This window comes from Pseudomonas sp. GW460-12-10-14-TSB1 (assembly GCF_017349775.1).
In the GTDB taxonomy this organism is placed as follows: Bacteria; Pseudomonadota; Gammaproteobacteria; order Pseudomonadales; family Pseudomonadaceae; genus Aquipseudomonas; species Aquipseudomonas piscium.
The window spans coordinates 1-43,684 of sequence record NZ_JACNAC010000055.1 but is presented as its reverse complement, the minus strand read 5'-3'; the positions used below and the strand labels follow the sequence as shown (position 1 = coordinate 43,684).

41 protein-coding genes and 1 pseudogene are annotated in these 43,684 nt (G+C 62.2%); 16 read left to right on the top strand and 26 right to left on the bottom strand.

Annotated elements, in window-relative coordinates; translation table 11 throughout:
- The first annotated feature begins 397 nt into the window (after window positions 1-397).
- The 3 genes and pseudogenes from J4D52_RS24925 to J4D52_RS30610 form a co-directional block, all read left to right on the top strand.
- The gene (locus J4D52_RS24925) at window positions 398-1,669 is read left to right on the top strand and encodes a PAAR domain-containing protein (protein WP_025805088.1); all 1,272 of its coding nucleotides are present in this window, start codon (window positions 398-400) and stop codon (window positions 1,667-1,669) included.
- Window positions 1,650-2,228, top strand: coding sequence for a hypothetical protein (locus J4D52_RS24920; protein WP_124302538.1), 579 nt, complete (start codon window positions 1,650-1,652; stop codon window positions 2,226-2,228). Before J4D52_RS24925 ends, J4D52_RS24920 begins: the two co-directional genes overlap by 20 nt.
- Window positions 2,229-2,414: 186 nt before the next feature.
- A pseudogene (locus J4D52_RS30610) lies at window positions 2,415-2,632 on the top strand (site-specific integrase); the annotation flags it as partial.
- A gap of 81 nt (window positions 2,633-2,713) precedes the next feature.
- Here the strand turns inward: J4D52_RS30610 and mtr are convergent.
- From mtr to J4D52_RS24880, 8 genes are all read right to left on the bottom strand, one after another.
- Window positions 2,714-3,991 (bottom strand): tryptophan permease, encoded by a 1,278-nt coding sequence (mtr, locus tag J4D52_RS24915; protein ID WP_025805090.1) that lies wholly within the window; start codon window positions 3,989-3,991, stop codon window positions 2,714-2,716.
- 98 nt (window positions 3,992-4,089) lie between these two features.
- Window positions 4,090-5,433 carry an amidase family protein gene (locus J4D52_RS24910; protein WP_102676190.1) on the bottom strand — a complete coding sequence of 448 codons (1,344 nt, stop codon included), beginning with the start codon at window positions 5,431-5,433 and terminating at the stop codon, window positions 4,090-4,092.
- Window positions 5,434-5,468: 35 nt separating this feature from the next.
- Window positions 5,469-7,178 carry an NAD(P)/FAD-dependent oxidoreductase gene (locus J4D52_RS24905; RefSeq protein ID WP_102676191.1) on the bottom strand — a complete coding sequence of 570 codons (1,710 nt, stop codon included), beginning with the start codon at window positions 7,176-7,178 and terminating at the stop codon, window positions 5,469-5,471.
- An 18-nt stretch (window positions 7,179-7,196) separates the two neighbouring features.
- Complete coding sequence (locus J4D52_RS24900) at window positions 7,197-7,667, bottom strand: aromatic-ring-hydroxylating dioxygenase subunit beta (RefSeq protein WP_102676192.1); 471 nt, start codon at window positions 7,665-7,667, stop codon at window positions 7,197-7,199.
- The gene (locus J4D52_RS24895) at window positions 7,660-8,961 is read right to left on the bottom strand and encodes a Rieske 2Fe-2S domain-containing protein (protein WP_102676193.1); all 1,302 of its coding nucleotides are present in this window, start codon (window positions 8,959-8,961) and stop codon (window positions 7,660-7,662) included. The genes J4D52_RS24900 and J4D52_RS24895 overlap by 8 nt, the downstream gene beginning before the upstream one ends.
- Before the next feature lie 13 nt (window positions 8,962-8,974).
- Window positions 8,975-9,922, bottom strand: coding sequence for a flavin reductase family protein (locus J4D52_RS24890; protein ID WP_102676194.1), 948 nt, complete (start codon window positions 9,920-9,922; stop codon window positions 8,975-8,977).
- Window positions 9,923-9,936: 14 nt separating this feature from the next.
- On the bottom strand, window positions 9,937-10,338 hold the full coding sequence (locus J4D52_RS24885) for a hypothetical protein (RefSeq protein WP_038581331.1): 402 nt from the start codon (window positions 10,336-10,338) through the stop codon (window positions 9,937-9,939).
- Window positions 10,319-11,686, bottom strand: coding sequence for an MFS transporter (locus J4D52_RS24880; RefSeq protein ID WP_025805097.1), 1,368 nt, complete (start codon window positions 11,684-11,686; stop codon window positions 10,319-10,321). Before J4D52_RS24880 ends, J4D52_RS24885 begins: the two co-directional genes overlap by 20 nt.
- 120 nt (window positions 11,687-11,806) lie before the next feature.
- On the opposite strand from J4D52_RS24880, the gene J4D52_RS24875 reads away from it, so the two are divergent.
- Entirely contained in the window at window positions 11,807-12,694 is an 888-nt protein-coding gene (locus tag J4D52_RS24875) for a LysR family transcriptional regulator (RefSeq protein ID WP_102676220.1), read from the top strand.
- A gap of 45 nt (window positions 12,695-12,739) precedes the next feature.
- The gene (locus J4D52_RS24870; RefSeq protein ID WP_063428909.1) at window positions 12,740-13,864 is read left to right on the top strand and encodes a GNAT family N-acetyltransferase; all 1,125 of its coding nucleotides are present in this window, start codon (window positions 12,740-12,742) and stop codon (window positions 13,862-13,864) included.
- A 15-nt stretch (window positions 13,865-13,879) separates the two neighbouring features.
- Here the strand turns inward: J4D52_RS24870 and aqpZ are convergent, their stop codons facing one another.
- The 5 genes from aqpZ to J4D52_RS24845 all read right to left on the bottom strand — a co-directional run bounded on the left by aqpZ (window position 13,880) and on the right by J4D52_RS24845 (window position 19,127).
- Window positions 13,880-14,578 carry an aquaporin Z gene (aqpZ, locus tag J4D52_RS24865; protein WP_063428910.1) on the bottom strand — a complete coding sequence of 233 codons (699 nt, stop codon included), beginning with the start codon at window positions 14,576-14,578 and terminating at the stop codon, window positions 13,880-13,882.
- Between the two features lie 239 nt (window positions 14,579-14,817).
- Window positions 14,818-16,650: an ABC transporter ATP-binding protein gene (locus tag J4D52_RS24860; RefSeq protein WP_063428912.1), complete on the bottom strand. Its 1,833-nt coding sequence runs from the start codon at window positions 16,648-16,650 to the stop codon at window positions 14,818-14,820.
- Window positions 16,651-16,789: 139 nt separating this feature from the next.
- A complete protein-coding gene (locus J4D52_RS24855) occupies window positions 16,790-17,353 on the bottom strand; it encodes a peptidylprolyl isomerase A (RefSeq protein ID WP_007920626.1) in 564 nt (187 codons plus the stop codon).
- A gap of 3 nt (window positions 17,354-17,356) precedes the next feature.
- Entirely contained in the window at window positions 17,357-18,160 is an 804-nt protein-coding gene (locus J4D52_RS24850; RefSeq protein ID WP_102676195.1) for an alpha/beta fold hydrolase, read from the bottom strand.
- A 43-nt stretch (window positions 18,161-18,203) separates the two neighbouring features.
- Window positions 18,204-19,127: a LysR family transcriptional regulator gene (locus J4D52_RS24845; RefSeq protein ID WP_025805103.1), complete on the bottom strand. Its 924-nt coding sequence runs from the start codon at window positions 19,125-19,127 to the stop codon at window positions 18,204-18,206.
- A 49-nt stretch (window positions 19,128-19,176) separates the two neighbouring features.
- On the opposite strand from J4D52_RS24845, the gene J4D52_RS24840 reads away from it, so the two are divergent.
- From J4D52_RS24840 to J4D52_RS24830, 3 genes are all read left to right on the top strand, one after another.
- Complete coding sequence (locus tag J4D52_RS24840; RefSeq protein WP_025805104.1) at window positions 19,177-19,491, top strand: hypothetical protein; 315 nt, start codon at window positions 19,177-19,179, stop codon at window positions 19,489-19,491.
- 149 nt (window positions 19,492-19,640) lie between these two features.
- The gene (locus J4D52_RS24835) at window positions 19,641-20,240 is read left to right on the top strand and encodes an FMN-dependent NADH-azoreductase (RefSeq protein ID WP_025805106.1); all 600 of its coding nucleotides are present in this window, start codon (window positions 19,641-19,643) and stop codon (window positions 20,238-20,240) included.
- A 323-nt stretch (window positions 20,241-20,563) separates the two neighbouring features.
- Window positions 20,564-21,427 (top strand): carboxylate/amino acid/amine transporter, encoded by an 864-nt coding sequence (locus J4D52_RS24830; protein ID WP_025805107.1) that lies wholly within the window; start codon window positions 20,564-20,566, stop codon window positions 21,425-21,427.
- A 151-nt stretch (window positions 21,428-21,578) separates the two neighbouring features.
- Here the strand turns inward: J4D52_RS24830 and J4D52_RS24825 are convergent, their stop codons facing one another.
- Window positions 21,579-22,877: a mechanosensitive ion channel family protein gene (locus J4D52_RS24825; protein ID WP_102676196.1), complete on the bottom strand. Its 1,299-nt coding sequence runs from the start codon at window positions 22,875-22,877 to the stop codon at window positions 21,579-21,581.
- A gap of 193 nt (window positions 22,878-23,070) precedes the next feature.
- Between J4D52_RS24825 and J4D52_RS24820 the strand changes: the two genes are divergently transcribed.
- From J4D52_RS24820 to J4D52_RS24805, 4 genes are all read left to right on the top strand, one after another.
- Complete coding sequence (locus J4D52_RS24820) at window positions 23,071-24,408, top strand: DEAD/DEAH box helicase (protein WP_025805109.1); 1,338 nt, start codon at window positions 23,071-23,073, stop codon at window positions 24,406-24,408.
- Between the two features lie 681 nt (window positions 24,409-25,089).
- Window positions 25,090-26,217, top strand: a complete 1,128-nt coding sequence (locus J4D52_RS24815) for a merozoite surface protein 3b (protein ID WP_102676197.1) — start codon at window positions 25,090-25,092, stop codon at window positions 26,215-26,217.
- Between the two features lies 1 nt (window position 26,218).
- On the top strand, window positions 26,219-27,640 hold the full coding sequence (locus J4D52_RS24810; protein WP_178085837.1) for a DUF6384 family protein: 1,422 nt from the start codon (window positions 26,219-26,221) through the stop codon (window positions 27,638-27,640).
- Complete coding sequence (locus J4D52_RS24805) at window positions 27,640-28,995, top strand: hypothetical protein (protein ID WP_102676198.1); 1,356 nt, start codon at window positions 27,640-27,642, stop codon at window positions 28,993-28,995. Before J4D52_RS24810 ends, J4D52_RS24805 begins: the two co-directional genes overlap by 1 nt.
- Before the next feature lie 67 nt (window positions 28,996-29,062).
- On the opposite strand, the gene J4D52_RS24800 is transcribed toward J4D52_RS24805, so the two are convergent.
- From J4D52_RS24800 to J4D52_RS24780, 5 genes are all read right to left on the bottom strand, one after another.
- On the bottom strand, window positions 29,063-30,010 hold the full coding sequence (locus tag J4D52_RS24800; protein WP_102676199.1) for a GyrI-like domain-containing protein: 948 nt from the start codon (window positions 30,008-30,010) through the stop codon (window positions 29,063-29,065).
- Between the two features lie 131 nt (window positions 30,011-30,141).
- Window positions 30,142-30,879 carry a thioredoxin family protein gene (locus tag J4D52_RS24795; protein ID WP_102676200.1) on the bottom strand — a complete coding sequence of 246 codons (738 nt, stop codon included), beginning with the start codon at window positions 30,877-30,879 and terminating at the stop codon, window positions 30,142-30,144.
- Window positions 30,880-31,023: 144 nt separating this feature from the next.
- A complete protein-coding gene (locus J4D52_RS24790) occupies window positions 31,024-31,893 on the bottom strand; it encodes a DUF6279 family lipoprotein (RefSeq protein ID WP_063428928.1) in 870 nt (289 codons plus the stop codon).
- 80 nt (window positions 31,894-31,973) lie between these two features.
- A complete protein-coding gene (locus tag J4D52_RS24785; protein ID WP_025805118.1) occupies window positions 31,974-32,687 on the bottom strand; it encodes a TorF family putative porin in 714 nt (237 codons plus the stop codon).
- A 196-nt stretch (window positions 32,688-32,883) separates the two neighbouring features.
- Window positions 32,884-33,072, bottom strand: a complete 189-nt coding sequence (locus J4D52_RS24780; protein ID WP_016702300.1) for a hypothetical protein — start codon at window positions 33,070-33,072, stop codon at window positions 32,884-32,886.
- A gap of 351 nt (window positions 33,073-33,423) precedes the next feature.
- On the opposite strand from J4D52_RS24780, the gene J4D52_RS24775 reads away from it, so the two are divergent.
- Together J4D52_RS24775 and J4D52_RS24770 are read left to right on the top strand one after the other, a co-directional pair.
- A complete protein-coding gene (locus J4D52_RS24775; protein WP_023968236.1) occupies window positions 33,424-34,260 on the top strand; it encodes a S1 RNA-binding domain-containing protein in 837 nt (278 codons plus the stop codon).
- Window positions 34,261-34,415: 155 nt separating this feature from the next.
- The gene (locus J4D52_RS24770) at window positions 34,416-35,339 is read left to right on the top strand and encodes a DMT family transporter (RefSeq protein WP_063428930.1); all 924 of its coding nucleotides are present in this window, start codon (window positions 34,416-34,418) and stop codon (window positions 35,337-35,339) included.
- Window positions 35,340-35,348: 9 nt separating this feature from the next.
- Here J4D52_RS24770 and J4D52_RS24765 read toward each other — a convergent pair whose 3' ends face one another.
- Window positions 35,349-36,509: an MFS transporter gene (locus J4D52_RS24765; RefSeq protein ID WP_102676201.1), complete on the bottom strand. Its 1,161-nt coding sequence runs from the start codon at window positions 36,507-36,509 to the stop codon at window positions 35,349-35,351.
- Window positions 36,510-36,613: 104 nt separating this feature from the next.
- Between J4D52_RS24765 and ptrR the strand changes: the two genes are divergently transcribed.
- Both ptrR and J4D52_RS30605 read left to right on the top strand, forming a co-directional pair.
- Entirely contained in the window at window positions 36,614-37,495 is an 882-nt protein-coding gene (ptrR, locus tag J4D52_RS24760; RefSeq protein ID WP_025805122.1) for a putrescine utilization regulator PtrR, read from the top strand.
- 138 nt (window positions 37,496-37,633) lie between these two features.
- Entirely contained in the window at window positions 37,634-37,762 is a 129-nt protein-coding gene (locus tag J4D52_RS30605) for a PA1414 family protein (RefSeq protein ID WP_009042667.1), read from the top strand.
- A 148-nt stretch (window positions 37,763-37,910) separates the two neighbouring features.
- Here J4D52_RS30605 and J4D52_RS24755 read toward each other — a convergent pair whose 3' ends face one another.
- The 6 genes from J4D52_RS24755 to speB all read right to left on the bottom strand — a co-directional run bounded on the left by J4D52_RS24755 (window position 37,911) and on the right by speB (window position 43,512).
- Window positions 37,911-38,162, bottom strand: a complete 252-nt coding sequence (locus J4D52_RS24755; RefSeq protein ID WP_009047628.1) for a hypothetical protein — start codon at window positions 38,160-38,162, stop codon at window positions 37,911-37,913.
- A 71-nt stretch (window positions 38,163-38,233) separates the two neighbouring features.
- Entirely contained in the window at window positions 38,234-38,959 is a 726-nt protein-coding gene (locus tag J4D52_RS24750) for an MBL fold metallo-hydrolase (RefSeq protein ID WP_063428934.1), read from the bottom strand.
- 84 nt (window positions 38,960-39,043) lie between these two features.
- Window positions 39,044-40,423, bottom strand: a complete 1,380-nt coding sequence (locus tag J4D52_RS24745; protein ID WP_063428935.1) for a sodium:solute symporter — start codon at window positions 40,421-40,423, stop codon at window positions 39,044-39,046.
- 140 nt (window positions 40,424-40,563) lie between these two features.
- Window positions 40,564-42,075 (bottom strand): cytosine permease, encoded by a 1,512-nt coding sequence (locus J4D52_RS24740; protein WP_102676202.1) that lies wholly within the window; start codon window positions 42,073-42,075, stop codon window positions 40,564-40,566.
- 54 nt (window positions 42,076-42,129) lie between these two features.
- A complete protein-coding gene (locus J4D52_RS24735) occupies window positions 42,130-42,552 on the bottom strand; it encodes a nuclear transport factor 2 family protein (RefSeq protein WP_063428939.1) in 423 nt (140 codons plus the stop codon).
- Window positions 42,553-42,561: 9 nt separating this feature from the next.
- Window positions 42,562-43,512 (bottom strand): agmatinase, encoded by a 951-nt coding sequence (gene speB / locus J4D52_RS24730; protein WP_025805128.1) that lies wholly within the window; start codon window positions 43,510-43,512, stop codon window positions 42,562-42,564.
- Between the last annotated feature and the right edge of the window lie 172 nt (window positions 43,513-43,684).

Sequence of the window (43,684 nt, the reverse complement as noted above, 5' to 3'; positions counted from 1 at the left end):
CCCCCCCCCCCCCCCCCCCCCCCCCCCCCCCGCCCCCCGGCCCCGCGCAAGGCATGTACGGCTATTTGCTCTTGCGGGTTGGGTCGCTATGAAATTTGCAGACATGGACAAGTTCAATAAACAGGTTGCGGCCATCGGCAACGAATTACCCCATTGACCACCATGACCCATGTATTGACCCAGGAACAGGAAACCGAGAAGTAAGCAGGAAAATCAGACCATGCCACGTAAGAGCAAATACGGAGGTCACGCCTACAGTCGATGATCTACCACAACAGCCATGGAACAATAGTTCAGAATCGTCCTAAAGCCTTACCCATCGTCACTTGCTAGGTTCGCAAAGCTCTACGAGGAGCCGAGTTTTTCTCCCGCGGATCAGTTAATGCAAGGACGATAAATGCTCTCTTCTGCTCGCCTGGGCGACAAACACGTCTGCCCGCTTCCCGGTCACGGTACGACACCTATTGCTTGCGCTTCTGGTGACATCAACATCAACTTCATGGGAGCCGCCCGAGTTGGTGACACCTGCGGTTGTGGGGCGGTCATCACCACGGGGTTTCCCTCGATCATCCTGAATGGCCGCCCCATGGCCCACTTAGGGAGCCCGACCAGTCACGGTGGAACGATCATCTCGGGCAGCCCCGATACCTTCGGCGGCTTCCAGTTCGGCGGCGCAGCAATCCAGGTTATCGTTGACTTCGCCAAGCTCGGCGCCGTGCGCCCGGACGGCTCAGTGAATGATCAACTGATGTCTGAGCTGCTGGCCGACTCACAACTGGAGCAGCGCGCCTTGCTCTCGGGCGCTCTGGTGCAACCCGGCAGTTCGTCCTCAACAGCCCCCAAGGAGCCGTTGACTCCCGAGCTAATCGCAGTCGCCGGAAGCCAGCACGACAAAAGCTCGGGCAACCAAATGATGTTCATCGGCCAAGCCGTGCGCGAGCTGGCCGAATTCAAACGCAGCAAGCCCGCCCTGACGCGGACGCTGATGGTGTTCACCCCGTCATACAGTGAAACAATGCTCAGTGCTGCACGCGAATCCGCCGACGCCTATGGTGCTGGCTTTATTGGCGTAGCCAATGTCCAGGAACTGATCGACTACCTGAACCAGGGCAAGGACCGCAAGCAATCACCCATCGAACACTTATCGCTGTTCAGCCACGGCGTGCCGCATCGGATTGCCTTCGGCTATCAGCTTGCCGGGGATTTCCAAATGTCCTTAGACGTACTGAGCTACGACAAGATTTCACCTTCGGCGTTTGCCAGTTCGGCGCAGATCGACAGCTACGCCTGTAGGACCGGTATGGGCAATCGGTCGGACTTCCCTGTCGAAGATGGCATCCAGTTCTTTCCACAGACCAACGAAAGTCTGGCGCAGTTGCTGGCCAACCACCTGCGAATCAAAGTGCATGCCTTTGTTCGACGTTCAGACTACAAGAACACCTGGGGTTCGTTCGAGGAACGCCAGCTGGGTAAGCTGTGCGGCATCAGCAATAACGCAGCCCCCGGAGAAGAGTGGTGCAGGAAGTGGGGTGAACTGAAAGATGAACGAAATGAAAGCCAAGACGTGCTGAAATTCACCTATCAGACCATGGGGGCTATTAACCCTGTGATCTCAGGCGACACGCCCATTGGCGCACCGGGAGGCCACTTTGAATTTTCGCCAAAATAAAGGGGTGTGGATTGCCCTTGCTATTTTCTCTCCACTGCTGCTGATCTGGGGTTACTACGAGCTGAAAGCTATGACGAGCGTATATAAGCAAGATTATGGCAATGGTGTGGTTGTCCACGCGGATAAATACGTAAAGACGGGGCGCTGGGTCTTCGACTGCGAGTATTCACGGTTGATCAGTCGCGAGCCGCTGCCTATACCACTATCTGAGCTGGAGAGTGCCGGGAAACTTACCATCGGCAATATGTTCTTTTTGAAGGACTCAGACAGGGAGCCAGCCAAGGAAGCACTGAGAGCCATAACGGGCATACGCGACTGGTACAAGAGTCTGCGCTATCTCTACTCCAGCTTGGATGAAAATAGCGACCTCAACACTCATGTTTTTGACCTGCTGGCTAAACATGAAGGTCGGCAGTGGGCATTGAAAGTTCGGCAGAGACTTGACCACCAGGGCAAGTCGAGTTTCAGGATCACAGCAGAGCCCTACGATCCCGAAACTTACATGGACTATGCCAAGGCACTCCAGGCCGCCGCCAAGAGCTGTCCTGTTCCACAGTAAAGGCATCAGTCGGGGGACTGGCTGATTTTCCGTGAACAGCACGGCACGCGGGCCTGTAAGCTATTCAGGAGGCCCGCTGCCAACTCTCTCAGGATCGTCCGCGATTCGTCACCAATCCTGACAGAGAACCCCGTGACTGCACCCATCCGCCGCGCAACATCTCTTCGCCCAGGACAATTCAAACACCTGATCCGCGTTGCATCCGTTACTGGCCGTCTGCCAGAGCGTGACGTGGTGCTTTTGTGGCTCACACGCACACCACTGGGATTCGCGTCACCGAACTGGCCTTGCTGGAGGTCGCAGACGTGCTGTACCCCAGAGGAGCGATCAAGCCCGAGGTGCATCTACGAGCGGACATCACAAAGGGTTGCCGACCGCGCAATGTGTACCTGACACATGCTCGATACCCTACACGCCTTATATGTGAAATCGGGGGGACACCTTGACGAGGAGCCCCCTTTTTTTGCCTGGGCCGAGGCCGGCGGTTAACGCCAGACCGGCAGCAGGTCGAAGCTGAACAGCAGGTGGGCCAGGGCGTTGGCCAGGCCGAACAGCAGCACCAGGACGATCATCGGCGTGCCGCCCCAGACCCGGTACAGCGGGCTGGCGAAGCGTTTGCGCGAGGCGTGGGCGAGCAGGGCCGGGGTGATCACCGCCCAGACGGTCGCCGCCAGGCCGGCGAAGCCGATGGCGAGGATGAAGCCTTCCGGCCAGATCAGCGCGCAGCCGATCGGCGGGGCGAAGGTGACCAGCGCGCTTTTCAGGCGGCCCCGGGGGCTGTCGTCGAAGCCCAGGGAGTCGGCGATGTAGTCGAACAAGCCGAGGGTGACGCCGAGGAACGAACAGGCCACGGCAAAGTTGGAGAACAGGGTCAGCAGCAGGTCGACCCGGGCGCTATTGAGCATGCTGCCCAGGGCGCTGATCAGCACATCGATGGTGCCGCCCTGGCGGGCGATGTCCTTGAACTGATCGCGGGGCAGGGTGCCCATGGTGCAGAGCATCCACACCGTGTACAGCACCAGGGCGATCAGGGTGCCGATCAGCAGGCAGTTGCGGATGCGCTGCGGGTCCTTGCCGTAGTGCTTCATCAGGCTCGGCACGTTGCCGTGAAAGCCGAAGGAGGTCAGGCAGAACGGTAGGGTCATGAACAGATAGGGCAGGTAGTCCGGTTGCGGGTTGCCGCGATCGAGCAGGACCTGCGGCTGCACATGGCCGAGCAGGCCGCCGAAGGTCAGGAAGAAGGCGAGGATCTTGGCGCCGAACACCAGGGTGGTGATGCGGCTGACCGCCGCGGTGCTGAGCCAGACCACCAGGGCCACCGCCAGGGCGAACACCAGGCCGCCGTTGCGCGAGGAAATCTCCAGGCCCAGGTTGTGGGCGGTGTGGCGGATCACCGAGCCGCTGGCCGAGATATAGGCGTAGGTCAGGATATACAGGACGAACACCAGGGTAGCGCCGTTGAACAGGCTCCAGCGCCGGCCGATCAGGTCGCGAGTGATGGTCGAGAAGCTCGCCCCCGGCCGGTAGTTGAGGTTGGCTTCGAGGATCATCAGCCCCGAGTGCAGGGTGCAGAACCACGACAGCACCAGTACCGCGAGGGAGCCTTGGAACCACAGCCCCGACATCATCACCGGCAGCGAGAACATGCCCGCTCCGACAATGGTACCGCCGATGATCATGGCACCGCCGATGACTGAGGGCCGGTGTTCGGCGACCGTGCGATGGGAGGTTGAAGGGGATGAAGCGATGGACGTACCGCGCATGGCAAGGCCTGCAATGAAATTGTTATTGGAGGTAGCGAGGGTGCGCCTCGGGTGTGCGGAAAACCGGCAGGCCGGCTCCCGCGCACCCGGGCGACGACTCAGCGCAGAGCCAGCAGGCGGCTCAGTTGCTGCGCCATTTGCAGCAGCTGGTGGTCCTGCCCGGGCAAGGCGTCGAACGACAGCCCGACCGGCAGGCTGCCGGCGGCGGCCACCGGCACGCTGACACTCGGCGCCGCCAGGTTGCTGGCTGGGTCGGTGTTACGCACGAAATGCTCGAAATGCTCCTGGGCGCCGCTCTCGCTCAGCAGCGGCGCGGTGCAGCTGACGGTCGGGTAGGCGATCAGGTCGAGCCGGTGCTGCTGGAACAGCCCGGCATATTCGCGGTCAAGGCGCAGTTTGCTCATCAAGGCCTGCACATAGTCTTCGTAGGAAATGGCTGGGCTTTCCAGCTGCGCCATGAGGGTCTTCTTGATCTGCGGGTCGCGGATCTGGCCGAGGATGTCGAGGAAGCGTTCGCCCTGGCCGGTCTTGAGCAGGAACCGCGGGAAGTCGATGAAGAACTCGAAGATCGGCAGCGGGAACTGGATGCTTTCGTTGATCTCGCCGATCAGGCGGTCGTCCACCGGCACCATCTCCACGCCCTGGTCGGCCAGGCAATCGATCGCCGCGCGGCAATCGCTGTGCACCTTGGTCTCCAGCTCGGACCAGAAGAACTGCTGGGGAATGCCGATGCGCAGGGGCTTGGCTTCAGTCGGCGCGGCGAAGGACGTGCCGGTCAGATGCCGATGCACGAACAGTGCGTCTTCCAGGCTGCGGGTCAGCAGGCCCGGCGAGTCCTTGGTCTGGGACACCGGGACAATGCCGTCGCCAGGGTAGACCCCGGTGCTCGGGCGAAAACCCACTACGCCGCAGAAGGCCGCGGGAATCCGCACCGAACCGCCAGTGTCGGTGCCCACCGCGCAGGGCACCAGGCCGGCGGCCACGGCCGCGGCACAACCGCCGCTGCTGCCGCCGGCGCTGTGTTGCAGGTGGCGCGGATTGACCACCGCGCCGTAGCTCAGGTTGGCCGAGGTCACGCCGAACGACAGCTCGTGCATGTTGTTCTTGCCGGCGGCCCGCGCGCCCAGCGCCTTGAAGCGCTGGACGATGCCGGCGTCCGCGGCCGGCTGGTAGTCGGCCAGGCCGGGCGTGCCGGCGGTGGTCGGCAGGCCGCTGACATTGATGTTGTCCTTGAACGAAACCGGGATGCCATAGAGTGGCGCCTGGCGCTGCTCTGGTGTGCCGGTGTCACCGCTGAACGCCTGCGGGGCGAAGCTGATGAAGCTGTTCAGGTGCCCGGCGTCGGCGTATTGGTCGAGCAGCGCGCGATGCCAGGAATCCAGGCAGAGATTGCCCTGGCGAAACCCGTCAACGAGCGCTTCGATCGAAAGCTGGCTGTACATGAAAAAGTCTCAACGAAAGTCGGTGGGGGCCTGGCTCAGCAATAGCTGAAGTGCGATTGCAGATCGAACAGCGGGTTGCCTTCCAGCAGTTCGCCACCGAGGCTGGCGATCACCGCGCAGGCGCCGTTCAGGGCGGTCTGCACCGCGCCTTCGGCCCAGCCGCCGGTAAACGAGCTGCCGCAGCCGGCCAGGTACAGGCCGGTGTCCTGCTGCGGGTCGAGGGCGGTCTTGAACTGATAGAACAGGCGCTGGGAGTACAGGTCGTCGCCGGGGAAATTCAGCTTGAAGGCGCCCAGGGCCTGCTTGTCGGTGAGCCAGTCGTACTCCAGCACGTAACGCTGGTAGTCGCCGTCCAGCGGCACTAGGTGGTTGGCGAACTCCGGCGCGCTCATCGCCAGTTCGTCCACCAGGCGCTTGCAGCGTTGGACCTTGTCGGTCATCGAGACCATTTTGTGCGAGTCGTCTTCCCAGGTGTAACTGATCAGCACCACGCCCCAGGAGTCCGGGTCCTGCGGGGCGTAGTCCAGGCAGTAGACGCCCTTGACCAGGGTGTCGGTCTGGATGTTCTGCGCCAGGCCATGTTTGAGCCAGAACTTGTCGCGGGTCAGGATGAACAGCTTGGACGAGCCGACCATGTGGGTTTCGTTGATCGCCCGGGCGACATCGCGATTGACGAACTGCTCGGCCTGGGTGAGGCGCATGTTCACTTGCAGGGCGCGGGTGGTGGCGGTGGTGATCACCCGGTCGCAGCCATAGGTTTCACCGTTGCAGCCCTGCAGCAGGATCTGCCCGTCGGCGCCCTTGCTGATGGATTCGATGCGGGTGCGGCAGATCCGGTCGCGCAGGGCGATGCCATGGAATTCCTCGTCGGCGATTCGCTCCCAGAGGGTGGAAATGCCGTTGGGCACCAGCCGTTGGTTGACCTCGAAAGCGTTGATCACCAGGCGTAGGATCTCGGTGAACGAGGCCCGGTACACCGACTGGAAACCACCCGAACCGATGCCCAGGGAACCGAACAGGTGGAAGTCTTCCGGCTTGCGCCAGTGCTTGCCGCCCGGCGGGTTTTTCGAGGTGAAGATCTGCACCATGGCCGAGTAGAAGGAGTGATCGCCAAAGCAGTCCAGGTAGCGTTGCCACTCCGGCTGCACTTCGGCGTATTGCTGTTTTTCCAGCAGGTCGGTGAGCAGCAGCGGAGGCGCCAGGAAGGTGCCGTCGTCCAGGCGCACGCCCTCCTTGAGAAAGGCGTTCCAGCCCCGGTGCACGGTGTTGAAGATCGGCGGCGGATTTTCCCCGGCCGGCCAGTGATGGGTTTCGCCGCGGTAGTGGATTTCGGTGTCGACCACCCCAGGGTCGGGGAAGGCCTCGGTGGTGCCGATGCCGAAGCGGTCCAGGTAATGGAACAGGCCGACTTCGCTCGGCGGGAAACGCATGGCGCCCATCTCGGCGATGAACTGCGGTTGTGTTTCGTCGAAGCACTGGGTCAGGAAACGCCCGCCGAGGTGGTCTTTCGAGGCTTCGAACAGGGTGATGCGGGTGGCACCGGCGCGCAGCAGTTCATAGGCCGCGATCAGGCCGCTGAGGCCGGCGCCGACGATGCCGATGTGCTTGTCGGCGATTGCCGGCGGCAGGTGACCGATGGCCTGGGTGGCACGGCGCAGGAACTGCCCATAGTCGTACAACAGGTCGATGTTGGGGAACGAGCGGGTGCCTTGGGTTTCTTCGAAACCGGAGTGGGAGGAGTTCACAGGTAAGGGTCTCGGAAATCAGATGATGAGCTGCAGGCTTTCAAACGCGCGGGACGGATTGAGCAGGAGGACTTTCTTGCGCTGGATTTTCCACTGGCCGGCGAGGCACAGCAGTTGGTGTTCCACGGTCACCGGGTAATGCCATTCGCTGTCGCCACGGGCTTCGCAATACAGCATGGGGGTCAGGCAACGGGCGCTGAGGCCGTCCGGGTCGAAGTCGATCGCCGGCCGCTGGGCAATGTGCAGGCCGCGGCTCTTGGGCTGCTGCGAGAAATTGCGGGCGCTGGCCAGGCGGTTGATGCGCAGGGTGGTGAGGAAGCGGTCCTCATACAGCAGGGAGGATTCGCGCAACGGGCAGGCTTGGTCGTGGCGCAGGGGAATCCAGTAGTGGAAGTCGTCGCACAGCAGCTGTTGCCAGGCGTCGAAATCCTGTTGGTCGAGAAGCGCGATCTCTTGGTAGATCAGCTGTTCGAGTGGCGAATTATCCATGGGCGGTCGATCCGTCTTGGGCCTGCATCAGCTGCTGCCAGGTGTTGTAGAAGTTGCGCATGGCCCGTTCGCTGGTGCCGGACACCACCTGGGTCTGCTCATGGGATTCGCCCGGTTCGAACAGGCGGGCGACATTCACCCAGTCGTTGGCCTGGCTGCGCAGCCCGTCCATGGCCCGCTCGTACATTTCCACGTCGTCGTGGGCGACCATCGAGCACGGCGAGTTGATCAGGTTGTTGTACTGCACGGTTCTTTCCAGCAACTGCACTGGTGCGCCCACCAGCTCGAAGATCCACGACTCGACCACGGTCTCGCTGGCCGAGATCGGGCGGATCACCCGCAGGGTCTGGATCGGCCCCTTGACCATCAGGTTGGGGAAATACACGGTGTTGTGCCGGGTATCGTCGAGGATCGCCGCGGCCTGGGTTTCGCCGTAGCTCTCGACCATCAACTCCCAGTAACCGGGGATGCTGGAATAGGCCTTGTGGATCGAGTTGCTGACGCCGGTATGGCCATGGCCGTTGGGCCAGGTGCGGATGCCCATGGCGCTGAAGAACTCGTAGGACGCCATGAACGGCGAGAACAGTTCAACGGCCATCGGCGGCTGGCCGTCGTGCCCGGTTTCCTTCCACAGGCGAATGGCTTCGCCGGCCGAGGATTCGTGGGCGACCATCGGGTGGCAGGTGTCGGTCTGGTTGTCGACCACCATCTTCCAGTTGCAGCGATGGCGGTGCAGCAAGGGCTGGCCGATGGCGCGCAATTGCCCCTGGGGCGAGCGCATGACCATGTTGTCCAGGGTCGACAGCGAGTTGCCGAAGAACTCGTTGAAGCCGACGCCCTGTTCCTTGAGGCGCACGAACACGAAGCCCCGGTAATTCTCCACCGCGGCCACCGGCTGCATGCCCTTGTGGGCGGCGCAGCTGCTGAGGTCGCAGTCGTCGTATTCCTTTTTCACCGGGATGCTCAGCAACTGGCCGTCGGTCTTGAAGGTCCAGGCGTGGTACGGGCAGCGGATGAACCGGCCGACATTGCCTTGCGTCTCGGCCAGCACTTTCACGCCCTTGTGCGGGCAGCGGTTGTGCAGCACGACAATCTCGCCGTTTTTCTGCCGGACCATGGCCAGCGGTTGGCCGGCGATGTCGCCGGTGAAGAAGTCGCCGGTTTCCGGCACCAGGCTTTCATGGCCCAGGTAGCACCAGCTGGCGGCGAATACCTGTTGTTGTTCTCGCTCGAAGAGCGACGGATCAAGGAACAGCGTGCGATGCACTTCCTTGCCGTTGAAGTAGTTGTCCAACGAGGTTCTCTCTTTAGATGACCAGTTTCAGGCTTGGGCTTTTGGCCCGGGATACGCAGGGGTAGATCTTGTTGCTGCAGGCGGCCTGCTGCGGGCTCATGATGAAATCGCGGTGATCGACTTCACCTTCCAGCACATCCAGCTCGCACACCCCGCATTCGCCGCGACGGCAGTCGTAGAGCGGCTCCAGGCCGGCCTCTTCGAGGGCGTCGAGCAGGGACTGGCCGGGCTGCACCCGCAGGTCGATACCGGAGTCCGCGGCATGCACGGCGAAACCGGGTTCGTCTTCCGCCAGCGTGGTGTTGAAGATTTCGAAGTGGATGCGCTCGCGAGGAAACCCCAGGCTCTGGGCATGGCTGAACACGTCGTTGAGCATGGCTTGCGGGCCGCATACATACAGGCGGTCCCGGGGCTGCAACTGGCCCAGCACCGCGGCCACCGACGGGCGCCCCTCGGCCGAGTCGGAGCAGTGCAGGCTCAGGCTGTCCTGCAACAGCTCGCGCATCTGCGCGGCATAGGCGGCATCGCCCGCGCTCTTGGCGAAGTAATGCAGCCGCGCCGGGCGCTGCCGGGCTCGCAGATGCCCGAGGATGCCGGTCAACGGCGTGATGCCGATGCCGCCGGCGAGGGCGATGTCGGCGCCGTCGCTGTCGTCCAGCTGGTAGTCGAAGGCATTGAACGGACCGTCGAGTCGTACCTGGTCGCCGACGCCCAGCTGGCGGATATAAGCGCTGCTGGGCGAGTCGGGGTTCAGGCGAATGGCGAACACCAGACTGCCCTGGGGCAGCTCATGTTCGGCCAGTTCGACCCGGGAGTAATGACGCCATTGCTCGAGTTGGGGAATCCACCATTTGAAGTGGGCCCCGGCGGTGGCCTCGCAGGGGGCCGGCACAAGAGGCGCCAGAGTGATTTCCTTGATGCTTGGCGAGAGCATCAGGCACTGGGTGATCTGGTAATTCATGGGGTGACTCGCTGTCAGCTTAACGGTGTTTCATGCAGGTACAGCCACTGGGCCGAGTGCTCATGGATACGGATCACCACCACCGAGAGGCGCGAGGTTTCCTTCTGCTCCAGGCGATGGGTTTCCTTGTAGCGGATCGCCGCGCTGTGGCCTTCGTGCCACACGGTGTGCAGGTCGCTGACGAGGATTTCCAGGCCGGGGCGGGCACCGACCGCGCCGCGGAACATCTGTTCGACCTGCTCGCGGCTGACGATGGCGCCCGCGGTGGTGACCATGCTGAAGTGCTCGGCGAAGGCCGGCAGCAGGCGGTCGATGGCGGCGGCGCCGTTGCCGTCCTGGTCGGTGAAGACCGCGTGGATCAGCTCGTGGACCGCATGGATGCTGTGTTTGGCCTGTTCAACGATTGTGTTGTGCATGACATTCCTTTTGCGTGGTCAGGTTGCTCATCTGCAACAGGGGTAACAGACCCATCACCGCCGCGATGACGAAGGTCAGGTGATAGGCCGGGGTAGACGCCAGGCTGGCGAGCAGCAGGTTGTAGATCATCAGGAACAGCGCGGCGCCGATGCTGAAGGACATCTGCCGGTTGATGTTCCAGATCACGCTGCCCTTGTGGGTATCGGCACCTTCGAAGTCCATCAGCGAGGTGGTTTGCGCGGTGTTGGCGCCGATGCCGCCGCCGATGCCCATCAGGCAGTAGGCGATGACGATGATCGGCAGGTCGGCGGCGCTGTCGACCAGGTAGAGGGTGGCGATGCCGGCGCTGTGCAGGAGCATGCCGAGGGTGAACAGGCGCCGGGCGCCGAAGCGGTTGTAGACCCGGCCGCAGACCAGCATGGCGATGAAGGCGCCGCTGGCGTAGAGGATCATGAACATGCCGGTCAGCTTGGCGCTGAAGTGCAGGCTGTTCTGCAGGAAGAAGATGCTCAGCAGGTTGACCCCGGTGAACACCCCGGGAATCGCGTAGTAGATGAAGATCGAGGTGCTGAGCTTCTTGCTCTTGAGCAGGCTCAACTCGACGATGGCGTTGTCGTAGCGGCGGTAATGCAGGACATACAGCACCACGCAGGTGACGCCCAGCATCAGGCAGCTCAGGGCGGCCAGCGGCGGGTAGTCGCCACCGTACAGCGACATGCCCATCAGCAGGCTGCCGAGGGCCGTGCTGACCAGCAGCAGGCCCTTGATGTCCGGGCGCGCCAGGCTGGCGGGCCGGGCTTCCTTGATCCACAGCCAGGACAGGGCGGCGGCGATCAGCGAGAACGGAATGTTGCTGTGGAACACCCAGCGCCAGGAGCTGCTGTCGACAATCACGCCGCCGATGGTCGGCGAAATGGCCGGGGCGATCAGGGCGACGGCCATCACCAGGGTGGAGATCTTGGCCCGCTGCGGGCCCTGGAACAGGTTGAAGGTCAGGGCCTGGCCCACCGGGATCAGCAAGCCGCCGCCGATGCCCTGGACGAAACGCCAGATCACCAGTTCATGGAAGCTGCCGGCCATCCCGCACATCCACACGGCGCCGCTGAAGAGCAGCATTGAGGCGGTGAGGATTTCGCGGCTGCCGAAACGTCCGGCCAGCCAGGTGCTCACTGGAATGATCAGGGTCAGGCCGAGAATATAAGCATTGGCCACCCAGGCCACGGATGAAGTCGAAACTTGCATATCATGGGCAATGCTCGGTAAAGCCACTGCCGACATGAATATGTTTATACAGTCGATAAAGAATCCGATGAGGAATATAAGAGCCACTTTGTAGCGATAAGTCATATGATCTCCCTTTTGCGGCGGGATCATAGGAGCGATAGACCGAGGGTGTCGATACGCCTATACTTGAAACATTGTTTGATGGAATTTAACAATGACTTGCAAAAAACGGTGAGCTATAACATGCACACGCATCTAAATCGCGTCCAGACATTCCTGGCGGTTGTCGATTTCGGTTCCTATACCAAGGCGGCCAACTATCTGTGCATCAGCAAAGCCATGGCCAGCCTGCATGTCAAGGCGCTCGAGGAAGTTTTGTCGGCGACCCTGTTGATCCGCAATACCCGCAATATATCCCTGACGGAAATAGGCCAGGACTTTTATAACGAGTTCAAGGGTATTGTCGCGGACATCGACAATGCCTTCGAGAATGTCCTGCATGGGCATAATCGTATCTCCGGCAAGTTGCGTTTCAGTTCAACTAGCGAATATGGCGAGCGCTATATACTGCCGATCATTTCCAAGTTCACCGAACGTTATCCGGAAATTCGTCTTTGTTATAACTTCAACTCTTCGTTGAATGATCTGGTGGTGGAAAAACTCGACCTGGTGATCCGACTGGGCAACCTCGCCGATTCGGCTTTCAAGAGCCGCAAGCTGGCCGATTACGAGATCGTCCTGGTGGCCAGCCCGGACTTTCTGGCGCGCCATCCGGTGGTCGAGCCCCTGGACCTGAACAGCGTGCCGTGGATCGCCAACAGCAACCTGCAAGGGCCGACCAACTGGACCCTGAGCCACCCGCAACTGGGCCAGGTCGAAGTCAACGGGCCCAATCACTTCGAGTCCAATTCCTCCACCGCCATCCGCGCCATGACCCTGTCGTCCCTGGGCGTGTCGGTACTGCCCGGCTGGGTGGTCGAGGATGACCTGGCCAACGGCCGGCTGGTGCGTTTGCTGCCCGAGTACGCCTTGCCTTCGCAGTCGGTGAACGTGGTGTTTCCCAACAGTTCGCACCTGCCGCACAAGTCGCGGGCGTTCATCGATTTCCTGTTGCTGCACCTGGGGCAGTGATGGGCGATACTCGGCGCGTTCGTGGCATCACTCCTGGGGAACCCAATGCCGTTGCAATCCTTGACCAGCCTGTCCGCCGTTGATCCGCAGCAATGGGACGGCCTGCTCAGTGACGGCCAGCCGTTTCTGCGTCACGCTTTTCTCAGCACGCTGGAAGACAGCGGCAGCCTCGGCCCGCGTTCCGGCTGGCAGGCCGAGCATCTGCTGCATGTGCAAGACGGACGCCTGATCGCGGCGCTGCCCAGCTACCGCAAGTGGCATTCCTACGGCGAGTACGTGTTCGACCATGGCTGGGCCGACGCCTGTGCCCGGGCTGGCATCGAGTATTACCCCAAGCTGCTGAGCGCCGTGCCCTTCAGCCCGGTCAGCGGCGCGCGGCTGCTGGCGGCAAGCCTGGAAGACGGCCTCGAACTGCTGCAGAGCCTGCCCGGTTACCTGGAGATCGAAGGGCTCTCCAGCGCCCATATCAACTTCACCGACGCCTTTACCGATGCCGCCTTGGCTGGGCAAGCCGGTTGGTTGCAGCGCCTGGGCTGCCAGTTCCATTGGCAGAACCGCGGCTATCGGGACTTCCAGGACTTTCTCGATACCCTCAGCTCGCGCAAGCGCAAACAGATGCGCAAGGAGCGCGAGCAGGTGGCGGGGCAAGGCATCGAGTTCGAGTGGCTCGAAGGCCGGCAACTCAGCGAAGCGCAGTGGGATTTTGTCTACGCCTGTTACGCCAACACCTATGCGGTGCGGCGCCAGTCACCTTACCTGACCCGGGCCTTTTTCAGCCTGCTGGCCGAGCGCATGCCCGAGGCCATCCGCGTGGTGCTGGCCAAGCAGAACGCCAGGCCGGTGGCCATGGCTTTCAGCCTGATCGGTGGCGACAGTTTCTACGGACGTTACTGGGGCTGCCTGGCGGAGTTCGATCGCCTGCATTTCGAAACTTGTTTCTACCAGGGCATGGACTACGCCATCACCCAGGGCGTGCAGCGTTTCGACGCCGGGGCCCAGGGCGAGCACAAGCTGATTCGGGGGTTCGAGCCGGTGATTACCCGGTCCTGGCACTACCTGCGGCACCCCGGCTTGAAAGCGGCGGTGGAGGATTTTCTCCAGCAGGAGCGGGTGGGCGTGCTGGCTTACGCCGAAGAGGCGAGGGCCGCGCTACCGTATCGGCAGGCGTGACCCTCGGGGTTGCTGTCAGCTGTCTTCCTTGCCCAGCCAGCGATAGATGCCACCGCCGACCACCGCGCCGAGAATCGGCGCCAGCCAGAACAGCCACAGTTGCTGGATCGCCCAGCCACCGACGATCAAGGCCGGCCCGGTGCTGCGCGCCGGGTTGACCGAGGTGTTGGTCACCGGAATCGAGATCAGGTGGATCAGCGTCAGCGCCAGGCCGATGGCGATCGGTGCGAAGCCCACCGGCGCACGTTTATCGGTGGCGCCGAGGATGATCACCACGAACATCCCGGTCATCACCAGCTCGCTGACAAAACCCGCCACCAGTGAGTAGCCCCCCGGCGAATGTTCGCCATAGCCGTTCGAGGCCAGCCCGCTGGCCAGTTCGAAACCGGGCTTGCCGCTGGCGATGAAGTACAGCAGCGCCGCGGCGATCACCCCGCCTATCACTTGCGCGACGACATAGGCAGGCAGTTCCTTGAGCGGAAAGCGCCCGCCAACCACCAGGCCGACGGACACCGCGGGGTTGAGATGACAGCCGGAGATATGGCCGATGGCGAAGGCCATCGTCAGGACGGTAAGACCGAAGGCCAGCGACACGCCCAGCAGGCCGATCCCGACATCCGGAAACGCGGCCGCCAATACCGCGCTGCCACAACCACCCAATACCAGCCAGAAGGTACCTAACAACTCAGTGACTGAACGTTTGAACAGCGACATAGAAGTTATTCCTTATCGATCCGATAAAGCCGTTATGCAGCCGTGCAGCCTGGCTACAGGCCCTGCTCCAGAACCTAGGGTCTGAGTACAGCAGGCTTTTTTTACAATTCCAGTTCAGGTCGCCTGTAGCCGCTGCCGAGCTTGCGAGGCAGCGGCTACAGGAATGTGGTGGGGTGTGGAGATGTAAAAAACGCCAGGGTCCGGGAGGACGCTGGCGTTTTTGGCGGGTTTTCGGCGGTTCAGTCGATACCGACAAACCCTCCGGTCTGGTGCTGCCACAGGCGCGCGTACAGGCCACCCTGGGCCAGCAGCTCGGCGTGGGTGCCGGTCTCGGCGATGCGGCCTTTTTCCAGGACCACCAGGCGGTCCATGCGGGCGATGGTCGAGAGCCGGTGGGCGATGGCGATCACGGTCTTGCCCTGCATCAGGGTCTCCAGGCTTTCCTGGATCGCCGCCTCGACTTCCGAGTCCAGGGCCGAGGTGGCCTCGTCCATGATCAGGATCGGCGCATCCTTGAGCAGCACCCGGGCAATGGCGATGCGCTGGCGCTGGCCGCCGGAGAGTTTCACCCCGCGCTCGCCGACATGGGCATCGAAGCCGGTACGGCCCTGGGCGTCGGAGAGCAACGGGATGAACTCGTCGGCGCGGGCCTTGCGCACCGCTTCCCAGAGTTCCTCGTCGGTGGCGTCGGGCTTGCCGTACAGCAGGTTGTCGCGGATCGAACGGTGCAGCAGCGAGGTGTCCTGGGTGATCATGCCGATCCGTTCGCGCAGGCTTTCTTGGGTCACCTCGGCGATGTTCTGGTTGTCGACCAGGATGCGTCCGCTCTCCAGGTCATAGAGTCGCAGCAACAGGTTGACCAGGGTCGACTTGCCGGCGCCGGACGGGCCGATCAGGCCGATCTTCTCCCCCGGCTTGATGATCAGGTTGAGGTCGCTGATGACCCCGGTCTTTTTCCCGTAGTGGAAGTCCACATGCTCGAAACGCACCTCGCCGCTGGCCACCGCCAGGCGCGGCGCCTGTTCGCGGTCGCTGACGCTGATGGGCTGGGCGATGGTCTGCAGGCCGTCCTGGACCATGCCGATGTTCTCGAAGATGCCGTTGACCACCCACATGATCCAGCCAGACATGTTGACGATGCGGATCACCAGGCCGGTGGCCAGGGCGATGGCGCCGACCGAGATCAGCGACTGGGTCCACAGCCACAGGGCCAGGCCCGTGGTGGAGACGATCAGCAGGCCGTTCATGGCGGTGATCACCACGTCCATGCTGGTGATGACACGACCGGCCAGTTGGCTTTTCTCGGTCTGCTCGCCGATGGCTTCGCGGGCGTAGTTCTGCTCGAAGTGGGTGTGGGCGAACAGCTTGAGGGTGGTGATGTTGGTGTAGCCGTCGACGATCCTGCCGACCAGCTTGGAGTTGGCGTCCGAGGAGATCACCGAGCGCTCCTTGACCCGCGGCACGAAGTACCAGAGCGCGCCGATGTAGCTGGCGATCCAGATCAGCAGCGGGATCATCAGGTGCCAGTCGGCCTCGGCGAACAGCACCAGGGAGCTGACCGCATAGATCAGCACGTGCCACAGCGCGTCCACTGCCTGCACCGCCGAGTCGCGCAGCGAGTTGCCGGTCTGCATGATGCGCTGGGCGATGCGCCCGGCGAAGTCGTTCTGGAAGAAGTTCAGGCTCTGCTTGAGCACATAGCTGTGGTTCTGCCAGCGAATCAGGCTGGTCATGCCCGGGCTGATGGTCTGGTGCACCAGCAGGTCGTGCAGGGCGACGAACAACGGGCGGAAGATCAACGCGACCACCGCCATCCAGGCCAGTTCGAGGCCGTGGGTCTTGAAGATCTCGACATTGGGCGTGCCCTGGGCCAGGTCGATGATCGTGCTCAGGTAGCTGAACAGCGACACCTCGATCAACGCCACGAACAGGCCGACCACCAGCAGGGCGACGAAGCTCGGCCAGACTTGCTTGATGTAATAGAGGTAGAAGGGCAGTACGCGGTTGGGGGGAGCGGCAGTGGGAGCGTCGCGGAAAATATCGATCAGCTGTTCAAAACGACGATAGAGCATGGGATCTGACGCCCGCGTGGCGGGCTCTCCTTATCAGTAAGCAGGCGCAGCGCTGTGTCAGCGCTGCGCCGGGACTCCCGGCGAAGCCTTGGGCTCTGTACGAAAAGTCGGCGAGCGTAGCCACTTTCCGCACAGGGCCTTAGTCGATGCGCTTGGCCGACTTGATCAGCACGGGGTCGATCGGCACGTTCTGCATGCCTTGTTTGGTGGTGGTCTGCGAGTTGACGATCTGGTCGACCACGTCCATGCCGCTCACCACTTTGGCGAACACTGCGTAACCGGCATCGCGGCCCGGATCGAGGAAGGCGTTGTCGGCGACGTTGATGAAGAACTGGCTGGTGGCCGAATTCGGGTTCGAGGTGCGGGCCATGGACAGGGTGCCACGTACGTTATGCAGGCCGTTGCTGGCTTCGTTCTTGATCGGGTCGCGGGTTTCCTTCTGCACCATCTGCGGGGTGAAGCCGCCGCCCTGGACCATGAAGCCCGGGATCACCCGGTGAAAGATGGTGTTGGTGTAGAAGCCGCTGTCGACGTAGTCGAGGAAGTTCTTGCTGGAGATCGGGGCCTTGACCGGGTCCAGTTCGACTTCGATCTTGCCGAAGCTGGTGTCCAGCAGGACGTGAGGCGCCTTGGCCGGTTGGGCGGCCATCAGGTTGGCAGCGAACAGAACGGAGCCGGCGACGAGGGCGATTTTTTTCAGCATGGGTCAGTGATCCTGGGTGGTGGTGTCGACTGCGGTTAAAAACTCGAGCAGGGTTTGGTTGAAGCGTTGCGGCTGGTCCAGCGGGGTGGCGTGACGCGAATCGGCGATCACCACCAGGCGCCCGTCGGGCAGCAGTTTCACATAACTTTCTTTCAGGGCGACCGGGGTGTAGTCACGGTCGGCGCTGATGACCAGGGTTGGACAGGCGACTTGCGAAAGTCGTTCCTGAACCCCCCAGCCAACGATGGCATCGAAGCTTGCGAGATAAGCACGTTTGTCGTTTTTTGCCCAGCGCTCGGCCATCTTTTGCCGCAGCTCGCCCTGCTCCGGCTTGGGGAACAGTTTGCCGCCCAGGGCGATGCCGATGGCTTCGAGGCTGAGCAGGCGCATCAGGCTCCAGCGCTTGAACCACTGCCAGGCGTCGTTGGCGCTGCGGATCTTTACCTCGGGCGCGCTGTTGACGATGCACAGGCTTTTCAGCAGCCCGGGCTGATCCACTGCGAACTGGAAGGCGATCATGCCACCCATGGACAGGCCCGCCAGATGCACCCGCGAAAGGTTCAGGTGCTCCAGCAGGGCGACCAGGTCGGCACTGAAACCGGCGATGCTGTAGCGCTCACGGGGCTTGTCGGAGCGACCATGGCCGCGCACGTCGGGCAGGATCAGGCGGTAATGGGCGGACAGCTCGGCGATCTGCTTTTCCCAGTCCAGGGTGCTGGAGCCAAGCCCGTGAACCAGCACCAGCGGTTCGCCATGACCGTATTCCTCATAGTGCAGAGTGCATCCTTCGTGTTCGAAATAGGCCATGGCTGAATTCCTGTTCAGGCGCGTGGAGGGTTCAAGTGTGGGGTCAGGCTTGTTCCGGGGCGGCGAACGGCGCATCCAGCGGCGCGGTGTCGAAGGTGCGCAGCAGTTCGACGAGGATCTGCGTGGCCGGGCCCAGGGGTTTGTCCTTGTTCGAATACAGGTAGAAGGTCGGGTGCCGGCTGCCGCCCTGGTCCAACGGTAGCACCTTGAGCAGGCCCTCCCGGAGTTCGCGTTCGATCATATGGCGCGGCAGCCAGGCAAAGCCCAGGCCGCTGCCGACGAAGGTGGCGGCGGTGGCCAGGCTGCCGACAGTCCAGCGCTGTTCGGCGCCGAGCCAGCCGACGTCCCGCGGCTGCTGGCGACCGGAGTCGCGGATCACCACTTGCAGCTGGCTTTCCAGGTCCTGGAAATTCAGCTCGCGGTTCAGGCGGTGCAGGGCGTGTTCCGGGTGGGCCACGGCGACGAACTCCACCGAGCTCATTTCCGTGCCCAGGTAGCCGGAGATATTGAAGCCGCTGATGGCCAGGTCGGCCACGCCTTCGAGCAGCACCTCTTCGACCCCGGACAGCACTTCCTCGCGCAGGCGCACCCGGCAGCCACGGCTTTGCGGCATGAAGGCGGTCAGGGCGCGGACCAGGCGCGCGTTGGGGTAGGCGGCGTCCACCACCAGGCGCACTTCGGCTTCCCAGCCCTGTTCCATGTGGTGGGCCAGGTCTTCCAATTGGCTGGCCTGTTTCACCAGTTGCCGCGAGCGGCGCAGCAATACGCCGCCGGCCTCGGTGAGCACGGCCTTGCGCCCGTCGATACGCAGCAGCGGCACGCCCAGTTGGTCCTGCATGCGCGCCACAGTGTAGCTGACAGAAGATTGCGAACGGTGCAGCGCCTCGGCGGCCTGGGCGAAGCCGCCGTGGTCGACCACGGCCTGCAGCGTCCGCCATTGATCGAGGGTAACGCGGGGCGCTTTCATGATGAGCTCCTCTTGTCCTAAGCTGGCGCTCCTTATTGGAGACTGCCGAATGAGAAAAATCTGTTGTGTGTTGCTGGCCCTGCTGCCGCTCAGTGCGTTCGCCTATCCCATCGACGTGAAGAAACACCTCGAAGGCGTGAGCATCGACTACACCGCCTACGACACCGATGCCGACATCGGTTCGATCCAGGTGAACAACTACGGCACCACCGACGCCGCCTGCACGGTGGTCTTCCGCAACGGCCCGGAAGCCCCGCGCACGCGCAAGGTGGAAGTGGCGGCCGGCAAGTTCAAGAACGCCACGGCCAAGTTCAACCGCAGCATCATCAAGCTGCGCATCGACCTGACCTGTACCGCCAAGTAAGCGCAAAGCGGAGCAGGGTGCGCGACCTGCTCCGCTTATAAACGAATTTATTGATTGGTTATAGCAGTTATTTGCGCTTTTTCATCGATATGACTCTGTTTAATCTGCGCTCCATCGACCTACAGCATTCCCGATGGAGGCTACATCCCATGTCCCGCGTTCTGATCATCGAAAGCAGTGCCCGTCAGCAGGATTCCGTTTCCCGTCAGCTGACCCAGACCTTCATCAAGCAATGGCAAGCGGCCCACCCGGCCGACCAGATCACCGTGCGTGACCTGGCGGTAACCCCGGTGCCGCACCTGGACAGCAACCTGCTGGGCGGCTGGATGAAACCCGCCGGGCAGCGCAACGAGATCGAAGAGGCCTCGCTGCAGCGTTCCAACGAACTGACCGACGAACTGCTGGCCGCCGACGTGCTGGTGATGGCCGCGCCGATGTACAACTTCGCCATCCCGAGCACCCTCAAAGCCTGGCTGGACCACGTGCTGCGTGCCGGTGTGACCTTCAAGTACACCGAAACCGGTCCCCAGGGCCTGCTCAACGGCAAGCGTGCCTACGTGCTGACCGCCCGTGGCGGCATCTACGCCGGCAGTACCGCGGATCACCAGGAACCCTACCTGCGCCAGGTCATGGGCTTCATCGGGATCCACGACGTCGAGTTCATTCACGCCGAAGGCATGAACCTGGGCGGCGACTTCCAGGAGAAGGGCCTGAACCAGGCCAACGCCAAACTGGCCCAGGTCGCCTGATCCGTTAATCGCCAGATAATCGCGCAGTGGTCTAGTAGGCCCTGCGCTCCCCTTCAAGTTTGTTTTGCGCATCGAACCTCCCTTTGCACTTGTTGCTCCTGAGTGCTCCTGCCCGATTGAACGCTTTGCGAGATCGGGCTTTTTTTTGCCCGCGATTTATCACACCTCTGTAGGAGCGAGGCTTGCCCGCGATCCGCGTAGCGGCCTGATTTCGCGGTGCCTGTCAGATCGTTATCGCGAGCAAGCTTCGCTCCTACGGGGAAGGTGTTTCATTGTTCGTGGCAAAACCGCTATCGTCGCCGCCTCTTCAAGACGAGGCGAGCATGGGCTATCTACTTTTTGTCACGCTGATCCAGGCGTTTTCCTTCAGCCTGATCGGCGAATACCTGGCCGGGCATGTCGACAGTTATTTCGCGGTGCTGGTCCGGGTGCTGCTGGCCGGGCTGGTGTTCATCCCGCTGACCCGCTGGCGCCAGGTGGAGCCGGCGTTCATGCGCGGCATGCTGCTGATCGGCGCCTTGCAGTTCGGCGTGACCTACGTCTGCCTGTACCTGAGTTTCCGCGTGCTGACGGTGCCGGAGGTGCTGCTGTTCACCATCCTCACGCCGCTGCATGTGACCCTGATCGAGGACGCGCTGAACCGACGCTTCAACCCCTGGGGCCTGCTGGCGGCGCTGGTGGCGGTGGCCGGGGCGGCGGTGATCCGCTACGACCGCATCAGCCCGGATTTCTTCATGGGCTTCTTGCTGCTGCAACTGGCCAACTTCACCTATGCCGCCGGGCAGGTGTTGTACAAGCACCTGGTGGCGCGCCATCCGAGCGACCTGCCGCATTACCGGCGTTTCGGCTACTTCTACCTGGGGGCGCTGGCGGTGGTGTTGCCGGCCTTCCTGCTGTTCGGCAAGCCGGACTTCCTGCCCGAAGCGCCGTTGCAATGGGCGGTGCTGCTGTTTCTCGGGCTGGTGTCCACCGCACTGGGGCTGTACTGGTGGAACAAGGGCGCCTGCCTGGTCACTGGCGCGACCCTGGCGGTGATGAACAACCTGCATGTGCCGGTGGGGCTGCTGATCAACCTGTTGATCTGGAACCAGCATGAAGAGCTGGGGCGCCTGTTCCTGGGGGCTTTGGTGATTCTGGCGGCGGTGTGGATCAGCCGTCGCGGCACGAAACCCGCCGCTGCCCTGTAGGAGCGGCCGGTCGACGCTCGATTGCCCGCGATAGTGATCTGACAGACACCGCGGGGTCAGGCCGTTGCGCGGATCGCGAGCAAGCTTCGCTCCTACAGATTGAGCAGATAGAGGGGGTGATCGCCCCGGGGATGGGGCGATCGGGCGAGGATTACAGCGCGTGCTTTTCCGCCTCGGGGATATGGCTGGCACCCAGCACCGCCGGCAGCAGGCCGGCACGCAGGTCGTTGCCGCTCGGCTGCTGATACAGGCTCAGGCCGAACTCCGGCATCACCGCCAGCAGGTAATCGAAGATATCGCCCTGGATGCGCTCGTAGTCGGTCCACGCCGTGGTGCGGGTGAAACAGTAGATTTCCAGCGGAATGCCCTGGGCGGTGGTCTGCATCTGGCGGACCATGCAGGTCATGTTCGGCTGGATGTCCGGATGGCTCTTGAGGTACGCCAGGGCATAGGCGCGGAAGGTCCCCAGGTTGGTCATGCGGCGGCGGTTGGCCGACATGGCGGCGACATTGCCCTGGGCTTCGTTCCAGCTCTTGAGCTCGGCCTGCTTGCGACTGATGTAGTCGGTGAGCAGGTGGACCTTGCCCAGGCGCGCCTCTTCCTCATCGTTGATGAAGCGCACGCCGCTGGCGTCGATGTACAGGCTGCGCTTGATCCGCCGGCCGCCGGACTGCTGCATGCCGCGCCAGTTCTTGAACGACTCGGACATCAGGCGCCAGGTAGGGATCGAGACGATGGTCTTGTCGAAGTTCTGCACCTTGACCGTGTGCAGGGTGATATCGACCACATCGCCGTCGGCGCCGACCTGGGGCATTTCGATCCAGTCGCCGACCCGCAGCATGTCGTTGCTGGTCAGCTGCACACTGGCGACGAACGACAGCAGGGTGTCCTTGTAGACCAACAGGATCACCGCCGACATGGCGCCCAGGCCGGACAACAGCAGCAGCGGCGAGCGGTCGATCAGGGTGGCGACGATGATGATCGCGCCGAACACGAACAGCACCATCTTCGCCAGCTGCACGTAACCCTTGATCGAACGGGTGCGCGCGTGTTCGGTACGGGCGTAGATGTCCAGCAGGGCGTTGAGCAGGGCGCTGATGGCCAGCACCTGGAACAGGATGGTGAAGGCCAGGGCCAGGTTGCCGAGGAACACCAGGCTGGTCTTGCTCAGCTCCGGCACCAGGTGCAGGCCGAACTGGACCACCAGCGACGGGGTCATCTGCGCCAGGCGATGGAACACCTTGTTCTGGCGCAGATCGTTGAGCCAGTGCAGGGATGGCTGGCGGCCAAGCAGCTTGACCGCGTGCAGGATGAGGTAGCGCGCCACTCGTCCGACAAGCAGCGCCACCACCAGCAACACCACCAGGGCCAGGCTGGAATGCAGGAGCGGGTGCTCATCGAGCGCCCCCCAGAGGTCTTGAACGTTGAGCCAGAGCTGTTTGAAATCCATGGGGTCAGAAGCTTCCTCTATGAGACGAGACGGATCGATTAGAACATTTAAGCCGTTGAAAGTTACCGTTGAGGACAAACCAGCTAACAAAAAACCAGCTGTTTGCTGCTCTTTGCATAAAGAAACTCGGCCTTCGCGCCCGAAACCGTTACCCTATGCAGCTGTTTTTTTGCATATCTTCGAGGTAGCACCCGTGTTTTCCCAATTCGCCCTGCACGAACGCCTGCTCAAAGCCGTGGCCGAGCTTAAATTTGTCGAGCCAACGCCTGTGCAGGCAGCGGCCATTCCGCTCGCGCTCCAAGGGCGTGACCTGCGGGTGACGGCACAGACCGGCAGCGGCAAGACCGCCGCTTTCGTCCTGCCGATCCTCAATCGCCTGATCGGCCCGGCGAAGATCCGCGTCAGCATCAAGACCCTGATCCTGCTGCCTACCCGCGAACTGGCGCAGCAGACCCTGAAGGAAGTCGAACGCTTCTCGCAGTTCACCTTCATCAAGGCCGGCCTGATCACCGGCGGCGAAGACTTCAAGGTCCAGGCCGCCATGCTGCGCAAGGTGCCGGACATCCTGATCGGCACCCCGGGTCGCCTGATCGAGCAACTGAACGCCGGCAACCTCGATTTGAAAGAAGTGGAAGTGCTGGTCCTCGACGAAGCCGACCGCATGCTCGACATGGGCTTTGCCGACGACGTGCAGCGCCTGGTGGACGAGTGCCCGAACCGTCAGCAGACCATGCTGTTCTCCGCCACCACCGGTGGCTCGGGCCTGCGCGAGATGGTCGCCAAAGTCCTGAACAACCCTGAGCACCTGCAGCTCAACGCGGTCAGCCAACTGAACGACACCACCCGTCAGCAGATCATCACCGCCGACCACAACCAGCACAAAGAGCAGATCGTCAACTGGCTGCTGGCCAACGAGACCTACCAGAAGGCCATCGTCTTCACCAACACCCGCGCCATGGCCGACCGTATCTACGGCCGCCTGGTGGCCCAGGAGTACAAGGCGTTCGTCCTGCACGGTGAGAAAGACCAGAAGGACCGCAAGCTGGCCATCGACCGCCTGAAGCAGGGCGGGGTGAAAATCCTCGTCGCCACCGACGTCGCCGCTCGCGGCCTGGACGTCGACGGCCTGGACCTGGTGATCAACTTCGACATGCCACGCAGCGGCGACGAATACGTGCACCGCATCGGCCGTACCGGCCGTGCCGGCAACGACGGCCTGGCCATCTCGCTGATCTGCCACGGCGACTGGAACCTGATGTCGAGCATCGAGCGCTACCTCAAGCAGAACTTCGAGCGCCGCACCATCAAGGAAGTCAAAGGCACCTACGGCGGGCCGAAGAAGGTCAAGGCCTCCGGCAAGGCCGCGGGCGTGAAGAAGAAAAAGACCGATGCCAAGGGCGACAAGAAAAAAGCCGCGGCCAAGGCCCCGACCAAACGCAAGACCGCCAACCGGCCGAAAAGCGATGCCCTGGTCAGCCAGGACGGCATGGCGCCGCTCAAGCGCCGCAAGCCAGCACCAGCTGCCGAATAAGCCGTAGCGCGATACAAGAAGCCCGGACCCTGTCCGGGCTTTTTATTGGCCGGCGATCAGTTGTCGGCTTTCTTCTCGGCCGCGCCAAGCTCCTTCAGGCGCTGGTCGATCGACTGGCACTTGTCCGGCAGATCCTTGCTGGCCGTGCTCAGGTCCATCTTCTGCAACTCGTCGTTGATCTCTTTGGCCTTGGCCGGGTTTTGCTTGGTGAGCTTGGCCCTTGGAACTTTGTCGCGGCCGTCAGTATTCGCGGAAACCCTGGCTCCGTATTCAAGGAGGAGATCTCTTCTGGAGGGGGGAGGTGATTTCGGGAATAACGCCTGGTTTGACGCTTGCTTGTTTCGAACGAAGACGTGGGAAAGACCAAGTCAGCCATTGGCAAAATCGACAGCCCGGGCAAGAACTTTCAGTCTCGGGCTCTGTTACTATTTCGCGCGCACGTCAGTTCGGCAGGGCTTTGGGGCAGCTGTTTCCAGAGGTTCCGATGGCGGCCTGTCCCTCGTAACGCCCTGTGCGAAGCGTGCGCGCGCATCACTTGGATTTCTAGAAGGCATCGCCCCTTGCGGTGCTTTCAACGCTTCATTCTGTATCCGATTCCGAGGGGTGGAAGCCCCTTCGCCTATTCACCTGTCAAAGGATGATGGAGCTTTTGAACCAAGGCTCCACACTGGGAATACGCTCATGAACTACCTCGAACGCTCCATGTCCGCCCTCCGCTCGGTCGGTATCAACTTTCCCACCCAGGATGCACCCGTGCTGGCGTTGCTGGACAAGGTGTCGGTGTATGACGCCAACCGGGTGACCAATATCGCCGCCACCCTGCAACAGTCCACGGTCTTTAATGCCTCGGTGCGCGACAAGCTGCAGAGCATGGATATCAGTACCCGGTATGCCGACATCGCCGCCAGCTTCGATTCGATCCAGGCCGACGCGCAGCAGATGATGGAGTGGATGGCCGACGGCAAGCTGCAATTCTCCGAGCGCATCCAGCTGGCCTGGCTGAACATGCGCCGTGGGTCGATTCCGGATCGCTTCGAGGACATTCGCAAGAATTATCTGGCGGTGGCGAAGTCGGCCAATGAGCAGATCCAGTTGGAAACCCTGATCCTGGAGGCTTATCAGGACTATCGGCTGGCCATGAAGACGGCCGAGGTCGATGCCTGTGAGGTGCAGAAAGTGGCTCAGGCGCAGCTCGATGCCGGGCGTAAAACCCTGGCGGATGCCAGCGCGGCGCTTGAGGTGGCCGAGCTGGAGGCGGCCGAGCGGGTGAAGCTGGAGTTGGCGCGGGATGTGGCGCTGCGCAATCTGCAGGACGAGGACAAGCGTTACCAGATCATCACTGACATCGCCGATCAGCTGAAGGCGGCCTACAACGCGGCCGAGCTGGTGTTCGCGCGCTTGAGCCAGTACCACTCGGTGAAGGAGCGTCTGTACCAGCGCGCCGTAAGCTTTTTCGCCACCAATGAGATCGTGCTCACCGGTCTGGCGGCGGGCTTCACGTCCTCCGGCGGGCTGGCTGAAGTCACCAATACCCTTAATGCGATGAACGAGGGGATCAACTCCAGTCTCGAGGCTCAGGCCAAAGTGGGTGGAGAGCAGCTCAATGCCGCGCTGAAGGCGGGCTATGGTACGAACCTGAAGGTCAGCTCGGTCAAAGCGTTGGCCGAGGCCGTGGTGGAGTTCCAGGCCAGCAGCCTCAGCCTGATCCAGGAGTTGCGCAAAGAGTCTTCTGCGGCAGCCGCCGAGATCGAGTCGATCACCGAGGACAGCAAACGTCGCTTCAGCGCGCTCCTGCAAAAGGGGCTCTGAGGTGAGCCAGGTTTCCCTCACCGAACAGATGGGGGCCATGGCCCTCATCGACGAGCTGCGGCACAGCCAGGCCGAGGTGCAGAAACATCTGGACCTGCCCAAGCACCGGCAGTTGGTGGCTGAACGGATTCGTGAGTTCTATCGATCCAGGGGGATCGAGGTCGAGGATGCCCTGGTCGAGGAGGGCGTGCGTAATTTCTTTGCGGCCCGTTTTACCTACCAGCCCCTACGGATCGACCTCTTGTCGAGGCTGCTGGCTGAGCTTTACATCAGTCGGGGTAAATGGCGGAGACCCGCGATTATTGCTTTTATCCTGAGTGGGGTGGTGGCATTCGGCTTCTCTTTCTCCTCGAGTTTTTTTGACGGAATGAAGACAGGTCTTATCCGGAGCAAGGTCGAAAGGACCCAGGAGCTTGCACAAAGCCAGGCGGTACAGCTTGAGCAACTGCAAAAGCGCCTGTCTGTGCTTGAGGCCGATGTGTTTGCGGCGAATCTACCGGCGGCAGAGCGTATGTTCGAGCAGGCTCGAGAGCGGCTGAGTCAGGCTCGTGGCCTGCGGACCACTATCCCGTTGAAGGTCACCGCCGAGAGCCGGAAAAATGACCAGGTGCTGGTCGAACGGGCGAATCAGAACCTGCAGCGAGGCGCCGCTGATCTCCAGGCGGTTGAGGCTGGGTTGGGCGATGTGTCGCAGCTCCTGGCGGCTGACTCGAAATTGAGAGAACTGTTGGCCACAACCAGGTTCACCTCACTCGGCAATACCTATCCTGTGCTGGTGACCGCGGCCGCTAACGCGCGGGCCGCGTTGGATCATGCTGACACCCAAGGTGTGCCGGCGGCGCGTACAGCGGTCGATAAACTGGGCGCCCTGATCCCCCGCATCGACATGATCGGTCCCTATCTCACACGCTTGCAGGACGCACAGGATGCTGTCCGCGAGATGGGGCTGAGCCAAAAGGACTCGGCTCCGTTTCAACCTCTGTTGGCAGAGGTGAATGAGGCTGTCCTGGGGCTGGATACGGAGGCTGCCGAGCGCGCTCTTCAAGAGATTGAAAGGCTGAAGGCTTTTGCAGCAAAGCGCGTGAACTTTCATGTGGTCAGCAGTATGGGAAAGGACGCCATGATCGAACGTAATAGCGGCTCGGCCGGCAGCAAAGCCTGGTATTTCGTGAGCAAGGCAGTCGATGAACAAGGTGATGAGGTCCCGATGCCCTTTATCGATTTCAAGACCAGGGAACGAGTCTATGTCTCGGTTTTTGCCATCCGTGTCGATCAGGCCACCTATGAAAGGAACAAGGGTGAGCTGTCTCTGGTCGGCCTGATGTTTGACCAAGTGATGGGGAAAAAGGACGCCAACTCGCTGACTTACGAGTTGGCCGATGGACTCTTCAAAGGCAAACCTGAATTCCTCCTGGAGTGGTGATGACCCCGAGCAGCCTGATTTCATCCCTGGGTGAGAACTCACGGCGATATGAACATGAGCTGCGTGAGCTCCAGCTCGAGCTTTCCAGCGCGCACGAGCAGGAGTTGCGCCTGCAGCACAGTATCAGCAGTGCGTTTCAGCAGATCGCCAATTGCCATTTGACCGGTGGAGCCCAACTGACAAGTGAGGTTCTGGGCTTGTTGGAACAGCGCAGCCTGACCGAGAAGGAGCTGCGGGATCAATTGGCGGTTGCCGAAGCCAGTGTCGGGCGGCATCTGCAGGCAGCCAAGCAGATTGCCGAGGAGATCGAGGCCATTGTCCAGGGCCTGGATCGTCAATTGGAGGCGGATCCGCAGTATCAACAGCAAACGGCGGCGCTTGCCGAGGCGGTAGCGCTTTGTGATGGGGCGACGGCGTCATACAAGGAGCTACGTGAAGAATGCCGGAGCAAGCTTGAAGCGTTCCAGCGCGATCAACTGTACCTCTACCTGAAAGAGTGCGGATTCGGTACGGAGCGCTATTCACGCGGGGCGTTGTTGCATGAACTGGACCGCTGGATTGCGCGGTTGTGCAACTTCGCGCAAAACAGTGCGGCCGAGCAGACACTTCTGGCCATGCAGGAAGCCAATGAAGGAGCCCGCTGGCAGCATGAGGCGAATCGGGGTGTGCAGGAGGCCAACCTGGCGCAGCGTTATCAGGCCCTGTTGGCCGGCACCGATACCTCTGTGCTGCAGGCGCGGCTGGAGAAGCGCAACCGGGCTGTCGAGTTGGGCAAGGCCCAGGCCAATGCTATCCATGAACAGCTGGACAGGTATGCCAACCGTCGCGACGAGCACTTTACCCAGGCTTTCGAACTGCTGTCTCGGCAACTTGCACAGATGAGTCTTCCGGCCCTTGAGCAGTTGGCCGGGCAGACCACGACCCCTCAGGATGACGAGCTGGTGCAAAAGGTCCGTGAGGGGCGGGGTGAACTCGAAGAGCTGCAACGTCGAGTGTCCTTGCTGGATCTGAAGTACAAGGAGGCCGAGTTGGACTACCAGCGGGCCAAACAGCTCGAGCGCGATCTGCTGTCCGGCGACAAGATCAGCGTTGGTTCCACCTACTCTGAAGGTATGAATCTGGAAGCCTTGCTGCTCGGGTTCATGAAGGGCACCTTGTCCCTTTCCCAGGTGGAAAATGAAGTCAACAGCCATCGTCAGGCGACCACAGTGGTTTCCGGCTCGTGGAGCATTTCGAGCACCACCAGTTGGAGCAGCTCAAGCACTGGCATGTCCGGTAAATCCAGTTCCAGTGGTTCGTTCAGCGCAACCCGGTCGAGCAGTGGAGGGGAGTTCTCCACCAGCGACAGTCGTTAAACCAGGGCTGGGGAAAAAAAACGGGGCAGCCTTGGCTGCCCCGTGTCGTTTCTCCGCCCGTTACGGCTTACAACGCCTTCACCGGAATACAGATCTCACACTCCAGTTCCCCCGTCTTTATGTCGTATTTCGCCTCCACCGGATAACGCTCGAATGCTGGCCGTGCATCGAACTGCATGCCGCTTTTGGGCAGCCAGTCGCGGCACAGTTCGGTCCAGGCGTCGGCGATGTCGGGGCCTTTGCCATGGTAGTGGGCGACGGCGTAGAGGCCGCCGAGCAGGGTGGTGACGACGGCGGGGGCGTTGGCCTTGAAGTCGGCGGGGACTTCGACGCAGGCGTCGTAGCGGCATTTTTCGGGTGGGGTGACATAGGGATCGTCGTGGCCGATGCCATAACGCACGCGACCCAGCAGGCCGTTCTCGACCATCCAGGGGGCGACGCTGTCGCGCCAGAAGGTGCCGATGCCCGGCCCGTAGGGGCCGATATAGCGCAGGTAGGCGACGCGGACCGGCGGCAGTTCCTTGAGGGTGACGTTCATCGTGAGCTCCTTCAGGTGAATGAAGGCGTCAGGATCGTCGAAGGCTGGGATGTGTGTCTGATCAGGATTGCTCAATTCTCGCAGGCGCCGTTCGCGGACGTCGTTGAGGCGGCGGTGCCAGCGCTTGGGTTCGGTGCTGCGCCAGGTGCTCGGGGTGACCGAGAAATGCTGCTTGAACGCCCGGGAGAACGCTTCGCCGGAGCTGAAGCCGACCTCCAGCGCCACTTCCAGAATGCTCAATTCCGGATGGCTGGCCAGCTGATAGGCGGCACAGGCCAGGCGCCGTCGACGCAGGTAGTCGCCCAGGGTTTCGCCGACCCAGGCGGTGAACAGGCGATGGAAGTGAAAGGGCGAAAAATGCGCGACCTGCGCGAGTTCGGCCAGCTCCAGCGGCTGGTCCAGGTGTTGGTCGATATGCTCCAGCACCCGGTTCATGCGTTGGGTGTATTCGTGGAGGCTGTGGTAGGCAGGGCTCATGGAGCCAAGTTTAGCCGGGGGCGAGACGGCGGGTTTGCGTCGGCCGGTTTTTTTGTCGTGACAGGACGGACGAGATCGCGAGCAAGCTCGCTCCTGCAGGGGCGGGCTTGTTCGCGATCGCGGTCTAACGCTCAGGAGCCGCCATGGCAGCAACTGGCGGCCGGTTTGTCGTCATAACGATCATGGTGCCTGACCCAATCCATGATCTGTTCTTCGTTGCGCCCCTTGGGTGTCAGGTCCAGGTAGTTGTAGGCCCCCACCAGCAGGTCCAGGCCGCGGGCGTAGGTGGAGTAGGTGTGGAAGATCTCGCCGTCTTCATTGCGGTAGAACACGCTGAGGCCGGGCAGCTCTTCTTCGGCGCCGTCGGTCTTTTCGTAGTTGTAGGTGGCGGTGCCGGCGGCGACCTCGTCGGCCCGGGCGCAGACCCCGAAGTCGTAGTTGAAATCACAGCCGACGGACGAGACCCAGTCGAACTTCCAGCCCATGCGCCGCTTGAACGCCTGGAATTCGGCGAAGGGCGCGTGGGACACCGCCACCAGCGCGATGTCGTGGTGGGCCAGGTGCTGGTTGGCGCCGTCGATGTGATCGCTGAGGAAGGAGCAGCCCGGGCAACCTTCGTCCCAGCCTTCGGCGAACATGAAGTGGTAGACCACCAGCTGGCTGCGACCGCCGAACAGGTCGGCCAGGCTCAGTTCGCCGTGGGGGCCCTGGAAGCGGTAGGGTTTGTCGATTTTTACCCAGGGCAGGGCACGACGCTCGGCGCTGAGCTGGTCGCGTTGGCGGGTAAAGGCCTTTTCGTGGATGAGGTGCTGCTTGCGGGCCTGTATCCATTGTTCCCGGGATACGACCGGATGATCGTTGAGGTGCATGATGTCTTCTCCTGCGACAAGGGTGGCGCGGCGACAGTGCCTACACAGGCTAGTCGTTTCGCCCGCGGGCAGATCGACAGCCGCCGGACGGTTCCGCCCAACGGTCGCCCGCCTGCCCCACCTCGCTGGACGGCTATTCAGGCGTTACTTCTGGCGTGCCGTCTTCATGCATTTCAACGCCTCGAACTCATTGCGCACGTTCTGCAGCTTGTTGCGCAGGTGATCACGCTGGGCGTGCGTGCTTTGGGCCATCACGTCCACCAGCAGGTTGCGTGCCACCTGTTCGCTGTTGGCATAGGCCTGGCGATAAGCCGGTGTCCAGAAGCTTTCGCGATCCACCAGCAGGCGCTCGATGCGTTTGTCGAAGTCGCTGTTCTGGCGTTGCTCCAGCGCGGCACTGAACTGCGCCTGCCAGTTGGCCCGGTTGGCGAGCCAGAGCTGGTTCTGTTCGCCAAGGGACGTCGACCAGTCCGCCACCCGCTGGGTCTGCTCGGGCGTAAGGGGGCCGAGCCAGGTAGTCAGGCGTTTGTCCATGCGTTCGGCGCGCAGTTTTATCTGTTGCTCCAGTGGCGGCTTGAGGTATTTGCTGCGGCGTTGGCGCATGTCCTTGGCGAAGGCCGCCTTCATTTCCGTGACCTGTTGGTCGTCCAGGCCTCGCAGCAACTCGATGGCCGACGGCGCGATCGCGCGGGCGGTCTGGGCAATGGCCTGCTTGGCTTCGCGGGTGAATTCTTGCAGCTCGGCATCGTTGACCTGATTGCGTTCGACCATCTGCTGCAGACGATCCAGGTAGTCCAGGTAGTTGGGCAACTGTGTGCTGCAGTGCCAGCTCAAGTGTTCCTTGAGGCGATCGTTGAACCAGATTTTCTGCTCGCGGTTCATTTCCAGGTAGTCGTTGAGCGTCCAGGGAATGATCACATCGAGGTTGCGGTAAGCCAGGCCGACACGGTTGCAGGAGGTCAGCACCAGGCTCAACAGCAGTAGCAGGGTGAGGTGTTGCAGCCGGCGCGACATGGCAAGTCCTTGCGAAGGCCTGGGTTTGTAAGGCGTGGGTTTCTTATCTGAACCCGGAAAGCTTCCGGCAGTTCAGCCGCTCAATAGAACGAATGCTCGGCCTTGAAGGTGAGCAGCCCGTCGCATTGCGCGTTATGTCCAGAATAGGCCGAACAATCGCTGCCGTTGAGGTTGGAGTCGCTGTAGATCAGTTTCAGGTCGATGCCCATCCAGGGACGGGAGAACTTGATCGACCAGTCGTTGAAGCTGCTGACGTAGCCGTTGCTCACTGAGGCCGGGTTGCCCAACTGATAAGTGGTGTACTTGATGCTGACGCCGATGCCGAAGGGCTGGTTGCCGCCCAGGTCGGCGAACAGGGTACTGTTGCGCTTGTTCGGGTCCTGGCTGAACGCGGCGCCGAAGCGGCTGCCCAACAGCGTCAGGCCGCCGTAGAACTCCTGGCTGTCCTGCGGGGCCAGTTGCGGGTAGTTGTAGTGGATCATCCCCACCTCATAACCCAGGGTCTGATCGAAGGGGCGCTTGAAGCCCAGGTAGGAGTCCACTTCCAGGTCGCTCTCGCCCAGGCCCATGCTCGGCGACCATTGGCCGATGTACCAGCCGCTGTCGTGGGTCAGGTCCAGGCCGCCATGGAACGAGCCGGTGGCCGAGGGTTTGACCAGGCCCTGGGCCATGCTGCGGCTCGGGGCGCTGCTGAGCTTGAGGTCGAAATCCCCCAGTTCGCGTTGGAAGATCTGCCCGTGGACCCAGGGGCTGGCGAGGAGGCTGGCAAGCAGCACATGGGAGGGTTTGAGCATGCTTCACTCCATGAAACGCAAGGAGCAGGAACCGCGGAACCTACTGAAATGCCCGATCTAGACGTGTGCAAGGATACCGGCGAAACCTCGGGGATGAGGGCCGTTCGTCGATTTTTACAGGAGGGGAAGGATCAGAACTCTAGTCCTAGCGCCTTGAGGTTCAAAGCGCATAGGGACCAGGAGGTATTGCGGGGGATTACTTCTTGCCCAGGCTGATCTGCTTGGACGGGCCGAAAGTCTGGCCGCTGACGCCTTTGGCAATTTGCTGGATCTCGCCGCCGGACTTCAGGAAAGCAGCAATCTGATCGTTGATCGATTCGCTGGTTTCAACGGCTGGAGCTGGCTTTGCTTTGCTGTTGGATGCTTTTACACGCATGGCGGCCATTAACCTTCAGAAAATTAATTTGGCCAGCCATCATACATGAAATGCTTGACAATTGCTTGGTAAATATCCCCCTGAAATAACAGCGGAAAAACTCCCGAATATTCCTAAGTTGGTCTCGGGAATATCCCCATAAGCTGCTGTTTTAAATAAAGACAATGGCACAAACAAAGGCTTGCTCGGCAGCGCTGAGGCAAAAGTCGCTGCCGGCTGGCCTGACGGGCGGAGCCGGTTGCTGGCGCAAAGCCATAAAAATCAAGGCATTCAGGAAAATATCCGCTGCTATCCGGCGACTCGGGCCAACCAGGCCCGGAAACCGGGTAGAATGCCGCCCACGCAATGAGGGTATTGGAAATGGCTTTAGTCGGGCGCTACAACAGTTTGCAAGTGGTTAAACACACTAACTTCGGTTTATATCTGGACGGCGGGGCGGACGGCGAAATATTGCTGCCCAATCGTTATATTCCCAAGGATATTCCCAGTGAAGATGAAGACTGGCTGAATGTTTTTGTTTATCTGGATAGCGCCGACAAGTTAATTGCAACTACCGAAAAACCAAAAGTTCAAGTCGGTGAGTTCGCCAGTCTTAAAGTCGTGGAAGTTAACAGCATCGGTGTATTCCTCGACTGGGGCCTGCCCAAGGACCTGCTGCTGCCGTACTCCGAGGAAAAGCGTCAGCTGACCGCCGGCGAGTATTGCGTGGTGCACGTCTACCTCGACAAGCACACCCGCCGCATCACCGCCACGGCCCGTCTGGACCGCTACCTGGACAAGGCTCCGGTGACCTACAAGGTCGGCCAGGAAGTCGATCTGCTGGTGGCCGAGAGCACCGACATGGGCTTCAAGGCGATCATCAACAACAAGCACTGGGGCCTGATTCACAAGAACGAAGTATTCAAGTTCCTGCGTCCGGGCAAACAGGAAAAGGGCTTCATCAAAGAGATCCGTGCCGACGGCAAGATTAGCCTCAGCCTGCAACCGGTGGGTGAAGAACTGGCCAGCAGCCTGAACGCCAAGATCCTCGCCAAGTTGCGGGAAAACAACGGCACCCTGCCGGTCAGCGACAAGAGCGATCCGACGGTGATCAGTGGCCTGTTCGGTGTCAGCAAGGGCAACTTCAAGAAGGCCATAGGTGCTTTGTACAAGAACGGTCAGATCGTTATTCATGCCGACCGCATTGAACTGACCTGAGTATTCGTTCTCTCGAAGCTCTTTTTCGGGCGTGTTTTTCTGTCCGTTTGGTTGATAATCGGCAGCACATCCATTCTTTGCCCCGGACCGGTTCCGGGGCTTTGTCGTTTCTATCGAGTAACTGCCATGTCCATGAATCTGCCTGAGGGGCTGCGGTGAGCATCGAACGGCGCAGCGCCGATGGTTTCGCCCTGCAAGTGATGTTGGGGCTGTGCCTGATCTGGGGCGTGCAGCAGGTGATGATCAAGTGGGCCGCGGCGGATATCGCACCGGTGATGCAGGCCGCCGCCCGCTCGGGCATTTCGGCGCTGCTGGTGGCCCTGCTGATGTGCTGGAAGGGCGGCTGGTCGCAGATCGGCAGCACCTGGCGCGGCGGCTTGCTGGCCGGCGGCCTGTTCGGCCTGGAGTTCCTGTTTATCGCCGAAGGCCTCAAGCTCACCAGCGCCGCGCACATGTCGGTGTTTCTCTATACCGCGCCGATCTTCACCGCGCTGGGGGTGAATTGGCTGCTGCCCAGCGAACGCCTCAGGCCCCTGCAATGGCTGGGAATCCTGCTGGCGTTCGTCGGCATCGGCGTCGCCTTCGCCGGCGGCATCTCATTGGATAACCTGGACACGCGCATGCTGCTTGGCGACGCCCTGGGCGTGCTGGCCGGCCTGGCCTGGGGCGCGACCACTGTGGTGGTGCGCGCGTCGCGCCTGTCCGAGGCGCCGGCGACCCTGACCCTGTTCTATCAGTTGATCGTCGGTTTTATCGGCCTGCTGCTGATCGCCGTGCTGAGTGGCCAGGTCACCCATGTCAGCCTGACCCCGGTGGCGGTGGCCAGCGTGCTGTTCCAGGGGCTGGTGGTGTCCTTTTTCAGCTACCTGACCTGGTTCTGGCTGTTGCGCCGTTACCTGGCCGCCAACCTGGCGGTGTTTTCCTTTATGACGCCGCTGTTCGGCGTCACCTTCGGGGTCCTGTTGCTGGGCGAACCCCTGAGCCTCAACTTCGTGATCGGCGCGGTGCTGGTGCTGCTGGGCATCACCTTCGTCAGCGCCGAACAGTGGCTGCGCCGGCGGATCCGCAGCCTGCTGTAACCCCCAGGCTCAGGCGGTGGCGTGGCATTCCCGGGCAACCGGCTGTTGCCTCAACAGCAAGACACCCGCCAGCAGCAGGCTGCTGCCGGCGACGATCAGCGCCGGTTGCAGGCCACCGCTGAAATGGCTGCTCAGGGCCGCCAGCAGTGGCCCGCTCAACTGGCCCATGGCGAAGCAGGCCGTGAGCAAGCCGGCGTTGCGCTGGGTGGCGTGGGGCGCCAGCTCCCGCGAGCGCTGCATCACCAATTGCATGCAGGCCAGGAACGGCGTGCCGCAGAGCATCACCCCCAGCGCCAGGCCGGCGCCATTGCCCAGCAGACAGGCGAAGACCCCGGCGGCTTGCAGCCACAAGGTCGCCATCAGCCAGTGCCGGGTGGCGTTCGGGCTGTGTCGGCGCAGGCTGACCAGCCCCACCCCCACGGCCGCCGCCAAGCCGAAGCACGGCCAGAACAGGTCGGCCTGCCATTGCCCTTGAAAACGCGCGCTGGCCATCTGTGACAGGAAGGTCGCCGGGATGATGTAACCCAGGCCGTACAGCGCATAAACCAGCCCGAGGCGGGGGATGCCGGCGTGATTCGAGGCCTGTGGCATCTGCGCAGTCAGCGCGGGCGTGGCGGGTTGCGGCAGGATCGGCAGGATTGCCAGCAGCATCAGCAGGGCGGTCGCGGCGTATACCAGCCACAGGGTTGCGGAGCTTTGCCCCAGCAGGTTCGAGCCCAGGGCCAGCAGGCCAGTGAGGAAAATCCCCAGCCCGGGCCCGGCAAACACCAGGGCGCCCAGGCGTGGCCGGCCGGCGGCGTGTGCCAGGGGTTGGCTCAGGGCGGCGATCATCACCATCACCCAGGCACTGGCCACGCCAGTGCCGAAGCGCAATACCGAATGCGCCCAGAAGCCGCCGGCCCAGAACGAGGCCAGGGTCAGCAACACACACAGCCACAACCCGCCCAGCAGCCGCCGGCGAACCTGGGCCGGGCGGCGGGCGCACATGGCATCCAGCGCACCGATGAAATACCCCAGGTAGTTGGCGGCGGCGATCAGGCCGGTGTCGGTCAGGTCGACCTGGCCCTCGCTCAGCAGGTGCGGCAGTTGCGGGGTGAGGGCGAAGCGACCAATGCCCATGGCCATCATCAGGGCAATGAAACTGGCGAGTAAGCGAATCAGCGGGGACATGGTCCGGGCTCCGTCGAAGAGGCGATGACCCTCAGGCTAGGACTGATTGACTTTCTATAAAAATGAATAATATTAAGTAACTTGTTCGTTTTTGGAGAATATCCGTGGAGTTCAGCCAGCTGCGCATCTTCCAGGCGGTCGCCGAGGAAGGTTCCATCACCCGGGCGGCCGAGCGCCTGCATCGGGTGCCGTCCAACCTGTCGACGCGGCTCAAGCAACTGGAAGAGCAGCTGGGAGTCGAGCTGTTCCTGCGGGAACGGCAGCGGCTGCAACTGTCGCCGGCGGGCAAGGTGCTGCTCGATTACGCCGCGCGCCTGTTTGCCCTGCGCGACGAGGCCCATGGGGCGGTGCAGGGCGGTCAGCCGGCCGGGGATTTCGTGCTGGGCACCATGTACAGCACGGCGGCGATTCAACTGCCGGCGCTGCTGGCGCGTTACCACCGCGCCTACCCGGCGGTGAACCTGCAGGTGCAGTCGGCGCCCAGCAGCGAGTTGCTCGAAGGCCTGCTGGCCGGGCGCCTGGATGCGGTGCTGGTGGACGGCCCACTGGAACTGGCCAGCCTGGACGGGGTGCCGCTGTGCGATGAAAAGCTGGTGTTGATCAGTGAAGCGGATCACCCGCCGATCCGCAGCGCTCGGGATGTCGAAGGGCGCGCGGTGTTCACCTTTCGCCGCGGCTGCTCGTACCGCCTGCGCCTGGAGTCCTGGTTCGCCCATGACCATGCGGCCATGGGACGGGCAATAGAAATCGAGTCCTATCAGGGGATGCTGGCCTGTGTGATTGCCGGGTCCGGGGTGGCGCTGATGTCGGAGTCGATGCTGGCCAGCCTGCCCGGCCGCGAGAGCGTGGCGGCCCATCCGCTGGCCGAGCCGTTCGCCAGCGCCACGACCTGGCTGATGTGGCGCAAGGGCATGCTCGGCGCCAACCTCAATGCCTGGATCGAGCTGCAACAGGCGAGTCAGACGGATCAGCGGGCAACGGCCTGAAACGGGCTGGCTGATTCAGATTAATCCGGTAACAGATCATTGCCATCCAGGTTGAGCAATGCGCGGAACTTAGCGCTATTATCAGAGCTAAGCGGCTCCTGAACCCTGCCGCTGGGCACGACCCTTAAGGGGGGCACTATGAAAGAGAAACTGCAAAACTGGCTTCACGACCTCGGGGTCGCACTGGGACTGATCGAGCCGCCATTGCAGCCGGTGCCAATCCGCACAGACGACGAACAACGGCGTCGGCAACAGCGTCGCCGCTAACCATCGGCTCGGGAGTGGGGCAGGCATCCAGCCTGCTCCCGTCACTTTTCAGCCGCGCGAGGGCAGGTTCACTCGCGAACGGTTGACGCCTTCTGATTCAAACCCGTCAACTCGCAACCCGCCAATGGTGCCCAGCGCCGTGAAGTCTTTAGCGCCGTGAAATCGTCAGCAGAAACCGGCTCAGGTCGTTGGCGCTGTTCGCCGCCTTGAGCATCTGGTCTTCTTCGTGGGTGAAGGCGGTCACTCCAAACTCATCTTCCAGGTGGAAGATCAGGTCCTCGATATCCTGCTTGTCCAACCCCAACTCCTGCAGACTCACGTCGTCGGAAAATCCGTCATTGCCATCCAGCAGGCGGCTGATGAAGTCATGCACGGCTTGTCGGACTTCGGCTCTATTCATGTCGCTCTTTTCGCCAGGGGCCTGCGCATGGTCTTTGAAGCGGGCGGGATTGTGTGCAGTACAGCACAGCTTCAGGGGTGCCGACGGATCCAATCCTCGATCATCGCGCGCAACTGCGCCCCCGAAAAACTGCCGAAATGGCCACCGTGCACGGTACGCACCGACAACTGGTACAGGCGTTCCAGGCTGGTGGCGTAGTCCTCCAGGTTGGAGTGGTAGGCGTCTTCGACCAGCGGGCCGTCGTAGATGATGTCGCCGCTGAACAGGGTGCCGCTGGCCGCCTCCCAGAGGCTGATACCCCCGGGGGAGTGGCCGGGCGTATGCAGCACCTGGAGGCTGCGGTTACCCAGGTCGAGCACATCGCCTTCCTCGATCAGGCGTGTCGCCGGGGCGGCCTTGACCCGATATTCGGCGTAGCACAGCGGGCAATCCGGGTGGGCCTCGAACATCTCGTCGCCGACATAGGCGGCAGATAGGGTATTGGCGCCGTCGGGCGCGGCGAGGATCTGCGCCTCGGCCGGGTGCACCAGGCGTTCGGGGAATTCGTGATGCCCGGCGATATGGTCGAAATGGCAATGGCTGGCCACCGCCAGCAAGGGGCGTTCGGTAAGCCAGGGCAACTGCTCGCGCAAGCTGACCAGGCCGGAGCCGCTGTCCAGCAGCAGGTCCCTGTCGCGGCCCTGGATATGCCACAGGTTGCAGCGATAGAACGGCCGGATATAGGGCTCGTGGATCAGCCGAATCCCGTCGCTCAGGCTTCTGACTTCGAACCAGCGGTCGCGGCTGACAATCTTCATCGACTTTCCTCCAGGCGAAAAAAAACGGGTGCAGCCACCGACGCTGCACCCGCCGAAGAAAAATGTACGGCGTCTGACCTGAGGTTAGATCGCGTTGGCCAGGGTTGCCGGACGACGAGACAGCAGGCTCACCACCACGAAGCTCACCAGGCCGACAGCCAGGCTGTAGTAGATCGGGGTGTTGGCATCCAGGCCGTCCTTGAACATGAACACCAGCGCGGTGAGGAAACCCAGGCCCATGCTGGCGATGGCGCCGGCGGTGGTCGCGCGTTTCCAGAAGATGGCACCGATCAGTGGGATCAGCATGCCGCCCACCAGCAGGTTATAGGCCAGGGTCAGGGCGCTGATCACGTCGTTGACCACCAGGGCGATGCCCAGTACCAGGATGCCGGTCAGCAGGGTAAACAGGCGGTTGATGCCCAGGCTCGACTGCTTGCCGCCACGCAGCTTGGGCAGCAGGTCTTCGGTCAGGGTGGTGGAGGCGGCCAACAGGCCGGCACTGGCGGTGGACATCATGGCGGCCAGGGCCGCGGCGATCACCAGGCCACGGATGCCGTCCGGCAGCGAGGCTTTGACGATGGCGGCGAAGGCGTTGTTGACGTTGTCCAGGTCTGGCAGCAAGACGTGCGCGGCCATGCCGATCAGGGCACAGGCCAGGCCGTAGAGGATGCAGTAGAAGCCGGCGACGGTGCCTGCGTATTGCGCGACTTTTTCGGTCTTGGCGGTGAACACCCGTTGCCAGATGTCCTGGCCGATCAGGATGCCGAAGAAGTAGATCATGAAGTAGGTGACGATGGTGTCCCAGCCGATGGTGGTGAAGCTGAAGCTCGCCGCCGGCAGCTTGGCCACCAGCTCATCCCAGCCGCCGACGCGGTACAGGCAGATCGGCAGCAGGATGAACATCAGGCCGACGGTCTTGATCACGAACTGGACGATGTCGGTCAGGGTCAACGACCACATGCCGCCGATCGCCGAATAGATCACCACCACGCCGCCGCCCAGCAGCACCGAGATCCAGAACGGCAGGCCGAACAGCACTTGCAGCACGGTGCCGATGGCGAGGATCGAGGTCACGCCGATCATCAGCGCGTAGGCCAGCATGATCACCGCGCTGGCCTGGCGGGCCATCGGGTTGTAGCGTTTTTCCAGGACCTGGGTAACTGTGAAAATCCGCAGCTTGAGCAGGGGTTTGGCCAGCAGCAGGTTGAGGGCGATGATGCCCAGGCCCAGCGCCGCGCACAGCCAGAAACCGGAGATGCCGTGAACATAACCCAGGCGCACGGTGCCGACGGTGGAGGCACCGCCCAGCACGGTGGCGGCCATGGTGCCCATGTACAGGCTCGGGCCCAGGTTGCGGCCGGCTACCAGGTAGTCCTCGTGGGTCTTGGCCTTGCGCATGCCGTAATAGCCGAGCACCAGCATGCCGGCGGCATAGATGAGTACGACGAATAGATCTAAAGCCATGGTGGCGTGTCTCCGATTGTCTTTCTTATAGAGGCTTCCCGCAGGAGCGAGGCTTGCTGCAATCAAGGCGACGCGGTCTGGCGGACCCGTCGTGTGAGGCGTGATTGCCGGCGAGCCTGCTGCTACAGGTCATGCTTGAGTCAGGCGGTTTGGCGCATGACCGGTTTACCGAGCGAATCCGTGCTCTTGCTGCGTGGATCGTTGGGGCCGTAGACCGCGGGCGGTTCCGGGAACAGGTTGAGCAAGGCCAGGTACACCAGCGAGGCCAGGCCCAGGGTCACCGGCAGGCTGATATCGATGCCGTCGGCCAGGTTGCCCAGCGGACCGACGAACTGCCCGGGCAGGTTGACGAAGCACAGGCCGACCAGTGCGCTGGGGATCCAGGCCCCCAGGCCACGCCAGTTCCAGCCGTGCTGGAACCAGTAGCGGCCACCTTGCTCGCCACGGGTGAAGACTTGCAGGTCGTCCGGGCAGTAGAAGCCGCGACGCACCAGCAGGCCGATCAGCATGATCACCATCCACGGGGTGGTGCAGGTGATGATCAGCACGGCGAAGGTCGACACGCTCTGCACCAGGTTGGCGGCGAAGCGCCCGATGAAGATGAAGGCGATCGACAGCACACCGATCAACAGGGTCGCCTTGACCCGCGACAGCACCCGTGGGAACACGCTGGACATGTCCAGGCCGGTGCCATACAGCGAGGTGGTGCCGGTGGACATGCCGCCGATCACCGCGATCAGGCACACCGGCAGGAAGAACCAGCTCGGCGAGACCGCCAGCAGGCCGCCGACGTAGTTGTTGGCGGCGATGTAGTCGGGCGCCTTGATCGCCACGATGGTGGCGGTGGCCAGGCCGAACAGGAAGGGAATCAGGGTGGCGATCTGCGCGGCGATCACCGCCAGCATGATCCGGCCTTTCGGCGTTTCGCGGGGTATGTAGCGCGACCAGTCGCCGAGGAACACGCCGAAGGAAATCGGGTTGCTCATGGCCACCAGCGCGGCGCCGATGAAGGCTGCCCAGAAACCCGCCTGACCGAGGGCCACCGTACCGGCGAACTGGCTGTCGAAAGCCGGCGCGAAGGCAAAGATCCCCAGCAGGAACAGCAGGCTCGCTGCCCATACGGCAATGCGGTTGACCCACAGCATGAAGCGGAAGCCGTAGATGCACACCGTCAGTACCAGGATCGCGAACAGGCCGTAGGCCAGGCCTAGGGTCAGGTCGGTTTCCGGCAGGTCGATCAGGCGCTTGGCGCCGCCTACCAGGGCATCCCCGGAACTCCACACGGAGAGGGAGAAGAAGGCGATGGCGGTAAGCAACGACAGGAACGAGCCGACGATCCGCCCGTGCACGCCGAAGTGCGCACCGGAAGAGACAGCGTTGTTGGTGCCGTTGATCGGCCCGAACAGGCCCATGGGCGCGAGGATCAACGCCCCCAGGATCACGCCCAGCACGATCGCCCAGACACCCGCCTGGAAGGACAGGCCGAACAGTACCGGGAAACTGCCGAGCACGGCGGTGGCAAAGGTATTGGCGCCGCCGAAGATCAGGCGAAACAGGTCGCTGGGCCGGGCGTCGCGTTCATGGTCGGGGATCTGTTCGACCCCGTTTGTTTCGATGCTGCTAAGGCTTTTTTCTTTGTTGTTGTTATTCATGATCTGCTCCGATCACAAAGGCGCGCTCATCGTTTGTGAGCGTCACCTGTCTGGCTAAGGGGATGGCAGCCCTTCCGGCATTGCGGACAAATGTTCGTGACAGGCCAGCCATAGGCCTTGTTGTTGTGTGCCGGACCCTTGCTTACGGAAAACAATGGTCTCGCGCTCCTGGCTGAAGTGTTGCTCCCCTTGCATGCGCAGCTCGGTGGCGACGTCATGAATAAATACCGCGGTGTCCCCCTGCAAGCTGACAAACGCGTTGCTCGAAGTGCAGGACAGCACCTCGAAGCCATCCTCGCGGCGCCAGCTGTCCCACAGCGCCTGGTAGGCGTCGCGGGACAGCAGGGGCTGGGCGAGGGTGTAGAAGACGAAGCTGGCGTCAAAGCTGAACGCCCCGAAGTAGGCTTCGCGATCGTTACGGGCAAAGGCCGCCACCAGGTCGGCGGCGGCTTTGAGGACCTGCTCGCGTTCGTTCATGGCCGGGCCTCAGCGACGCGCTACGCCCGGCAGTACGCAGAGCATTTCATACAGCAGGTTGGCGCCCAGCAGCGAGGTGTTACCGGTGGTGTCATACGGCGGCGAGACTTCTACCAGATCGCAGCCGACCAGGTCGAGACCCTGGCAACCACGGACGATCTCGATCGCCTGGATGGTGGTCAGGCCGCCGATTTCCGGGGTGCCGGTGCCTGGCGCCCAGGCCGGGTCGATGCCGTCGATATCGAAGCTCAGGTACACCGGGCCGTCACCGACCTTCGCCCGGACTTCGGCCATCAGCGGTTCCAGCGACTTGTGCCAGCATTCTTCGGCCTGCACCACGCGGAAACCCTGCTTGCGGCTCCAGTTGAAGTCTTCGGCGGTGTAGCCCTGGGCGCGCAGGCCGATCTGCACCACGCGGTCGCAGTCCAGCAGGCCTTCTTCGACGGCGCGGCGGAAGGTGGTGCCGTGGGCGATCTTCTCGCCGAACATGTGGTCGTTGACATCGGCGTGGGCGTCGATGTGCACCAGGCCGACCTTGCCGTGTTTCTTGTGGATAGCCCGCAGGATCGGCAGGGTGATGGTGTGGTCGCCGCCCAGGGTCAGCGGGATTACGTTGTGCTCGAGGATACCGTCGTAGGCTTCTTCGATGATGCGCACGGCGTCCAGCAGGTTGAAGGTGTTGATGGCTACGTCGCCGATGTCGGCCACGTTCAGCGAGTCGAAGGGCGCTGCACCGGTGGCCATGTTGTACGGACGGATCATCACCGATTCGGCGCGGATCTCACGGGGCCCGAAGCGGGTGCCGGCACGCAGCGAGGTGCCGATGTCCAGCGGGACGCCGACAAAGGCGGCATCCAGGCCGGCCGGGGTAGGCACATGGGGAAGACGCATCATGGTGGCGATGCCGCCGAAGCGCGGCATTTCGTTGCCGCCCAGTGGTTGGTGGAGAATCTTGTCCACGGGATTGGCCTCATCGTTGTTTTATTTATGGGGTTTTCAGCGCAGCAACGGGTGCCGGCGAAACCGAGTGGGGCCGATTCTGCGAAATGTAGTGGGCGGGAAGAATCGCTACGGGCAAATACTTAGTTCAGATTTTTCTAAACTAATGGCGGCGCTAGAGGATAGACTTCGC

Bases quoted from the DNA above. Each gene is read 5' to 3' on its own strand.
- J4D52_RS24925 (WP_025805088.1), top strand. From the start codon at position 398: ATGCTCTCTTCTGCTCGCCTGGGCGACAAACACGTCTGCCCGCTTCCC.
- mtr (WP_025805090.1), bottom strand. From the start codon at position 3,991: ATGCGCGGTACGTCCATCGCTTCATCCCCTTCAACCTCCCATCGCACG.
- J4D52_RS24910 (WP_102676190.1), bottom strand. From the start codon at position 5,433: ATGTACAGCCAGCTTTCGATCGAAGCGCTCGTTGACGGGTTTCGCCAG.
- J4D52_RS24900 (WP_102676192.1), bottom strand. From the start codon at position 7,667: ATGGATAATTCGCCACTCGAACAGCTGATCTACCAAGAGATCGCGCTT.
- J4D52_RS24890 (WP_102676194.1), bottom strand. From the start codon at position 9,922: ATGAATTACCAGATCACCCAGTGCCTGATGCTCTCGCCAAGCATCAAG.
- J4D52_RS24885 (WP_038581331.1), bottom strand. From the start codon at position 10,338: ATGCACAACACAATCGTTGAACAGGCCAAACACAGCATCCATGCGGTC.
- J4D52_RS24880 (WP_025805097.1), bottom strand. From the start codon at position 11,686: ATGACTTATCGCTACAAAGTGGCTCTTATATTCCTCATCGGATTCTTT.
- J4D52_RS24875 (WP_102676220.1), top strand. From the start codon at position 11,807: ATGCACACGCATCTAAATCGCGTCCAGACATTCCTGGCGGTTGTCGAT.
- J4D52_RS24870 (WP_063428909.1), top strand. From the start codon at position 12,740: ATGCCGTTGCAATCCTTGACCAGCCTGTCCGCCGTTGATCCGCAGCAA.
- aqpZ (WP_063428910.1), bottom strand. From the start codon at position 14,578: ATGTCGCTGTTCAAACGTTCAGTCACTGAGTTGTTAGGTACCTTCTGG.
- J4D52_RS24860 (WP_063428912.1), bottom strand. From the start codon at position 16,650: ATGCTCTATCGTCGTTTTGAACAGCTGATCGATATTTTCCGCGACGCT.
- J4D52_RS24855 (WP_007920626.1), bottom strand. From the start codon at position 17,353: ATGCTGAAAAAAATCGCCCTCGTCGCCGGCTCCGTTCTGTTCGCTGCC.
- J4D52_RS24850 (WP_102676195.1), bottom strand. From the start codon at position 18,160: ATGGCCTATTTCGAACACGAAGGATGCACTCTGCACTATGAGGAATAC.
- J4D52_RS24845 (WP_025805103.1), bottom strand. From the start codon at position 19,127: ATGAAAGCGCCCCGCGTTACCCTCGATCAATGGCGGACGCTGCAGGCC.
- J4D52_RS24840 (WP_025805104.1), top strand. From the start codon at position 19,177: ATGAGAAAAATCTGTTGTGTGTTGCTGGCCCTGCTGCCGCTCAGTGCG.
- J4D52_RS24835 (WP_025805106.1), top strand. From the start codon at position 19,641: ATGTCCCGCGTTCTGATCATCGAAAGCAGTGCCCGTCAGCAGGATTCC.
- J4D52_RS24830 (WP_025805107.1), top strand. From the start codon at position 20,564: ATGGGCTATCTACTTTTTGTCACGCTGATCCAGGCGTTTTCCTTCAGC.
- J4D52_RS24825 (WP_102676196.1), bottom strand. From the start codon at position 22,877: ATGGATTTCAAACAGCTCTGGCTCAACGTTCAAGACCTCTGGGGGGCG.
- J4D52_RS24815 (WP_102676197.1), top strand. From the start codon at position 25,090: ATGAACTACCTCGAACGCTCCATGTCCGCCCTCCGCTCGGTCGGTATC.
- J4D52_RS24805 (WP_102676198.1), top strand. From the start codon at position 27,640: ATGACCCCGAGCAGCCTGATTTCATCCCTGGGTGAGAACTCACGGCGA.
- J4D52_RS24800 (WP_102676199.1), bottom strand. From the start codon at position 30,010: ATGAGCCCTGCCTACCACAGCCTCCACGAATACACCCAACGCATGAAC.
- J4D52_RS24795 (WP_102676200.1), bottom strand. From the start codon at position 30,879: ATGCACCTCAACGATCATCCGGTCGTATCCCGGGAACAATGGATACAG.
- J4D52_RS24790 (WP_063428928.1), bottom strand. From the start codon at position 31,893: ATGTCGCGCCGGCTGCAACACCTCACCCTGCTACTGCTGTTGAGCCTG.
- J4D52_RS24785 (WP_025805118.1), bottom strand. From the start codon at position 32,687: ATGCTCAAACCCTCCCATGTGCTGCTTGCCAGCCTCCTCGCCAGCCCC.
- J4D52_RS24780 (WP_016702300.1), bottom strand. From the start codon at position 33,072: ATGGCCGCCATGCGTGTAAAAGCATCCAACAGCAAAGCAAAGCCAGCT.
- J4D52_RS24775 (WP_023968236.1), top strand. From the start codon at position 33,424: ATGGCTTTAGTCGGGCGCTACAACAGTTTGCAAGTGGTTAAACACACT.
- J4D52_RS24765 (WP_102676201.1), bottom strand. From the start codon at position 36,509: ATGTCCCCGCTGATTCGCTTACTCGCCAGTTTCATTGCCCTGATGATG.
- J4D52_RS30605 (WP_009042667.1), top strand. From the start codon at position 37,634: ATGAAAGAGAAACTGCAAAACTGGCTTCACGACCTCGGGGTCGCACTG.
- J4D52_RS24755 (WP_009047628.1), bottom strand. From the start codon at position 38,162: ATGAATAGAGCCGAAGTCCGACAAGCCGTGCATGACTTCATCAGCCGC.
- J4D52_RS24750 (WP_063428934.1), bottom strand. From the start codon at position 38,959: ATGAAGATTGTCAGCCGCGACCGCTGGTTCGAAGTCAGAAGCCTGAGC.
- J4D52_RS24745 (WP_063428935.1), bottom strand. From the start codon at position 40,423: ATGGCTTTAGATCTATTCGTCGTACTCATCTATGCCGCCGGCATGCTG.
- J4D52_RS24740 (WP_102676202.1), bottom strand. From the start codon at position 42,075: ATGAATAACAACAACAAAGAAAAAAGCCTTAGCAGCATCGAAACAAAC.
- J4D52_RS24735 (WP_063428939.1), bottom strand. From the start codon at position 42,552: ATGAACGAACGCGAGCAGGTCCTCAAAGCCGCCGCCGACCTGGTGGCG.